Source organism: Cupriavidus sp. WGlv3 (assembly GCF_023952475.1).
GTDB classification, from domain to species: domain Bacteria; phylum Pseudomonadota; class Gammaproteobacteria; order Burkholderiales; family Burkholderiaceae; genus Cupriavidus; species Cupriavidus phytorum.
On the sequence record NZ_JALHRX010000028.1, the window covers coordinates 1 to 50,462 of the forward strand.

The 50,462-nt window shown below is 65.3% G+C and carries 50 protein-coding genes and 1 pseudogene; 30 read left to right on the forward strand and 21 right to left on the reverse strand.

Going from position 1 to position 50,462, the window contains the following annotated elements; all coding sequences use genetic code 11:
• The 11 genes from pgk to MKD38_RS27730 all read right to left on the reverse strand — a co-directional run.
• On the reverse strand, nt 1-642 hold a 642-nt coding region (gene pgk / locus MKD38_RS27680), incomplete at its 3' end, for a phosphoglycerate kinase (protein WP_252682128.1).
• Nucleotides 643-651: 9 nt separating this feature from the next.
• Nucleotides 652-1,662 (reverse strand): type I glyceraldehyde-3-phosphate dehydrogenase, encoded by a 1,011-nt coding sequence (gene gap / locus MKD38_RS27685; protein ID WP_252682130.1) that lies wholly within the window; start codon nt 1,660-1,662, stop codon nt 652-654.
• Nucleotides 1,663-1,720: 58 nt separating this feature from the next.
• A complete protein-coding gene (gene gph, locus MKD38_RS27690; RefSeq protein ID WP_252682132.1) occupies nt 1,721-2,434 on the reverse strand; it encodes a phosphoglycolate phosphatase in 714 nt (237 codons plus the stop codon).
• Nucleotides 2,434-4,446: a transketolase gene (tkt, locus tag MKD38_RS27695; RefSeq protein WP_252682134.1), complete on the reverse strand. Its 2,013-nt coding sequence runs from the start codon at nt 4,444-4,446 to the stop codon at nt 2,434-2,436. The genes gph and tkt overlap by 1 nt, the downstream gene beginning before the upstream one ends.
• Before the next feature lie 9 nt (nt 4,447-4,455).
• Nucleotides 4,456-5,334, reverse strand: a complete 879-nt coding sequence (locus MKD38_RS27700) for a phosphoribulokinase (protein WP_252682136.1) — start codon at nt 5,332-5,334, stop codon at nt 4,456-4,458.
• Between the two features lie 10 nt (nt 5,335-5,344).
• A complete protein-coding gene (locus tag MKD38_RS27705; RefSeq protein WP_252682138.1) occupies nt 5,345-6,439 on the reverse strand; it encodes a class 1 fructose-bisphosphatase in 1,095 nt (364 codons plus the stop codon).
• Between the two features lie 52 nt (nt 6,440-6,491).
• On the reverse strand, nt 6,492-7,193 hold the full coding sequence (rpe, locus tag MKD38_RS27710; RefSeq protein ID WP_252682140.1) for a ribulose-phosphate 3-epimerase: 702 nt from the start codon (nt 7,191-7,193) through the stop codon (nt 6,492-6,494).
• A 1-nt stretch (nt 7,194) separates the two neighbouring features.
• Nucleotides 7,195-7,959, reverse strand: coding sequence for an HAD family hydrolase (locus MKD38_RS27715; RefSeq protein ID WP_252682142.1), 765 nt, complete (start codon nt 7,957-7,959; stop codon nt 7,195-7,197).
• A gap of 3 nt (nt 7,960-7,962) precedes the next feature.
• Entirely contained in the window at nt 7,963-8,886 is a 924-nt protein-coding gene (cbbX, locus tag MKD38_RS27720; RefSeq protein WP_252682144.1) for a CbbX protein, read from the reverse strand.
• A gap of 160 nt (nt 8,887-9,046) precedes the next feature.
• A complete protein-coding gene (locus tag MKD38_RS27725; protein WP_252682146.1) occupies nt 9,047-9,466 on the reverse strand; it encodes a ribulose bisphosphate carboxylase small subunit in 420 nt (139 codons plus the stop codon).
• A 48-nt stretch (nt 9,467-9,514) separates the two neighbouring features.
• Nucleotides 9,515-10,975: a form I ribulose bisphosphate carboxylase large subunit gene (locus tag MKD38_RS27730; protein ID WP_116380493.1), complete on the reverse strand. Its 1,461-nt coding sequence runs from the start codon at nt 10,973-10,975 to the stop codon at nt 9,515-9,517.
• Nucleotides 10,976-11,143: 168 nt separating this feature from the next.
• Between MKD38_RS27730 and MKD38_RS27735 the strand changes: the two genes are divergently transcribed.
• The 4 genes from MKD38_RS27735 (at nt 11,144) to MKD38_RS27750 (ending at nt 13,471) form a co-directional block, all read left to right on the forward strand.
• Nucleotides 11,144-12,097, forward strand: coding sequence for a LysR family transcriptional regulator (locus tag MKD38_RS27735; RefSeq protein ID WP_252682148.1), 954 nt, complete (start codon nt 11,144-11,146; stop codon nt 12,095-12,097).
• A gap of 114 nt (nt 12,098-12,211) precedes the next feature.
• Nucleotides 12,212-12,553: a YciI family protein gene (locus tag MKD38_RS27740; protein ID WP_252682150.1), complete on the forward strand. Its 342-nt coding sequence runs from the start codon at nt 12,212-12,214 to the stop codon at nt 12,551-12,553.
• A gap of 206 nt (nt 12,554-12,759) precedes the next feature.
• Nucleotides 12,760-13,188: a hypothetical protein gene (locus tag MKD38_RS27745; RefSeq protein ID WP_252682152.1), complete on the forward strand. Its 429-nt coding sequence runs from the start codon at nt 12,760-12,762 to the stop codon at nt 13,186-13,188.
• Between the two features lie 58 nt (nt 13,189-13,246).
• The gene (locus MKD38_RS27750) at nt 13,247-13,471 is read left to right on the forward strand and encodes a hypothetical protein (protein ID WP_252682154.1); all 225 of its coding nucleotides are present in this window, start codon (nt 13,247-13,249) and stop codon (nt 13,469-13,471) included.
• Here the strand turns inward: MKD38_RS27750 and MKD38_RS31150 are convergent.
• From MKD38_RS31150 to MKD38_RS27765, 3 genes are read right to left on the reverse strand one after another with little or no spacing between them, the layout of a single operon-like run.
• A complete protein-coding gene (locus MKD38_RS31150) occupies nt 13,468-13,860 on the reverse strand; it encodes an ATP-dependent Clp protease proteolytic subunit (protein WP_252682156.1) in 393 nt (130 codons plus the stop codon). The two genes, MKD38_RS27750 and MKD38_RS31150, sit on opposite strands and share 4 nt — an antisense overlap.
• A gap of 37 nt (nt 13,861-13,897) precedes the next feature.
• Complete coding sequence (locus tag MKD38_RS27760; RefSeq protein ID WP_252682158.1) at nt 13,898-14,320, reverse strand: hypothetical protein; 423 nt, start codon at nt 14,318-14,320, stop codon at nt 13,898-13,900.
• Nucleotides 14,321-14,377: 57 nt separating this feature from the next.
• Entirely contained in the window at nt 14,378-15,541 is a 1,164-nt protein-coding gene (locus MKD38_RS27765) for a porin (RefSeq protein ID WP_252682160.1), read from the reverse strand.
• A 305-nt stretch (nt 15,542-15,846) separates the two neighbouring features.
• Between MKD38_RS27765 and MKD38_RS27770 the strand changes: the two genes are divergently transcribed.
• The 5 genes from MKD38_RS27770 (at nt 15,847) to MKD38_RS27790 (ending at nt 21,947) form a co-directional block, all read left to right on the forward strand.
• On the forward strand, nt 15,847-16,209 hold the full coding sequence (locus MKD38_RS27770; RefSeq protein ID WP_252682162.1) for a CREC-EF hand family protein: 363 nt from the start codon (nt 15,847-15,849) through the stop codon (nt 16,207-16,209).
• A 320-nt stretch (nt 16,210-16,529) separates the two neighbouring features.
• The gene (locus tag MKD38_RS27775) at nt 16,530-16,931 is read left to right on the forward strand and encodes a ribbon-helix-helix domain-containing protein (protein WP_252682164.1); all 402 of its coding nucleotides are present in this window, start codon (nt 16,530-16,532) and stop codon (nt 16,929-16,931) included.
• A 79-nt stretch (nt 16,932-17,010) separates the two neighbouring features.
• On the forward strand, nt 17,011-18,180 hold the full coding sequence (locus tag MKD38_RS27780; RefSeq protein ID WP_252682166.1) for an extracellular catalytic domain type 1 short-chain-length polyhydroxyalkanoate depolymerase: 1,170 nt from the start codon (nt 17,011-17,013) through the stop codon (nt 18,178-18,180).
• Between the two features lie 42 nt (nt 18,181-18,222).
• A complete protein-coding gene (locus MKD38_RS27785; RefSeq protein WP_256506676.1) occupies nt 18,223-19,926 on the forward strand; it encodes a GntP family permease in 1,704 nt (567 codons plus the stop codon).
• 5 nt (nt 19,927-19,931) lie between these two features.
• Nucleotides 19,932-21,947 (forward strand): acyl CoA:acetate/3-ketoacid CoA transferase, encoded by a 2,016-nt coding sequence (locus MKD38_RS27790; RefSeq protein ID WP_252682170.1) that lies wholly within the window; start codon nt 19,932-19,934, stop codon nt 21,945-21,947.
• A 58-nt stretch (nt 21,948-22,005) separates the two neighbouring features.
• On the opposite strand, the gene MKD38_RS27795 is transcribed toward MKD38_RS27790, so the two are convergent.
• Nucleotides 22,006-22,266: a GMC oxidoreductase gene (locus MKD38_RS27795; RefSeq protein ID WP_501985982.1), complete on the reverse strand. Its 261-nt coding sequence runs from the start codon at nt 22,264-22,266 to the stop codon at nt 22,006-22,008.
• A 391-nt stretch (nt 22,267-22,657) separates the two neighbouring features.
• On the opposite strand from MKD38_RS27795, the gene MKD38_RS31155 reads away from it, so the two are divergent.
• Nucleotides 22,658-23,254: a tetratricopeptide repeat protein gene (locus MKD38_RS31155; RefSeq protein WP_371925755.1), complete on the forward strand. Its 597-nt coding sequence runs from the start codon at nt 22,658-22,660 to the stop codon at nt 23,252-23,254.
• A 137-nt stretch (nt 23,255-23,391) separates the two neighbouring features.
• Here the strand turns inward: MKD38_RS31155 and MKD38_RS27800 are convergent, their stop codons facing one another.
• A complete protein-coding gene (locus tag MKD38_RS27800; protein WP_252682204.1) occupies nt 23,392-24,606 on the reverse strand; it encodes a M20 aminoacylase family protein in 1,215 nt (404 codons plus the stop codon).
• An 8-nt stretch (nt 24,607-24,614) separates the two neighbouring features.
• Nucleotides 24,615-25,619, reverse strand: coding sequence for a Bug family tripartite tricarboxylate transporter substrate binding protein (locus MKD38_RS27805; RefSeq protein ID WP_252682172.1), 1,005 nt, complete (start codon nt 25,617-25,619; stop codon nt 24,615-24,617).
• Nucleotides 25,620-25,748: 129 nt separating this feature from the next.
• Here MKD38_RS27805 and MKD38_RS27810 point away from each other — a divergent pair, with 129 nt between their 5' ends.
• From MKD38_RS27810 to MKD38_RS27840, 7 genes are all read left to right on the forward strand, one after another.
• Nucleotides 25,749-26,660 (forward strand): LysR family transcriptional regulator, encoded by a 912-nt coding sequence (locus MKD38_RS27810; protein ID WP_252682174.1) that lies wholly within the window; start codon nt 25,749-25,751, stop codon nt 26,658-26,660.
• A gap of 121 nt (nt 26,661-26,781) precedes the next feature.
• The gene (locus tag MKD38_RS27815; RefSeq protein WP_252682176.1) at nt 26,782-27,561 is read left to right on the forward strand and encodes an ABC transporter ATP-binding protein; all 780 of its coding nucleotides are present in this window, start codon (nt 26,782-26,784) and stop codon (nt 27,559-27,561) included.
• A 2-nt stretch (nt 27,562-27,563) separates the two neighbouring features.
• Entirely contained in the window at nt 27,564-28,268 is a 705-nt protein-coding gene (locus tag MKD38_RS27820) for an ABC transporter ATP-binding protein (protein ID WP_252682178.1), read from the forward strand.
• A gap of 21 nt (nt 28,269-28,289) precedes the next feature.
• Entirely contained in the window at nt 28,290-29,177 is an 888-nt protein-coding gene (locus MKD38_RS27825; protein WP_252682180.1) for a branched-chain amino acid ABC transporter permease, read from the forward strand.
• A gap of 14 nt (nt 29,178-29,191) precedes the next feature.
• Entirely contained in the window at nt 29,192-30,220 is a 1,029-nt protein-coding gene (locus tag MKD38_RS27830; protein ID WP_252682206.1) for a branched-chain amino acid ABC transporter permease, read from the forward strand.
• Nucleotides 30,221-30,276: 56 nt separating this feature from the next.
• On the forward strand, nt 30,277-31,497 hold the full coding sequence (locus MKD38_RS27835) for an ABC transporter substrate-binding protein (RefSeq protein ID WP_252682182.1): 1,221 nt from the start codon (nt 30,277-30,279) through the stop codon (nt 31,495-31,497).
• The gene (locus tag MKD38_RS27840; RefSeq protein ID WP_252682184.1) at nt 31,494-31,727 is read left to right on the forward strand and encodes a hypothetical protein; all 234 of its coding nucleotides are present in this window, start codon (nt 31,494-31,496) and stop codon (nt 31,725-31,727) included. The genes MKD38_RS27835 and MKD38_RS27840 overlap by 4 nt, the downstream gene beginning before the upstream one ends.
• 59 nt (nt 31,728-31,786) lie before the next feature.
• Here the strand turns inward: MKD38_RS27840 and MKD38_RS27845 are convergent, their stop codons facing one another.
• Nucleotides 31,787-32,665 (reverse strand): LysR family transcriptional regulator, encoded by an 879-nt coding sequence (locus MKD38_RS27845; protein WP_115700171.1) that lies wholly within the window; start codon nt 32,663-32,665, stop codon nt 31,787-31,789.
• A 160-nt stretch (nt 32,666-32,825) separates the two neighbouring features.
• Here MKD38_RS27845 and MKD38_RS27850 point away from each other — a divergent pair, with 160 nt between their 5' ends.
• The 12 genes and pseudogenes from MKD38_RS27850 to MKD38_RS27905 all read left to right on the forward strand — a co-directional run bounded on the left by MKD38_RS27850 (nt 32,826) and on the right by MKD38_RS27905 (nt 46,862).
• Complete coding sequence (locus MKD38_RS27850) at nt 32,826-33,947, forward strand: glycosyl hydrolase (protein ID WP_252682186.1); 1,122 nt, start codon at nt 32,826-32,828, stop codon at nt 33,945-33,947.
• Between the two features lie 27 nt (nt 33,948-33,974).
• Nucleotides 33,975-34,415, forward strand: a complete 441-nt coding sequence (locus MKD38_RS27855) for a MaoC family dehydratase (RefSeq protein ID WP_022538176.1) — start codon at nt 33,975-33,977, stop codon at nt 34,413-34,415.
• A gap of 37 nt (nt 34,416-34,452) precedes the next feature.
• Nucleotides 34,453-36,021 carry an acyl CoA:acetate/3-ketoacid CoA transferase gene (locus MKD38_RS27860; protein ID WP_252682188.1) on the forward strand — a complete coding sequence of 523 codons (1,569 nt, stop codon included), beginning with the start codon at nt 34,453-34,455 and terminating at the stop codon, nt 36,019-36,021.
• Nucleotides 36,022-36,047: 26 nt separating this feature from the next.
• Nucleotides 36,048-37,178 carry a 4-hydroxybutyrate dehydrogenase gene (gene gbd, locus MKD38_RS27865; RefSeq protein ID WP_252682190.1) on the forward strand — a complete coding sequence of 377 codons (1,131 nt, stop codon included), beginning with the start codon at nt 36,048-36,050 and terminating at the stop codon, nt 37,176-37,178.
• A gap of 11 nt (nt 37,179-37,189) precedes the next feature.
• On the forward strand, nt 37,190-38,332 hold the full coding sequence (locus MKD38_RS27870; RefSeq protein WP_252682192.1) for an acyl-CoA dehydrogenase family protein: 1,143 nt from the start codon (nt 37,190-37,192) through the stop codon (nt 38,330-38,332).
• Between the two features lie 28 nt (nt 38,333-38,360).
• Nucleotides 38,361-40,016: an acyl-CoA synthetase gene (locus tag MKD38_RS27875; protein ID WP_252682194.1), complete on the forward strand. Its 1,656-nt coding sequence runs from the start codon at nt 38,361-38,363 to the stop codon at nt 40,014-40,016.
• 148 nt (nt 40,017-40,164) lie between these two features.
• Nucleotides 40,165-40,693 (forward strand): annotated as a pseudogene (locus tag MKD38_RS27880) (tyrosine-type recombinase/integrase); the annotation flags it as partial.
• A 585-nt stretch (nt 40,694-41,278) separates the two neighbouring features.
• Nucleotides 41,279-42,115 (forward strand): phytanoyl-CoA dioxygenase family protein, encoded by an 837-nt coding sequence (locus MKD38_RS27885; protein WP_252682195.1) that lies wholly within the window; start codon nt 41,279-41,281, stop codon nt 42,113-42,115.
• A gap of 24 nt (nt 42,116-42,139) precedes the next feature.
• Complete coding sequence (locus MKD38_RS27890) at nt 42,140-42,547, forward strand: RidA family protein (protein ID WP_252682196.1); 408 nt, start codon at nt 42,140-42,142, stop codon at nt 42,545-42,547.
• Nucleotides 42,548-42,639: 92 nt separating this feature from the next.
• Complete coding sequence (locus tag MKD38_RS27895; protein ID WP_252682197.1) at nt 42,640-44,073, forward strand: MFS transporter; 1,434 nt, start codon at nt 42,640-42,642, stop codon at nt 44,071-44,073.
• A 38-nt stretch (nt 44,074-44,111) separates the two neighbouring features.
• The gene (locus MKD38_RS27900) at nt 44,112-45,473 is read left to right on the forward strand and encodes an NAD(P)/FAD-dependent oxidoreductase (protein ID WP_252682208.1); all 1,362 of its coding nucleotides are present in this window, start codon (nt 44,112-44,114) and stop codon (nt 45,471-45,473) included.
• 84 nt (nt 45,474-45,557) lie between these two features.
• On the forward strand, nt 45,558-46,862 hold the full coding sequence (locus MKD38_RS27905; protein WP_252682198.1) for a flavin monoamine oxidase family protein: 1,305 nt from the start codon (nt 45,558-45,560) through the stop codon (nt 46,860-46,862).
• A 7-nt stretch (nt 46,863-46,869) separates the two neighbouring features.
• Here MKD38_RS27905 and MKD38_RS27910 read toward each other — a convergent pair whose 3' ends face one another.
• A complete protein-coding gene (locus MKD38_RS27910; protein ID WP_252682199.1) occupies nt 46,870-47,553 on the reverse strand; it encodes a TetR/AcrR family transcriptional regulator in 684 nt (227 codons plus the stop codon).
• 346 nt (nt 47,554-47,899) lie between these two features.
• On the opposite strand from MKD38_RS27910, the gene MKD38_RS27915 reads away from it, so the two are divergent.
• Nucleotides 47,900-49,114, forward strand: coding sequence for a porin (locus tag MKD38_RS27915; RefSeq protein WP_252682201.1), 1,215 nt, complete (start codon nt 47,900-47,902; stop codon nt 49,112-49,114).
• Nucleotides 49,115-49,223: 109 nt separating this feature from the next.
• Here the strand turns inward: MKD38_RS27915 and MKD38_RS27920 are convergent, their stop codons facing one another.
• A complete protein-coding gene (locus MKD38_RS27920; protein ID WP_252682203.1) occupies nt 49,224-50,150 on the reverse strand; it encodes an MBL fold metallo-hydrolase in 927 nt (308 codons plus the stop codon).
• 200 nt (nt 50,151-50,350) lie between these two features.
• A partial coding sequence (locus tag MKD38_RS27925) for an NAD(P)(+) transhydrogenase (Re/Si-specific) subunit beta (protein WP_252682210.1) occupies nt 50,351-50,462 on the reverse strand: 112 nt, incomplete at its 5' end.

Genomic DNA, 50,462 nt, shown 5'->3' on the forward strand with positions numbered 1-50,462 from the left:
AACCTTGGAGCCTGCCACGATCGCCACCAGCGGGCGTGCCGGCTGGCCCAGGGCCTTGCCCAGCGCGTCGATCTCGGCGGCCAGCAGCGGGCCGGCGCAGGCGATCGGCGCGTACCTGGCGATGCCGTGGGTGGTGGCTTCGGCGCGGTGCGCGGTGCCGAAGGCGTCGTTGACGTAGACATCGCACAGACGGGCCATCTTCTGCGCCAGTTCGTCGCTGTTCTTCTTCTCGCCCTGGTTCATGCGGCAGTTCTCCAGCAGCACCACCTGGCCGGGCGGCACCTGGAAGCCGCCCTCGATCCAGCCGGACAGCAGCGGCACCTGGCGGCTCAGCAGTTCCGACAGGCGGCGCCCCACCGGCGCCAGGCTGTGGCGGGGGTCGGGATGCCCTTCCTCGGGCCGGCCCAGGTGCGAGGTGACCATCACCGCGGCGCCCGCCTGCAGGCAGGCCGCGATGGCGGGCACGGAAGCGCGGATGCGGGTGTCGTCGGTGATCTGTCCGGCGGCGTCCTGCGGGACGTTGAGGTCGGCGCGGATGAAGACGCGCTTGCCGGCCAGCCCGCCATGGGCGAGCAGCGCGGCCAGCGTGTGCGGCGCCGGGGATTGCGGTAGCGCGTGCGCAGCATGGGATTCGCTCATCATGGCCTCCTGCTAGCGGGCACTGGCCAGCGCCACCGCGGTATCCAGCATGCGGTTGGAGAAGCCCCATTCGTTGTCGTACCAGGCCGAGACCTTGACCAGCGTGCCGTTGACCTTGGTCAGGGTGGCGTCGAAGGTGGACGAAGCCGGGTTATGGTTGAAATCCACCGAGACCAGCGGCGCCGCGTTGTAGTCCAGGATGCCCTTGAGCTCGCCCTGCGCCGCGGCCTTCAGGATGCCGTTCACTTCCTCGACGGTGGTGGGCCGCGCGGCGACGAAGGACAGGTCGACCAGCGACACATTGATGGTCGGCACGCGCACCGCAAAGCCATCCAGCCGTCCGTCCAGTTCCGGCAACACCAGCCCCACCGCGGCGGCGGCGCCAGTCTTGGTGGGGATCATCGACATGGTGGCCGAGCGCGCGCGGCGCAGGTCTTCGTGGTAGACATCGGTCAGCACCTGGTCGTTGGTATAGGCATGCACCGTGGTCATCAGGCCGTTCACCACGCCCAGCTTTTCATGCAGCGGCTTGACCAGCGGCGCCAGGCAGTTGGTGGTGCACGAGGCGTTGGAGATCACCGTGTCGGCCGCCTTCAGCACGTGGTGGTTCACGCCATAGACGATGGTGGCGTCGACGTCCTTGCCGCCGGGGGCGGAGATGATCACCTTCTTCGCGCCGCCCTTCAGGTGGGCCGAGGCCTTGTCCTTGGTGGTAAAGAGGCCGGTGCATTCCATCACCACATCGACGCCCAGCTCGCCCCACGGCAGTTCGGCGGGATTGCGCTGGGCCAGCACGCGGATGCGGTCGCCGTTGACGCGGAACGCATCGCCGTCGACCGCGACTTCGCCGGGAAAGCGCCCGTGGACGGTGTCGTACTGGGTCAGGTGGGCATTGGTCGCCGCGTTGCCGAGGTCGTTGATGGCGACGATCTCGATGTCGTGCCGCTTGCCGCCTTCATAGTGGGCGCGCAGCACATTGCGGCCGATGCGGCCATAGCCATTGATGGCAACCTTGATAGTCATGCTGTCTCCATGTCGTTGTCTTGAATCCTTGCGTGCGTGGCCCCGTACGGGCAGAAGTTCAGGCGGCTGGCGCCAGCCGTACCGGCGTCAGCAGCGCCGGCAATGCCTCGAGCGAATCGATCAGCGCATCCGGACCCAGCGCGGCCGGCCCGTCGCGGCCGGCGTAGCCATAGCGCACCAGGCAGACCGGCATGCCAGCCGCGCGGGCCGCCTGCACGTCCACCGGTGAATCCCCCACCAGCACGCCGTGCGCGGGATCGACGTCGAGCAGGCGGCAGGCATGGCGCAGCGGCTCCGGATCCGGCTTCATCTGCGCAATCGAATCGCCGGCGACCAGCACCTCCAGGTAGTCGGCCAGGCCGGTCATGGCCAGCAGCGGCACCGCCAGCGCGCGCGGCTTGTTGGTCACGCAGGCCAGGCGATAGCCCTCGCGCCGGAGCGCGGCGAGGCCGCTTTCCACGCCCGGAAACACGGTGCCGAGACGGCCATTGGTGTCGGCATAGTGGCGATGGAACAGCGCCACCGCGTCGGCGGCGTCGACGCGCGTGGCGAGTTGCGCGGTCTCGAGCACGCGCCGCACCAGGTTCGGCACGCCGCGCCCGATAAAGCCGGCCACGGTGTCGAACGGCAACGGTGGGCTGCCGAGATCGGCCAGCATCAGGCTGGCGGCGCCGACGATATCCGGCGCGCTGTCGACCAGCGTGCCGTCGAGGTCGATCAGCACCGCGGTGCAGGGCATGGCATTGATGGAATGGATGGAGTGGGTAGTCATCACGCATCCTCCAGCACGGCCAGCGCGGCCGCCGTGACATGGTCCGGTGTCAGGCCGAAATGCTGGTACAGCGCCTCGGCGGGCGCCGACTCGCCAAAGGTATCGAGGCCCAGCGCCCTGCCCCGCTCGCCCACCACGCCGCGCCAGAACCAGGTGCCGCCGGCTTCGATGCTGACGCGCGGCACGCCCGGCGGCAGCACCGCGTCGCGGTACGCCTCGTCCTGCGCGTAGAACAGCTCGACGCAGGGCATCGACACCACGCGGGCGGCGATGCCGGCGTCGGCCAGCTGCGCGGCCGCGCGCATCGCGATTTCCACTTCGGAGCCGGTGGCGACCAGCACCACGCGTGGTGCCGGTGCATCGCGCAAAACGTAGCCGCCGCGCGCGATCGCGTCGCGCTGCGCCGCATCGCGCGCGAACGGCGTCAGCGCCTGGCGCGACAGCACCAGGCAGGTCGGGCCGTCCTCGCGCCGCAGCGCGGCCAGCCAGGCGCACGCGGTTTCGGCGCCGTCGCAGGGGCGCCAGACCCGGTTGTTGGGAATCAGCCGCAGGCTGGCGGCGTGCTCCACCGGCTGGTGCGTGGGGCCGTCCTCGCCCAGGCCGATGGAGTCATGGGTCAGCACGTGGACCACGCGCAGGCGCATCAGCGCGGCCATGCGGATGGCGTTGCGCGAGTAGTCCGAGAAGGTCATGAAGGTGCCGCCGTAGGGGATCAGCCCGCCGTGCAGCGCAATGCCGTTCATGACCGCGGCCATGCCGAACTCGCGCACACCGTAGCTGACGTAGTTGCCATGGCCGGCATGGTTGACCCAGACCGAGGCCTTGACATTGGTCAGGTTGGAGCCGGTCAGGTCGGCCGAGCCGCCGAGCAAGTCGGGCAAGGCGGGCGTCAGCGCCTCCAGGCACAGCTGCGAGGCCTTGCGCGTGGCGAGCTTGTCTTGCAGCGGCGATGGCGAATCCAGCAGCGCCAGCAGTTGCGCATCGAAGCCCTCGGGCAGACGCCCGTGCACGCGCCGCACGAATGCATCGGCCAGTTCCGGGTAGGCGGCGCAATAGCCGGTGAAGCGCGCCTCCCATTCAGCCTCGCGCGCGGCGCCTTGCGCGCGCGCATCCCAGGCATCGGCCACGTCGGCCGGCACCGTGAACGGTGGCGCTTCCCAGCCCAGCGCGGCGCGCATCGCGGCGATCTCGGCCGCGCCCAGCGGCGCGCCATGCACGTCGTGGCCGCCGGCCTTGGCCGGCGCGCCCTGGCCGATCACGGTGCGGCAGCAGATCAGCGTGGGCCGGTCGCGCTCGGCCTTGGCCGCATGCAGCGCGGCATCGATGGCATGCGCGTCGTGCCCGTCGACGCCGGCGATCACATGCCAGCCGTAGGCGGCAAAGCGCTGCGGCGTGTCGTCGGCAAACCAGGCGGCCACGTCGCCGTCGATGGAAATGCCGTTGTCGTCGTACAGGCAGATCAGCTTGCCCAGCCTGAGCGTACCGGCCAGCGAAGCGGCCTCGTGGCTGAGCCCTTCCATCAGGCAGCCATCGCCGAGGAACACATAGGTGTGATGATCGACGATGTCGAAGCCGGGCCGGTTGAAGGTGGCGGCCAGCAGCTTTTCCGCCAACGCCATGCCGACGGCATTGGCCAGCCCCTGCCCCAGCGGCCCGGTGGTGGTCTCGATGCCGGGCGTCACGCCCACTTCAGGATGGCCCGGCGTGATTGCGTGCAGCTGGCGGAACTGCCGCAGCTGCGCCATCGGCAAGTCATAGCCGCTCAGGTGCAGCAGCGCATACAGCAGCATGGAGGCATGGCCGTTGGACAGCACGAAGCGGTCGCGGTCGGGCCAGGCCGGGTTGGCCGGGTTGTGGCGCAGGTGGCGCCGCCACAGGACTTCGGCCATCTCGGCCATGCCCATCGGTGCGCCGGGGTGGCCGGAGCTGGCCTGCTCCACCGCGTCGGCGGCGAGAAAGCGCAGCGCGTTGGCGCAGCGCGCCGCGGAGTCGATGCGTTCGGGTGCGTTCATCTCGGCTCCTTACTGGGTCGCGCGCTTGCGGCGTTCCATCATGCGCAGCACGAAGGGCGTGAAGATCAGCTGCATGGCCAGTTCCATCTTGCCGCCCGGGACCACGATGGTGTTGGCGCGCGACATGAAGGAGTCGTGGATCATGCTCAGCAGGTACTGGAAGTCGATCCCCTTCGGGTTGGCAAAGCGGATCACCACCATGCTTTCATCGGGCGCGGGAATTTCGCGCGCGATAAAGGGGTTGGAGGTGTCCACGCACGGCACCCGCTGGAAGTTTACGTGCGTGCGCGAGAACTGCGGGCAGATGTAGTTCACGTAGTCCGGCATACGGCGCAGGATGGTGTCGGTCACGGCCTCGGTCGAGTAGCCGCGCTGCTTCTTGTCGCGCCACAGCTTCTGGATCCACTCCAGGTTGATCACCGGCACCACGCCGATCAGCAGGTTGGGATACCGCGCGACATTGACCTCGTCGGTCACCACGCCGCCGTGCAAACCCTCGTAAAACAGCAGATCGGTGTCTTCCGGCAAGGGCTCCCACTGCGTGAAGGTGCCGGGCTCCTGCCCGAACGGTGCCGCTTCCTCCGGGCTGTGCAGGTAGTGCCGGTGCATGCCGGTGCCGGTTTCCGAATAGGAGCGGAACAGCCCCTCCAGCTCACGGAACAGGTTGTTCTCTTCGCCGAAGTGGCTGAAGTTCATGTTGCCGGTGCGCTCGGCCTCGGCCATCTTGATCTTCATCTCGGCGCGGTCGTAGCGGTGGAAGCTGTCGCCTTCGATCACCACCGACTTCACGCCCTCGCGCCGGAAGATGTTTTCGAAGGTACGGGTCACCGAGGTGGTGCCTGCGCCCGAAGAGCCAGTGATGGCGATGATGGGATAACGTTCTGACATGGCAGGTGCCTCAGGCGGACGCGCGGAACAGGCTGCGCTCGTTGAACAGGGGATTGGGAAGCTCGGGGTCGGTCTGCTCGTTGTGGTAACGCTCGATCCGCTCCACTTCATGGCGCGAGCCGAAGATCACGCCGATGCGCTGGTGCAGCGCGCCGGGCGCCACCGACATCAGCGCCTGGCGCCCGGTGCTGGCGCGCCCGCCGGCCTGCTCCATCAGGAACGCGACCGGGTTGGCTTCATAGAGCAGGCGCAATCGCCCCGGCCTGGCGGGATCCCTGGTATCGCGCGGGTACATGAAGACGCCGCCGCGCATCAGGATGCGGTGGGCCTCGGCCACCATCGACGCGATCCAGCGCATGTTGAAATCCTTGCCGCGCGGCCCGGTCTGGCCGGCCAGGCACTCCGACACGTATTGCTTGATGGGCGCCTCCCAGAAGCGGCTGTTGGAGGCGTTGATGGCGAATTCCCGGGTATCGGCGGGCACGCGCAAGTCCGGGTGGGTGAGGAAGAACTCGCCCAGGTTGGGATCCAGCGTGAAGCCATTGACGCCGTTGCCCACCGTCAGCACCAGCATGGTGGTGGGACCATAGAGCGCGTAGCCCGCCGCCACCTGCGCCGTGCCGGGCTGCAGGAAGGACTGCTCGGTGACGTCGGCGGTGCCCTCCGGCGCACGCAGCACCGAGAAGATGCTGCCCACCGAGACATTGACGTCGATGTTGGAGGAGCCATCGAGCGGATCGAACACCAGCAGGTACTTGCCGCGCGGGTAGTGCGACGGGATCTGGTACGGCGCCTCCATTTCTTCCGAGGCCATGCCGGCGAGGTACCCGCCCCACTCGTTGACGCGCAGGAAGGTGTCATTGCTGAGCACGTCCAGCTTCTGCTGCACCTCGCCCTGCACGTTGATGGCGGCGCCGGCTGCGTCGGGGCCGCCGGCCCTTCCGTGCAGGCCGCCCAGCGCGCCGAAGGCCACGGCGCGCGCAATCTCCTTGCAGGCCATGGCGACATTGAGGATCAGGCCGTTGAAGCCGCCGCTGGCGTCCGGGTAGCGGCGGCGCTGCTCGATCAGGAACTGCGTCAGGGTCATCCTTTGCACTTCAGGCATGACAGGTCTCCTCTGGATTGGCTATGTGTTCTTGTGGGGTGCCGCATGCCCGCTACGTGGCGGCGGCCTCGCGCAGGCGCCGCAGGATGCCCGCGTAGCCGCCGTCGACATCCGGCGCGCCGAACACGGCGCTGCCGGCGACGAAGGTGTCGGCCCCCGCGCGCGCGATTTCGGCAATGTTGTCGGCCTTGACGCCGCCATCGATCTCCAGCCAGACCGGCCGCCCGCCGGCGGCCTGCTGCCGGTCGATGCGCGCGCGCACCTGGCGCACCTTGTCGAGCACGCCGGGGATGAAGGCCTGGCCGCCGAAGCCAGGGTTCACGCTCATCAGCAGCACCAGGTCGAGCTGCTCCAGCGTGTGGTCCAGCCAGCCCAGCGGCGTGGCCGGGTTGAGCACCAGGCCAGCCCTGCAGCCGTGGTCGTGGATCAGCCCGATGGTGCGGTCCACGTGGCGGCTCGCTTCCGGGTGGAAACTGATGATCCCTGCGCCGGCGCGGGCGAAAAGCGGGATCAGTGCGTCCACCGGCTCCACCATCAGGTGCACGTCGATGGGAATGGAAACCAATGGCCGGATCGCCTCGCATACCATCGGCCCGATGGTCAGGTTGGGCACGTAGTGGTTGTCCATCACGTCGAAGTGGATCAGGTCCGCGCCGCCGGCCTCGACCGCGCACACCTCTTCGCCCAGCCGCGCAAAATCCGCCGACAGGATGGACGGCGCGAGGCGGACGGCCCGTTGGTCGTTGCTATGCATGTCAGGCTGCCTCGAACAGGGTGCCGCGATGCCAGTTGCGCAGTGCGCCCAGGTCAACCCAGCGCTGCGCCGCGCCCGGCAGCTGCTGCGGCAGCGGCTGCCCCGGATCGCCCAGGTGCGGCAGCACCAGCAGCGCGCCGTCGAAGCGCTCGTGCGCGGTGTAAGCGCTGGGTGTGACCAGGGTGGCAATGCCGGCCGCCTGCGCGGCACGCAGTCCGTTCTCCGAATCCTCGATCGCCACGCAGTCCCCGGCTTCCAGGCCGAGGCGTTCCAGCACGGCCAGGTAGACATCCGGCGCCGGCTTCTTGATGGCGGTGGTGCCGGCGTTGCCGATCGCGGCAAAACGATCGCGCCAGTGCCGGCCCAGCGGCACCCGCAGCAGCGCTTCGAGATTGGCCGGCGTGGTGGTGGTGGCAATGGCGATGGGCACGCCCGCGCGGCCGGCCTCGTCGATCAGCCGGGCAATGCCCGGGCGCAGCGGCAGCTGGCCGCTGCCGACCAGTTCGGCGTAATGGCGGGTCTTGACGGCATGCACCGCGTCGATCGTTTCCGCGACCTTGCAACCGCGCGCCTCTTCCGGGTCGACCATGCGCCAGTAATGCAGCAGCCGCTCCTTGCCGCCGGCCACCCTGAGCAGGCGCGTGTAGAGGGCTTCGTCCCAGCACCAGTCCAGGCCGACTTCGGCAAAGGCGGCATTGAAGGCCCGCAGGTGCGCGCGCTCGGTATCGGCAAGCGTGCCGTCGACATCGAAGATCAGGGCTTTCATGGCTTACTCCGCGGCCTGAGGCTGCGAGAACACGCGGCTGGCGAGCAGGTCGCCGGCGGTGATGGTGGTCAGGGCACGGTCGTCCACCGCCGTGCCGGGCTGGTCCAGCAGGCGCGAGGCATGGCGCAGACGCGCGCGGTCGAGCGCATTGCGCACGCTGCGCGCATTGGCGAAATGCGGTTGCGCCATGCGCCGGGCCAGGTAGTCGGCAAACACGGCCCGGCTGTCGTCGTCGAACTGGTACTGCATCTCGTCGAGCATCAGCCCGGCGATGCGGCGCAGCTCGTCGAGCTGGTAGTCGGGGAAATCGATATGGTGGGCAACGCGCGACGACATGCCCGGGTTGGACTCGAAGAAGCGGTCCATGCGGTCCTTGTAGCCGGCCAGGATCACCACCAGGTCTTCGCGGTGGTTCTCCATCACCTGCAGCAGGATCTCGATCGCCTCCTGGCCATAGTCGCGCTCGTTCTCCGGGCGGTAGAGGTAGTAGGCCTCGTCGATGAACAGCACCCCGCCCATGGCCTTCTTCAGGATCTCCTTGGTCTTGGGCGCGGTATGGCCGATGTACTGGCCGACCAGGTCGTCGCGGGTCACCGCCACCAGGTGGCCGCGCCGCACGTAGCCCAGCTGGTGCAGGATCTGCGCCATGCGCATGGCCACGGTGGTCTTGCCGGTGCCGGGATTGCCGGTGAAGCACATGTGCAGGCTGGGCGCGCCCGCGCTGAAGCCGCGCGCGGCGCGCAGCTTGTCCACCAGCAGCAAGGCGGCGATATCGCGGATGCGCGCCTTCACCGGCTTCAGCCCGATCAGCTCGCGGTCGAGCTGGGCCAGCAGTTCGGTGATGCCCGAGCTGGCCAGCGATTCGGCAAGAGAGCCGGGCGCGGCTGCGGGAGGCTGCAGCGGCGCAATGGTTTCGGGTGCGGACATGACGGCTCCCTGAGAGTCAATCGATCAATCGGTTCGCAAAATTCGAGGCGCAGCGTCCCCCCGGCGCGCGGCGATCAGGCCGCGCGGCCGCGGGAGTGCAGCGTCAGGAAATCACTGGCGGCAGCGCCGTGGCGGCGCTGCGCGGCTCAGCCGGTGCCGCTCAGTAGCGGCTGCCCTCGGGCCGGGCCTGCACCGCGTAGCTCTCGATCGAGTAGCGCAGCGTGCGGCCCGGCTCTTCCTGCCGCACCAGGCGGAAGCCCGGCTCGTCGGCGGGACGATTGACGATGAACGACATCACCACCGATTCCACCGTATGCGTCGAGTCGAAGGCCGTGACGCGGATGTAGTGGTTGGGGAAGGTGCTGCGCGCGTTGTTGATCTCCAGCAGGATGCCGGCGGCATCGCGCAGGTCGAACATCGGCAGCCCGAACATCTCCCAGTAGGTGTTGCGCGGATGCGGGTCGTCGGTGTACTCGATGCCGACCGCCCAGCCTTTGTTCAGGCAGTATTCGAGTTGCTTCGTGATCTGCTCGTCAGTCAGTTCGGGCAGGAAGGAAAAGGTGCCTTGAGTGATACGCATGATGTCCTCTCGTTCTGTGGTGTTCGCGGTGGTGGCATCCAGCCAGGGTCAGGCCACCGTGGCGGTGGGCACGAAGTCCGAGGTATCGGTCGGCGTGTAGTTGAAGGTGATATCGCCCCAGGTATCGAGCGCGGCGCGCAGCGGCCCGCACCAGCGCGCGGCATCGCGCAGGATCTCCGGCCCTTCGTTGAGGATGTCGCGCCCCTCGTTGCGCGCCAGCACCATCGCTTCCAGCGCGACGCGGTTGGCGGTGGCGCCGGCCTGGATCCCTTGCGGGTGGCCGATGGTGCCACCGCCGAACTGCAGCACCACGTCATCGCCGAAGAGACTGATCAGCTGGTGCATCTGGCCGGCATGGATGCCGCCCGAGGCCACCGGCATCACCTTGCGCAGCGAGGCCCAGTCCTGGTCGAAGAACAGCCCGCGGGTCAGGTCGGTATGGGTGTAGGCGTCGCGGCAGACGTTGTAGTAGCCCTGCACGGTCAGCGGATCGCCTTCCAGCTTGCCCACCGCGGTGCCGGTGTGCATGTGGTCCACGCCCGCCAGGCGCAGCCACTTGGCGATCACGCGGAACGACACACCGTGGTTCTTCTGGCGCGTGTAGGTGCCGTGGCCCGCGCGGTGCAGGTGCAGGATCATGTCGTTCTGGCGGCACCAGTTGCTCATCGACTGGATGCAGGTCCAGCCCACGATCAGGTCGACCATGATGATGACCGAGCCCAGCGACTTGGCGAACTCCGCGCGCCGGTACATCTCTTCCATGGTGCCGGCGGTCACGTTGAGGTAGCTGCCCTTGACCTCGCCGGTGGCTGCCGAGGCCTTGTTGACCGCGTCCATCACGAACAGGAAGCGGTCGCGCCAGTGCATGAAGGGCTGCGAGTTGATGTTCTCGTCATCCTTCATGAAGTCCAGCCCGCCCTTCAGGCCCTCATACACCACGCGCCCGTAGTTGCGGCCCGACAGGCCGAGCTTGGGCTTGGTGGTGGCGCCCAGCAGCGGGCGGCCGAACTTGTCCAGGCGCTCGCGCTCGACGATGATGCCGGTCGACGGGCCGGCGAAGGTCTTCACATAGGCCACCGGGAAGCGCATGTCCTCCAGCCGCGCCGCCTTGATCGGCTTGAAGCTGAACACGTTGCCGATGATCGAGGCGGTCAGGTTGGCGATCGAGCCTTCCTCGAACAGCGACAGGTCATAGGCCACGTAGCAGAAGAACTGCTCCGGGTTGTTCGGCACCGGATCGACCCGGTAGGCCTTGGCGCGGTACATGTCGCACGCGGTCAGCCGGTCGGTCCATACCACCGTCCAGGTGGCGGTGGACGATTCGCCGGCCACCGCGGCGGCCGCCTCGACCGGGTCCACGCCATCCTGCGGCGTGATGCGGAACAGCGCCAGCAGGTCGGTGTCCTTGGGCTCGTAGTCCGCGTCCCAGTACCCCATTTCCTTGTACTTCATGACGCCGGCGTCATAGCGCTTGCGCGGCTTGGCTTGGACCGGTTCGGGTGCGTTCATGCTTGTCTCCTTGCGTGGTTGAGCGTTCGTGGCTGCTGCGTTGATGCAAAGATATAAGCGCCCCTCTATAAGGTAAATTCAGATATTCTTAGTCACCGCATAAGCAATCCCTTAAGTGCGCGCCAGAGCGCACATACCGGGACAGACGAAAAGCCGCCCCCACTGCCCATGTCCTTCCTGCGCGCCCTCACCCTTCGCCAGTTGCAGATCTTCGTCACCGTGGCCAGGCACGCCAGCTTCGTGCGCGCAGCCGAAGAGCTGCACCTGACCCAGCCGGCGGTATCGATGCAGGTCAAGCAACTGGAATCCGTGGTGGGGCTGTCGCTGTTCGAGCGCGTCGGCCGGCAACTGACGCTGACCGAACCCGGCGACCGCCTGCTGCACCATGCGCTGCGCATCCTTGGCGAGGTCAAGGACGCAGAGGAAGGACTGCAGGCCGTCAAGGACGTCGACCGTGGCTCGATCACGATCGGCCTGATCAGCACCGCGAAGTACTTCGCGCCCAAGCTGCTGGCAGGCTTCACCGCGCTGCACCCGGGCGTGGAACTGCGCATCGCCGAAGGCAATCGCGAAACCCTGTTGCAGCTGCTGCAGGACAACGCCATCGACCTCGCCCTGATGGGCCGCCCGCCGCGCGAGCTGGACGCCGTCTCCGAACCCATCGCCGCGCATCCGCATGTGCTGGTGGCCTCGCCGCGGCACCCGCTGCACGACGCCGCGCAATTCGATTTGCAGGAACTGCGCCACGAAACCTTCCTGCTGCGCGAACCCGGCTCAGGCACCCGCACCGTCGCCGAATACATGTTCCGCGACCACCTGTTCACGCCGGCCAAGGTCATCACGCTGGGCAGCAACGAGACCATCAAGCAGGCAGTGATGGCCGGCATGGGCATCGGCCTGCTGTCGCTGCACACCATGGCGCTGGAGCTGCGCACTAGCGAGATCGCGGTGCTGGATGTCACGGGCACGCCGATCGAGCGCATCTGGCATGTCGCGCATATGGCCAGCAAGCGCTTATCGCCGGCGGGGGAGAGTTGCCGGGCTTATTTGCTGGAGCATGCGGCGGAGTTCTTGGGCAAGGAGTTTAGTGGGCTGTTGCCGATGAGGCGTGGGGGGCGGTGAAGGTCATGCCATGCACAGGAGCGTGCGATCATCGCTACCCGGGCGCGTTACAGACCGCTCCATTTCACCGTTAGTCCTGACAAACATCACCGACCTCAACCGGAGGACAGTACGATGACGAAATACCTGATCTCGTTTCCTGCAACGGCGATGAAAGTTCCGGCCGACGAGCTTGCCGCCGTGGGCGAAGCTGCGCGCGAGGTCATACGCGAGGCGAAGGCTGCAGGCGTGTATGTGTTCGGGGGTGGTATCAACGCGGATGCCGCACCGCTCATGGTCGCCTCGGACGGCACGTTCACAAACGAAACCTATCCCCAGACGAAGGAGTTCGACGGGGGCTTTTGTGTCCTGCAGCTCCCATCGCGCGAAGCCGCTATCCTGTGGGCTGGGAAGATCGCCAAAGCTTGTCGCTGCTCGCAGGAACTACGGGAGTTTGGGGATGACCCTGAGAGTTGAGAGGCAAGGCTCGTCCCGCTGCGATCAATGACACGCGTGTGCCTTGCGCTCAGTGCATCGATATTGCGCTGCCTCCAGATATGCCTTGCCGGCTAACCGGCAAGCACTGTATATTTATACAGTTGTCGTCGCACCCCGAAAAAGCTGGCTCCTGACGCGAGCCCGTGCGGCGCCTGCGCTTTCTCTCCCCACCTCGAAAGGCAATCATGTTCGTGGACCGCACCGAAATCATCAACGCCGCCAAGGCGTTGCGCGCCAGCCAGGAAGAATCCAGGTACAGCAAGCTCGTCGCACTCGCGAACAAGCAACTCAAGGCAATGCAAACGGCAATCCAGCGGGGCAAGGAAGAATTCGAGACCAGACTGGTACTCGACATCAACGAAGACAATCCTCAAGCAGCGCTGGAACCGCGCGCCCAACGGCTAGCCGACGACCTCCGAGCGCAGGGCTACACCGCGACGGTGACCACGTTTGCCGAAGCCAGCACCGACCGCAAGAACTGGACGCCGAATATCACGGTCGTCATCGGTCTGCGCGACATGGTTTCTGAAGACGGCAACGCGACAGCGGAAAGCACGGCAACCGACGAGACGGAAGTCACGCTGACTGGCGCAGCTGCCAGTGAAATGGCCTGACATCAGGCTGGCAATCCGAGATAAGGACCGGCATCACGGGGGCTTCGCGCACAGTCGCATGATTGATGGATTCTCCACCAAGGGAAATCTGCACGCGATTTACCAGTGGCACCCGATGAAGGAAACCGTGGCGTGCCAGGACGTAAAAGCCTGCGTCTTGTTCGAACGAGGATTGTCACCACGCACGGCGGGTGCGCTCAACATCCGCCGGTGGGTCAACGAGCCTTTAACAGCAGAGAAGGGTCGGCTACAGCAGTGGCCGCCGGATTTTTCGGACGCCTAGGCGATCGGGCCCTTCCCGCCCAGGAACAGAGCGGACGCGCACCTGGCGTTGTCCGGAACGGCCGTATAGACGCGAACCTTGTCCATGGCGTCGACAACCCGGAAAGCGGCCTCGACATTTCCGCCTGGACTGTTCAGGACAAGGATGACGAGCCCCTCCTTATCGCGGTCGGCCAGCCGGGCGATCGCCTGGAACTTCCTTGCATCTCCCTCCTGAATGGCGCCCTCCCCGATCACCATTCTCAGACTGATTTGCGGCTGGTGGTAGATCTTGAAGTCCATCCCGAGCAACGCGCCGGGATAAAGGAGCACGGTGAAACCAAGCCACAACAGCACCCGTTGTCTCGGGCTTCGCGCCGCATCGAGGCGCTGAAGCCAAAACGGCGCCACGGGTGCGAGTCCGCCCGGCGAGGCAAAGACCGTGCCGTCAGAATGCGGTCGGGGACAGATCCAGGCCGCCACTCGAATCGATGGAAATGCGATAACGGACCGTCGAAGCCGGAGGAAGCCTTACCTCCCGCTCCTTCAAGCCACCGAGGCACATTGCCGAAGTCTGGGCGCCAAGAATGATCGCTCCCGGTTTGGCGTAGAACCGGGCGACCTCCCCGGATTTGAGCCGGCCCACTTCCTTGCCGTCAACCGACAGCACGGTATCGCAGGCGCTGCCGTAAAAGCCCTCATCGCGGGTCACGACCAGCGTGGCAAACTCGCCAGGTGGCGGCGTTTGCAATCCGCTAAGTCTCTCCGAAGGTGTTGGCGCTGCCTTGCTCGCCGGTACGGGCGTGCTTGAACATGCGCAAACCAGCATCGTCATCACGCAGGCAGAAAGGATTTTTCTCTGGATTAACACGTGGCCCTCCGGAAGGCTTCAACGCAATGAATACACAGGGCGATATTGCGAGGCGGCTCAGAACTTGTGCCGGACTCCCAAGGCAACGCCGAACATGTTGCTCTGCCCGTTGCCCAGGACATAGCTGTTACCCAGCGACAGGCTGTTGGCAAAGACGGTCGCTAGCGAATCGAGCATCAGCCCGGCGTTCTTGGCATAGGCAGTGGTCACGTAGAGGTCGGTACGCTTAGACAGCGCGTAATCGGCCACGAAGGAGACCTGCCACGGATTGGCCACGCTCGTGTTGCCGTAAAGGTTCTTGAGGTTGTCGTAGTTGTACTCGAGCGTGAGTGCCAGCGCCGGCGTGACCTGGTAATTGGCGCCAATCCAGTAGAAGTCATCGCGCTGGATCAGCGCATCGGCCGCATTCCTGTTCTGGCCCCAACGGTAGCCGCCCATGATCTTCGCCGGGCCGAAGGCGTAGCTGGCGCCTACCACGGCCTTCTTGACGGTGCCGGTGCCGGTGCCGATGGTGGGATTCCACTGGTCATAGCCGGCTGTTGCGGCGAACGGGCCGAACGTGTAAGCCAGCGCCCCGCCATAGGCGGTGTCGCGCCGGAACTGCCCCGGGACTTCGCCATTGCCGCCGATCGGAATGGGGAAGCCTACCGAGGCGGGCAAGGCCACCCCGACGCCGAAGGACCAGTGCGCAAGCGCCGTCAGTCCGCCGAACTTGCCTGAGTACTTGACGGTGTTGTCCGCGCGGTAGTTGGGGCCGGATTGCATGACGACCGGCTCATACTGCGTGGCATAGGCGGTCGGAGAGAAATTGGCCAGCGCCTCGAACATCGAGGTGTATTGCCGGCCAAGGCTGACCTGGCCAAAGCGGTCGCTCTGGATGCCCACGTATGCCTGCCGGCCGAACAGACGGCCGCTTTGCTGCGACAAGCCATTGTCGATGCCGAAGCCGCTTTCCAGCACGAACAGAGCCTTGAGACCGCCCCCCAGGTCCTCGTTGCCGCGCAAACCCCAGCGGGAGCCGGAAAGCCCTCCCGAAGTCAGCCGGAAAACATCATTTCCCGGTCCCGGATTAAAGCCGTTGGCGGCCGTCGGCACGACGCCCGCATGGTTGACGTATTCCACGTTGGCGTCGATCACGCCGTACAACGTGACGCTTGACTGCGCAACCGCTGCCAGCGGCCATCCCAGCAGTGATGCCAAGGCAATTCTTTTCAGTGCCATGCCCGCTCTCCTCTTTTCTTTTTTCTTGGTGGCTCAACCAGGGCTTCGTTCGTTGCATGGCTGGCCTTACAGCATCTGCCAGGCAACCTGTTCGAGCATAGGAGCGTAGTGCGTTCTCCGCCAACATCCGGTGACGGGAAGCGCTCGAAACGCAAAACAGTGTCGGCAGGTCGCAACAATCGCCAGCGAAGCTCTCTCCGTATGTCGCGCCTGGAATGCTGCTGAGCCAAGGCTCACCGGAGTTTGATCAGAAGTCGTTTTCGTGTCTGAAATCCAAACACACATAACGTATCGAGGAGAGCGACATGTCCGCATGCAAATTGCCCGCATTTGGTTTCGCAGTCCTGATGGCACTGACTTCCATAGGCACGGCCGCCCAGACGCCCAAGGGATCCCAACCGGCGGCGGCGCCATTCGACGTTCCGGCAGCGCCCCCGACTACGGCGCAGGCCGAGGCTTTTATCGCGGAGCGCTTCAAGGCCGCCGATGCCAACCATAATGGCAAGCTGACTCGTGACGAAGCGCAGGCGGGCATGCCAAAGGTCTACGAAAACTTCGACAAGATCGACGTAAAGAAACAGGGTTACGTCACCGAGCGCCAGATCGGTGCCTACTGGACGAAGAAAACCAAGGACCAGATGCAGAAGGAAGATCCGAGCTGGAACTGAAGGCGCTGCGAATTCTCCCTTCCAGCAATTCCCTCCTTCGCGCCCCGCCGCGAATCATCGCTGCCCGAAGCCTGCGGACGCGAAATGACCGCAGCCACTCCCGGCTGACCTCCACCGCGCAAGAAGGATGCTGTGACCACTCACGCGTCCGTGTGCGGTGGCCAGCGCTTCCAAGTCCCCCTGTTGCGAAGCTTCCCCTTGACCTGCTTTCCCTCAGCGTCTATAAACTCACCATCCAGATGGATGGTACATGGATGTCATGCGGAAGGTTTGAGCCCAAAAGATCACATAGACGCAGCCCCTTGGCAATAACAAACCCGATGAGCAAACCAAAGCCCGGTGACACGGAAAAAATCACGATCAACCTCGGCCCGGTGGACCTGGGGCAGATCGACCTGCTGGTGGAAGAAGGCTTTTATTCGAATCGGACCGACCTGATCCGGACCGCCATTCGCAACCAGTTGGCCACGCACGCCCAGGCCATACAGGAAACGGTGACGCGCCGGGCCCTTGTCCTCGGGCTCCAGCATTTCACCCGCCGCGACCTGGAGGCCGCGCGCGCGGCCAACGAGAAGCTCGACATCCATGTCCTCGGACTGGCGAGCATCGCCTCGGATGTCAGCCCGGAACTGGCCCTGGCAACGATCGAATCGATTGTGGTGCTCGGCGCCTTTCATGCCCCCGCGGCAGTCAAGGCTGCGCTCGCCGGGCGAATACGGTAGTAACGCGCACTAGTAACGCGCGGTAGTAACGCGGCAATGCCGCCGCGCCCTGGCTCGCCAGGTTTGCCTGGAAACAAGTATGAGAATGAATGATGCCTTCCTCGCTTCGATGCGAGAAGCCATGCACTTGCTGCAGACCGCGGGCCCGCTCGAGGCCACCGAGGCTATCCAGCGTGCACTGCGCGAGCAAGCGTCGATGGGCGCGGCGGTCGCCCCGGCGTCCCCTTCCGCTCCCATGCCCGCACAGGTGGTCGAACGCCTGCTCACCGATGCCCGCGTGCAGGCCCGCCCGGCCGATGCCGCCGGCAGCGCCGACAACGCAGCCTCCCCGGCATCCGCGCGCGGCACTCACTCGCTACGCCCGGACGGCAGGCAAGCGTCCCGGCAGGAGGTCGGACATTTCAGCCAGCACACGTTCGTGAACCGGGCGGGATCCCGCGCGTACAAGCTTTACGTGCCCGCTGGCCGTCGGGCCGAGCCAATGCCGCTGGTCGTGATGCTGCACGGTTGCACGCAGGATGCCGACGATTTCGCGGCCGGCACCCAGATGAACACCCTTGCCGACATGCTTGGCTTCGTGGTGCTGTATCCGGTCCAGGCCACCCCGGACAATCCGTCGAAATGCTGGAACTGGTTCCGGCCCGGCGACCAGCAGGCCGGCAAGGGAGAACCGTCGATCATTGCCGGCATGGTGCGCGAGGTGATCGCCAGCCACGGCATCGACGCAAGGCGCGTCTATGTTGCCGGCCTGTCCGCAGGCGGCGCGATGGCTGCGGTGCTGATCCAGCGCTATCCGGAGATGTTTGCGGCGGCCGGCGTGCATTCCGGCCTGCCCGCCGGGTCCGCGCATGACCTGCCCTCGGCGCTGGGCGCGATGAAGGGCGGCAAGGGGCTAGGCCGGTCCAGGTCAGGCGCGGTGCCGCCTGCCTCCACCGCGCGGCCTCTCATCGTGTTCCACGGCGATGCGGACCATACGGTGCATCCGTCGAACGGCGACCGTCTTGTTGCGCCGTTCAGGAGCGATCACGCGCGCCAGCTGAGCGAACGCAGGAACGTCGCCGGTGGCCATGACTACACGCGGCAACGGATCACCACGCCCGCTGGCGTCAATGTTGAATACTGGGTCATCCATGGCGCCGGGCACGCCTGGGCGGGCGGTAGCCCCCAGGGCAGCTATACCGATCCGAAGGGGCCGGATGCCAGTGCGGAAATGCTGCGGTTCTTTCTCGCCAATCCGCTGCCAGGCTGAGCCGGCGCAAGCCCGCGCGCCGGTTGCCCGGCCGGCCTGTACCTGAGCCGGCGTCCGGCGGCCGGCATCCGCGGCCTGGGCCGAGGGTTGCTGCGGCTGGCGCCCTGGCTGATGAAAGCGTTGTCGGTCGCCGGAACGGCGGCGATGTTTCTGCTGGGCGGCGGCATCCTGATGCACGGCATCCCGGCGATGCACCACGTGCTGGACGCGGCGACACAGGCGGCGGCAGGCGTGCCCGCAGTGTGCTGTCGGTCTGGCGAGCTATTAGCGCCTGTACCCGGCCCCGCCCACAGCGGCGCGGGGCAGGATTGTCGTCAAGGCCGTCATCCGTCACCCCGGAAGGAGCGCATCGTGGTGAGCTTCCTGATCGTCGTCGCCGCCCTCTTCTTCCTGATGTTCGTCGCCTACCGCGGCTTCAGCGTGATCCTGTTCGCGCCGGTTGCCGCGCTCGGTGCCGTGCTGCTGACCGACCCGCCGCTGGTGCCGCCCATGTTCATCAGCGTGTTCATGGACAAGATGGTCGGCTTCGTCAAGCTTTACTTTCCGGTCTTCCTGCTGGGCGCGGTCTTCGGCAAGACGATCGAGCTCTCCGGTTTTTCCAAGTCCATCGTCTCTGCGGTGATCGCGTTGGTCGGGCGAGAGCGGGCCATGCTGTCGATCGTGGTGGTGTGCGCGGTGCTGACCTATGGTGGCGTCTCGCTGTTCGTCGTGGTGTTCGCCGTCTATCCGTTCGCCGCCGAGATGTTCCGCCAGGGCGGCATCCCCAAGCGGCTGATCCCCGGCACCATCGCGCTGGGCGCGTTTACGTTCACCATGGACTCGTTGCCGGGCACGCCGCAGATCCAGAACATCATCCCAACCACGTTCTTCAATACCAATACCTGGGCGGCGCCCTGGCTGGGCGTGGTCGGGACGATATTTATCCTGGTCGTGGGCCTTGCCTACCTCGACTGGCGCCGGCGCCAGGCCGCGGCGCGCGGCGAGGGCTATGGCGAGGGCCATACCAACGAGCCCGAGGCCTTCGAGCATGGCAAGCTGGCCAACCCCTGGATCGCCATCCTGCCGCTGGTGCTGGTCGGCGTGCTGAACAAGGTGTTTACCGAACTGATCCCGCGCTACTATGGCAAGAGCCATGAGTTCATGCTTGCCGGGGCGACCAAACCCGTCGTCACCGAGGTGTCCAAGGTGGCTGCGATCTGGGCCGTCGAGGGCGCGCTGCTGGTGGGGATTCTCTCGGTGCTGGTGTTTGCCTTCAAGCCGGTCAGCCAGAAGTTCGCCGAAGGGTCCAAGGCGGCGGTCGGCGGCTCGTTGCTGGCGTCCATGAACACCGCCTCCGAGTATGGCTTCGGCGCGGTGATTGCCGGCCTGCCCGGCTTTCTCGTGGTCGCGGACGCGCTCAAGTCGATCCCCAATCCGCTGGTCAACGAAGCCATCACGGTCACCGCGCTCGCCGGCATCACCGGCTCGGCCTCGGGCGGCATGAGCATCGCGCTCGCCGCGATGTCGGAGCAGTTCATCGCCGCCGCGCATGCCGCCGGCACCCCGCTGGACGTCTTCCACCGCATCGCCTCGATGGCCAGCGGCGGCATGGATACGCTGCCGCACAACGGTGCCGTGATCACGCTGCTCGCGGTGACGGGCCTGACGCACCGCCAGTCCTATGGCGACATCTTCGTGGTCACCTGCATCAAGACACTGGCGGTGTTCGTCGTCATCGCCTTCTACTACCTGACCGGCATCTATTGATCCAAATGAACACGCAAGACACTACGCAGCGCCCGTTGCCGGCGATCCACACCCGCGAGAACGGCAAGCTGGTCTCGGCGCGCGAAGCGGTGCGCCTGATCCGGGATGGCGATACCGTGGCGACCGGAGGCTTCGTTGGCATCGGTTTCGCGGAAGAGATTGCCATGGCCGTCGAGGCGCTCTGCCTGGCTTGCGACAACGATGCGCCGGTCAGCCTGTCGAAGCCCGGCAACCTGACCCTGGTCTATGCCGCCGGCCAGGGAGACGGCGAGGACCGGGGCCTGAACCATTTTGCGCTGCCGGGCCTGGTAAAACGCGTGATCGGCGGGCACTGGGGGCTGGTGCCGAAACTGCAGCAACTCGCGGTCACCAACCAGATCGAGGCCTACAACCTGCCGCAGGGCGTGATCACCCACTTGTTCCGCGATATTGCGGCCGGCAAGCCGGGGCATCTGTCCCGGGTCGGCCTGGGTACGTTCGTCGATCCGCGCTTTGAGGGAGGCAAGCTGAACGAACGCACCACCGAGGACCTGGTCGAGTTGATGCAGATCGGCGGCCAGGACTATCTGTTCTACAAGGCCTTTCCGATCAACGTTGCCATCGTGCGCGGCACGACCGCGGATCCGGACGGCAATATCACCATGGAGCGCGAGGCGCTGACGCTGGAAGCCCTTGCCATCGCCATGGCCGCGCATAACTGCGGCGGAATGGTAATCGTGCAGGTGGAGCGCATCGCCGAACGCGGCTCGCTCAATCCCCGCCAGGTCAAGATTCCCGGCGTACTGGTGGACTGCGTGGTGCAGGCCAGGCCGGAAAACCACCTGCAGACCTTTGCCACGCCATACAACCCGGCGTTCTCCGGCGAGGTCCGCGTGCCGGCGAGCAGCGTGGCGCCGATGGCGATGAGCGAACGCAAGGTGATCGCCCGGCGCGCCGCCATGGAACTCCAGCCGAACAGCGTGGTGAATCTCGGCATCGGCATGCCCGAGGGCATCGCCAGCGTAGCCAACGAGGAGCGGGTCCTCGACCTCGTCACGCTCTCGACCGAGCCGGGCGTGATCGGCGGCATTCCTGCCGGCGGGCTGAACTTCGGCGCGGCGACCAACCCTGATGCGATCATCGACCAGCCCTACCAGTTCGATTTCTACGACGGCGGCGGGCTTGACATCGCCTTCCTCGGCCTGGCGCAGGCCGATCGCATGGGCAACCTGAATGTGTCGCGGTTCGGGCCGCGGCTGGCGGGTGCCGGCGGCTTTATCAATATCAGCCAGAACGCGAAGAAGGTCGTGTTCGTTGGCACTTTCATGGCGGGCGGCGGGGAGTTCTCGGTGGCCGACGGCAAGCTCCATATCCACCGCGACGGCATCGCCAGGAAGTTCGTCCAGGAAGTCGAGCATCGCACATTTTCCGGCCCGTACGCGGCAGCGTCGTTCAAGCCCGTGCTCTATATCACCGAGCGCTGCGTGTTCGAGCTGGGCGCGCAGGGCCTGGAACTGATCGAGATTGCGCCCGGGGTCGACCTGGAGCACGACATTATCGCCAGGATGGACTTCGTCCCGATCGTGCGCTGCCCCGTGCTGATGGACGAGAGGATCTTCCGGCCGGAGCCGATGGGGCTGCGCGCCGACGTGTTGCGGCTGCCGCTGGAGGCACGCCTTAACTACGACGAAGAGAAGAACATCCTGTTCCTGAACTTCGAGCAGCTCGAAGTGAAGCGCCGGGAAGACGTTGAGGCGATCCGCAAGGCGGTGATCGGCATCTGCGAACCGTTGGGCCACAAGGTCTACACCGTGGTCAACTATGAGGGCTTCGTGCTCGACCGGGACGTCGAGGATGCCTATGTCGAGATGATCTCGGAAGTGGTGGCACGTTACTACATCGGCGTAACGCGCTTTACCACCAGCGCCTTCATGCGTACCAAGCTGGGCGACACGCTGGCCCGGCGCGGCCTCGCTCCCTATGTCTATGAAACCGAGGCGGAAGCGAAGGCGAGCCTGCGGGAGCAGCCCGGCAGCAACTAGGCCGGCTATCGGGCTACGAGATTGCTGGTAGCCATGCCACATGGGCCCAGCCCAGGCGTCAGTCTGCTTCGCGCAAAGGCATCGCCACGTTGCGCTCCGCGAGCGCAGCAATGGTGCGCGAAGGGTTCAGCCCGAGCGGGCGCGGGACGATCGCCCCGTCCATGACATCGAGCCCCTTGTAGCCGAATACCCGGCCCGCCGCATCGACGACACCGTCCGCGGCGGAGGCACCCATATTGCAGCCTCGCAGCGGGTGCGGTGTGATCAGGTTATGCCACCGCCGCCAGAGCATTTCGCTGATGATGAAGCGATAAGGCAACGTTATCGTGCCTTATCGCCGCGTCGCGGCAATTCCGCCCTCACGTTCATCCTGGCCCCGCGCTGCGGCCAACTGTTGCTGGCCAAGGATGATTGAAACCCACCGGCTGTTCCCGGCCAGGAAGCGTCGTTCGGGCGCTCCTTGATTACGACGTTCGTACGGCCGGTGTACTCACAAACGCGCCTTTGAAGGCCACTGCGCACTTCGCCGTATGTCTCGGGCCATCGCGACATGCTACGAACCGCAACCGTCGAGGGGTTTCTGTGTTCTCCAACGCACGCACAAGCCCGCTAGCCCCTAGTAGGGTGTCGGAGAATGTTCAAAACAATCTCTACCACCACCTCCGATCGCAACCTCAATCTGCCCCTCACCAAGTATGAGGATTATGCGTATGGCTCGTGAACGGGAACAAGAAAATGAACTGGGCAGGGCCGAGCTTCTTCGCGAGGCTGCAAGACTTTGCGCGAAGGACCAGTATGCGCAAGCGTTCCGAATTTACCGGAAACTGGCCGATTCGGGGCACTCAGAGAGTCAGGTGTTCCTTGGCTGGATGTTTGCAGAAGGCAAGGGAGTGCAGGCCAGCCAGGAAGACGCAGCCAATTGGTTCAGGTGTGCAGCAGAGCTCGGCTCAGCGCGGGGTGCGTTCTATCTGGGACGATTGCTGACTAGGGAAGCCAAGCATGCTGAGGCAGTTACTTGGTATCAACGGTCTGCGACGGCAGGATATCCCCCTTCTCAGTATCGACTTGGCGTTTCATATCTTAGAGGGCACGGTGTTAGAAAGGATCTCTCATTGGCCTGTCGCTACCTTGAGGCAGCAAAGGCTAACGGACATATCTTTGCTAGGCGCGAGCTTGCTGTAATGGATATCCAAGGCTATAGAGGTGTCGCGCGGAGATTCCTAGGCATCATTGAATTCTTGCCAGTACTCCTGTTCGGAGTTGGGGTTGCTTTTACGAACCCATACTCTGACGATCTAAGGGGGTGAGCGCCGGCCGGCACATCTCGCGACATTACCTTGAGTGGCGGCTATCGAAGGGATAACTGACCCAATCACAGCCAAGGCGAAGGTCCACAGTGGGTCGATTCTCGCCTTCGACCTTGAGCGTCCCACACTCGGCTAGCCTAGGCACTTGTCCGGGCGTCCGCCGCGTGGCCCGGCCATGGCTGGTCCACCAGGAAGCGCTCGCATAGCAGCGCCCAGTACGCCGCGCCCACCGGAATATTGCCGTCGTTGAAGTCATAGCCGGGGTTGTGCACCATGCAGCCGCCCTCGGTCCCTTCGCCATTGCCGATCCACAGGTAGCAGCCGGGCACCGCGTCCAGCATGAAGGCGAAGTCCTCGCTCGCCGCGATCGGCGGCGCCTGGCAGTCGACCTGGCCGGGCCCCAGCAACTCCAGCGCAACCTGGCCGGCAAGCGCCGTTTCCGCCGGCGTGTTCACCAGCACCGGATAGCCGCGCGCGTAGTCGATCCGGGCCGCCACGCCGTAGCTTTGCGCCTGCGCGGCGACCAGTTCGCGGATGCGCTGTTCGAGCTGGTCGCGCACGCGGCGGTCCAGCGCGCGCACACTCAGCCGCAGCACGGCCTGCGCGGGAATGATGTTGGAGACGGTGCCCGCCTGGAATGCGCCCACGGTGACCACCGCGGTTTGCAGCGGGTCGACATTGCGCGCCACGATGGTCTGTAACGCCATCACGATCGAAGCACCAGCCACGACCGGATCGGCCGCGGTGTGCGGGAACGCCGCGTGGCCGCCGATGCCGGCGAGCGTGATGGTCACGCTGTCGGCCGAGGCCTGCGCCGCGCCCTCGCGCATCAGCAGCCGGCCCGGCGCCGTGCCAGGGACGTTGTGCATGGCGAAGACGGCATCGCACGGGTACTTGTCGAACAACCCCGCTTCCATCATCCGCCTGGCACCGCCCAGCCCCTCCTCCGCCGGCTGGAAGATCAGGTTCAGCGTGCCGCTGAAACTGCCGTGCCGAGCCAGATGCCTGGCGGCGCAAAGCAGCATGGCGGTATGCCCGTCGTGCCCGCATGCATGCATCACGCCGGGATGGCAGCTGGCATAGGGCAGCCCGGTGGCTTCGGCCATCGGCAGCGCGTCCATGTCGGCGCGGATGCCGAGGCTGCGGCCGCCGCTGCCCCGCCGCAGCCGGCCAACGACGCCGGTGGTGCCGAGCCCGCGTTCCACCTCGTAGCCCCATCCGGCGAGCAGGCGGGCCACGATGTCGCTGGTGCGGTGTTCCTCGAAGCCGAGTTCCGGATGGCGATGGATGTCGCGGCGGATGGCAACGAACGGTTCGGCGCTGTCCCGCAGCGCGGCCAGCAGGGGATGCATGGCGTCCTTCATTGCGGCTGCAGGCCGATGGCACGCGCGATGCCGCGGTACTGGTCGATGCTGTGCTGGTACGCCTTCTGGCTTTCCGCCAGCGATGCCGGACGGGATGCGGGCAGGTTCGCGGCATCCAGGCTGGCACGCACCGCCGGGTCGGCCAGCGTCTGCGCCAGCGCCTTGTGCAGCGCCTGCACGACCGGCTCGGCGGTGTCCTTCTTCACGAAGACGCCGGCCCAGGTCGAGTAGTTGAAGCCGCGCAGCGCCTTGCTTTCATTGACGCTCGGCACGGACCTGACCGCGTCGAGCCGCGTCGGCGACAGCACCGCCAGCATCCTGACCTGCCCGGTGCGCATGCGCTCGATGTCGGGCTTGCCGAACGGCGAGATGAAGATATCGACGATGCCGCCCACCAGGTCCTGGATCACGGGTGCGCCGCCCTTGTAGGGCACGTGCGTCATCGGCGCGCCGATGGTCTGCGACAGGTGCGCCCCGAGCAGGTGGTAGAGCGAGCCGATGCCGACGCTGGCATACGTTAGCGGCTTGCCCGCCCGGGCCGCCTGCGCGGCATGGGCCGCGAGTTCATCGACATCCCTCACCGGCAGGTCCTTGCGCACCAGGATGGCCAGGTCGACCGCGCCGACCATGTGAACCAGCCGGAAGTCTTCGCTCTTGTACTTGATGGCGGCATTGGCCAGCGGCGTCGTGATCAGTTCCCCGGGGCCAGCCTGCAACAGCAGGTGCCCGTCCGCCGACGCATGCAGGACCTTCTGCGCGGCGATCGCGCCCCCGGCCCCGCCCAGGTTTTCGACGATGACTGGCTGGCCGAACTGCCGGCCCAGCGGCGCATTGAGGTTGCGGGCGACCACGTCCGACAGCCCGCCCGCCGGGAACGGCACCAGCAGCGTGACGGGCCGGTCGGGGTAGGCGTAGGCCGGCGCCAGGCCCGCGCACAGCAGGGCGGCCACCGCGCCGCGCAGCAGCCGGCGGGCAATGTTCTGGATTCGGATTCGGGTCATGGCAGTCTCCTCGGCGCCTTGCGTCGCTTCGTGTGGGTGTTGTGCGACGGATCGTATCGGGCAGCCTGCTATGTGTCCAATGCATTGATCGTCTAAAATTTATTCATAAGACTCATCCACAAGGCATCGATGCACCTCAAACACCTGCGGCACCTGCTCATGGTCGCGGACGTTGAATCGTTCAGCCGCGCCGCCCAACGGCTGCATCTGACCCAGTCGGCGCTGAGCCGCAGCATCCAGGCGCTGGAGGACGAACTCGGCGGCAAGCTCATCGACCGCCATGGCCGGCGCAATGTGCTGACCCCGCTGGGCGAGCTGATCGCCGAGCGGGCCCGGCGCATGCTGTTCGAGGAGGCCGAGCTGCATCGCAGCGTCGAGCTGTTCCACCGCCATCACCTCGGCGCCATCCGCGTCGGGCTGGGCGCGGGCCCCGGCGCGGTGCTGATGACGCCCTTCCTGCGCCACATGGCCATGCACCACCCCGGCATCCAGGCGGCGGTGTCGCTCGGCACTTCCGACGCGCTGATGATCCAGCTGCGCCAGCGCACACTGGACGCGGTCATCGTCGAGGTCACCAGCGTGGCGCCGGCCACCGACCTGCGCCACGAATTGCTGGCGCAACTGCAGGGCCGCTTCATCTGCCGCGCGGGCCATCCGCTGGTGCTCCAGGCCGCCGCCGGCGAAGCGGTGACCTTCGACGATGTCATGCGTTATCCGCTGGCGTCGGCACCGCTGAGCCCCGAAGTCGCGCGCGGGTTGGTCAAGCGCTTCGGCCCGCGCGCCGATCCCGAGCATTGCCTGAGCCTGCGCTGCGAGAACGTGCGCAGCCTGGTCGAGGCCGTGATGGTTTCGGACGCGATCCTGTTCAGCATCGTTGCGGCGGTGCGCACGGAAATCGCCGAAGGAAAGCTGCGCGAACTGGCAACCACGCCTGCGGTCGACGATGGTCCCCGGTATGCGTTCTTTACCCTTGCGGGCCGGACCGAGGCGCCGAGCATGGCGCTGTTCCGGCGCTTCGTGGACGAGCACCTGCACGACTGATGACTGCGCGTCTCCGCCATATATACACAAAAAGTGTCAATGACTAACCAATAATATATTGGACGTGATCTAGCTGCGGCCATATTCTCCAGCAGAGCCAACAACGGGCGCGGAAATGACCATGGCAAGCGATCTCATTCTTGAAACCGTCGGACTGAGCAAGGAGTTCAAGGGATTCGTCGCCGTAAACGACGTCAGTCTCAAGGTCAGGCGTGGGCACATCCACGCGCTGATCGGTCCGAACGGTGCAGGCAAGACCACCTGCTTCAACCTCCTTACCAAGTTCCTGGATCCCACGCGCGGCACCATACGGTTCAACGGTGCCGAGATCACCGGCGAGAAGCCGGCGCAGGTCGCACGCAGGGGCGTGGTGCGCTCCTTCCAGATCTCGGCGGTGTTTCCGCACCTGACCGTGCTCGAAAACGTACGTATCCCGCTGCAGCGCAGGCTCGGGATTTCCTTCCAGTTCTGGCGCTCGCCGAAAGTCCTCGCATCGCTCGATGACAAGGCCATGGCTTTGCTTGCCGACGTCGGACTGGAGGACTTCGCCGACATGACGACCGCCGAGATGCCGTACGGCCGCAAGCGCGCGCTGGAAATCGCCACCACGCTGGCCCTCGACCCCGAACTGATGCTGCTCGACGAGCCCACGCAGGGCATGGGCCACGAAGACGTTGACCGCGTCATGCAACTCATCAAGAAGGTCTCGGCCAATCGCAGCATCCTGATGGTGGAGCACAACATGAAAGTGGTGTCCGGCATCTGCGACGCCATCACGGTGCTGGCGCGCGGCAGCGTGCTGGCCGAGGGCACATACGCGGAAGTCTCCGCCAACCCGCAGGTCATCGAGGCCTATATGGGCAACGCTGATGGCGCGCTCGCGGCGCCCGGAGGGCATTGATCATGGCGACGGAATACCTGCGGGTCACCGACCTCCATGCCTTCTACGGCGAATCGCACATCCTGCACGGCATCGACTTGCTGGTGAACGAGGGAGAGTGCGTGACCCTGCTCGGCCGCAACGGGGCTGGCCGTACCACCACCCTGCGCGCCATCATGGGCCTGACGGGGCGTCGCGCCGGCTCGGTCATGATCGACGGCCACGAGGCAATCGGCATGCCGGCCCATCGCATCGCGCGTCTCGGCGTCGGCTTCTGCCCGGAGGAGCGCGCGATTTATTCCAGCCTCTCGTGCGAGGAGAACCTCCTGCTCCCGCCGCAGGTGGGTGGCGGCGGGATGAGCCTCGACGAGATCTACGCGATGTTCCCCAACCTCCACGAGCGGCGGCATAGCCAGGGCACGCGGCTCTCGGGCGGCGAGCAACAGATGCTGGCGATGGCGCGCATCCTGCGCACCGGGGCGCGGCTGCTGTTGCTGGACGAAATCTCCGAGGGACTGGCGCCGGTGATCGTGCAGAAGCTCGCCCAGGTCATCCGCGACCTCAAGGCAAAGGGCTACACGATCGTGCTGGTGGAGCAGAACTTCCGGTTCGCCGCGCCGCTGGCCGACCGCATGTACGTGGTGGAGCACGGCCAAATCGCCGCGGAGATCCACCAGCACGAGATTCACGAGAAGCAGCACCTGCTCCAGGAACTCCTGGGTGTCTGAGACCGCTGCGGAGGAGACAACATGACAGCGATTCTGGGAGTCCCGCTACAGGGGCTGTTGGGGCAACTCGTGCTCGGGCTGGTAAACGGCTTGTTCTACGCGATTCTCAGCCTCGGGCTTGCCGTGATCTTCGGCATGCTCAACATCATAAATTTTGCCCACGGCGCGCTGTTCATGGTGGGCGCATTTGTCGCCTGGGCGGGCCTGGAGTATCTCGGCATCAGCTACTGGTGGTCGCTGCTGGCGGCGCCGGTGCTGGTCGGGCTGGCGGGTATCGCCATCGAGCGCGGCCTGCTGCGGTGGCTGTACAAGCTCGACCACCTGTACGGGCTGCTGCTCACCTTCGGGCTGGCGCTCATTATCGAAGGCCTGTTCCGCTTCCAGTTCGGCGTCTCGGGGCAGCCCTATTCGATTCCGGACGAGGTGGCCGGCGCCTTCAACCTCGGCTTCATGATTCTGCCGAAATACCGCGCGTGGGTCATCGGCGCCTCGCTCACTGTGTGCCTGCTGACCTGGTTCACGATCGAGAAGACCCGCCTCGGCGCCTACCTGCGCGCCGCCACCGAGAACCCAAGCATTACCCAAGCCTTCGGCATCAACGTGCCGGTGATGGTGATGATGACCTATGCCTTCGGCGTGGGCCTGGCCGGGCTGGCGGGCGTGCTGGCAGCACCAACGGGGCAACTAAGTCCGCTGATGGGGTCGAACCTGATCATCGTCGTGTTCGCGGTGGTGGTGATCGGCGGCATGGGTTCCATCCTTGGCGCGATCGTCGCCGGACTGGGGCTGGGCGTGGTCGAAGGACTGACCAAGGTGTTTTATCCGGAGGCGTCGGCCACGGTGGTTTTCGTGATCATGGTCATCGTGCTGATGGTTCGGCCGGCAGGCCTGTTTGGCAAGGAAAAGTGAGGTCGAGTATGAAAATGAGAAATCTTGGCTACGGTGCCCTGCTGCTGGGCGCGCTGGCGGCCCCGGCCGTGCTCTATCCGGTGATGCTGATGAAGGTGCTGTGCTTCGCCTTGTTCGCCTGCGCCTTCAACCTGCTGCTCGGCTATACCGGCCTGCTCTCGTTCGGCCATGCGGCGTTCCTCGGCACGGCGGCCTATATATCGGGCTATGGCATGAAGACCTGGGGGCTCACCCCGGAACTCGGCCTTTTGCTCGGCACGGCCGTCTCGGCTGCCGCGGGCTTTGTCGTCGGGGCGCTCGCTATTCGCCGGCAGGGCATCTACTTCGCGATGATCACGCTTGCTTTGGCACAGATGTTGTACTTCTTGTTCCTGCAGGCGCCGTTCACCGGCGGCGAGGATGGCATGCAGGCCATTCCGCGAGGCAGGCTGTTCGGCGTGATCGACCTGGCGTCGGACCTGCGCATGTACTACTTCGTTCTGGCGATCTTCCTGTTCACCTTCTGGCTGATCCACCGCATCATCCATTCGCCTTTCGGCCAGATCCTGAAGGCGATCCGCGAGAACGAGGCGCGCACCACTTCGCTGGGCTACGACGTCGCGCGCTACAAGCTGCTGGCCTTCGTCCTCTCGGCGGGTCTGGCCGGCCTTGCCGGGGCCACCAAGACCCTGGTCTTTCAGTTTGCCACGCTGACCGACGCGCACTGGCACACCTCCGGCGAAGTCGTGCTGATGACGCTGTTGGGCGGCCTTGGCACTGCCTTCGGCCCGGTGGTGGGCGCGGGCATCGTGGTTGCCATCCAGAACGCCTTGGCGGACAAGGTCGGTTCCATGATCACCGTGATCATGGGGAGCATCTTCGTCGTGTGCGTGCTGACGTTCCGCCGCGGCATCATCGGCGAATTGAACGCGTTGTGCCAGAGCATCGTGGGCAACCGCCGCGGCCGGCCCGCGCCGCGCCACGCTGCCGTGCCGGCACCAAGTCATGACGAAACGCCCGCCAGAGCAGGCGTGCATGCCCGGCGCGTGGAAGGAAAGGCATGAAATCAAGCGCTGAACGGAACACCCCATATATATCCCCACAGTAGAGGAGACACAGGATGAACAATCGCATCAAGCTGTTTTCGCTCGCCGCGCTGCTGGCGGCCTCGACGGCGCAGGCCGAGATCACGGGCGGCGTGGTCCGGATCGGCGTGCTCAACGATCAGACCGGAGTTTATGCCGGGCTGGCCGGTCCCGGTTCGGTCTGGGCCGCGAAGAAGGCGGTCCAGGACTTTGCGCCCGAGAAGCATGGTCTGAAGGTGGAGATCGTGGCCGCCGACCACCAGAATAAGCCGGACGTCGGGGCAAGCATCGCCCGCCGCTGGTTCGACGTGGACAAGGTGGACGCTATCGTCGACGTGCCGACCTCGTCGGTCGTCCTGGCGGTCAACCAGGTGGCCAAGGAGAAGAACAAGGTGATGATTGTCACCGGCGGCGGCACCTCCGACCTCACCGGCAAGGCCTGCACGCCCAATGCCATCCACTGGGCCTACGACACGTGGGCACTGGCGAATGGGACGGGCAAGGCGGTTGTCAAGTCGGGAGGCAAGAGTTGGTTCTTCGTGACTGCCGACTACGCCTTCGGCCACTCGCTCGAACGCGATACCGAAGCTGTTGTCGTCAAGAACGGCGGCAAGGTCCTCGGCAAGGTCCGGCATCCTTTCCCGGGCAACGATTTCTCCTCCTACCTGCTTCAGGCTCAGGCCTCGAAGGCGCAGGTGGTGGGCCTGGCCAACGCCGGGGGCGACACCATCGGCGCGGTCAAGCAGGCCGCCGAGTTCGGCGTGAGCGCCGGCGGTCAGAAGCTGGCAGGCCTGCTCGTCTTCAGCAGCGACGTCCAGGCGCTCGGCCTCGAGGCTGCACAGGGCCTGTTGCTGAGCGAGACCTGGTATTGGGATATGACCGACGAGAACCGCAAGTTTGGCAAGGAATTCGCCGCTGCCAACAACGGCAAGTTCCCGACCATGGCGCAGGCGGGCACGTACTCGGCTGTGATCCACTACCTGAAGGCAGTGACGGCGATGAAGGCGGATGGCGACGGCGCCGCCGTGGTAGCGAAGATGAAGGCGATGCCCACCGACGACAAGCTGTTCGGCAAGGGCAGCATTCGCGAAGACGGCCGGAAGATCCACCCGCTCTATCTGTTCGAGGTGAAGAAGCCGTCGGAATCGAAGTATGCGGGCGACTTCTACAAGCTCATCGCCACCATTCCCGCCAACGAGGCGTTCCGGCCGATGGAAGAAGGTGTCTGCCCGCTGGCTGGGAAGAAGACGTCATGAAGATCACCTGTCGCGAGACGACGCCCGAGGCGAGCGCCAGCTTCCTGGAGGCGATCGACCTCGGCATCGAAGGGCCGGGCGACACCATCACCGAGCGCCATGGCCGAGACCGCCCTGTGATCAGAACTTCCTCTCACGCCTGTTGCGGGCCGCCCTGGCCGACGGCAACTCGCTGGCGTTCGACCGCCACGTACGGCTGCCGCCTATTGCCGGCAGCCCGGCGCGACTGAACGTCCGCGCCATTCTCCGGCCCTCGCCAACGATACAGCGGGCGAGGCCCGGGGAACCTTCACAGTATGCTTTTCGCCGTCTCGATGAAAGCCGTCATCAGCGGCGTTGGGGTGCGCTGGCTATAGCCGAGCATGATCTCGACTGTTGGTTGCCGGCCTTTGATCGGCTTGTAGGCTACGTGGGCGAACTTCATCTGCCGGACCGATGCCGGCACGAAGCCAATGCCCGCACCGGAGCTGACCAACCCGACCAGCGTGTAGACCTGCCCCACTTCAGACACGACCTTCGGCACGAAACCCGCCGACGCGCACATGCGCATGTTCATGGCGTGGAAGTCCGGCGCCGCCTCGGGCATGTACATGATGAAGGGCTCCTGCGCGCAATCCTTCAGCGAGATTGACTCCGCGTTCGCGAATGGGTGCCTTGCCGGCACAGCCAGCACGAACGGCTCTTCGAGGATGGTTTCCCACGTCACGTCCTCGAGGTCGGGCACGGGTCGCATGAAGGAGATATCCGCGTCACCCCGCCGCAGCGCCTCTGCCTGTTCGACGACCGGAAACCAGCGCAGCAGGATTTCCACGGAGGGAAAACGCTCCCGGTAGGCGCGCAGGATGGGCGGCAGCAGCGTATAGGACGCGTGCTCGAAGAAGCCGACCGTCAGCCGGCCAGTCTCACCGCGATGCGCGCGCTGCGTCTGGATGACCGCACTCTCGGTAGCGCGCAGGATCTGCCGCGCCTGCTCCAGGAAAATGCGACCCGCCTCGGTCAGCTCCACGTGCCGACGCGAGCGGTTCAGCAGTGTCACATCCATCTCCTCCTCGAGTTGGCGGATCTGCAGGCTCAGCGGCGGCTGGGCGATGTGCAGGCGCTCGGCCGCCCGCGTGAAGTTGAGTTCCTCGGCGACGGCGATGAAGTACCGGAGGTGGCGAAGGTCCATCGCTATATCCTGTAAGTATAAAAGAGCGATTAATTATATATTGGACGCTAGTTTGCGCATTCCCTACGATTCCATGCATACCCGCTCCGCGCTCCAACCCGAGATCCGCAAGGCTGGCAGCGAAGACCGGACAAGCCAATGTATGCATGGAGACAAAACTATGGATTCCAGACTGATCGATGATGCGCTCGATCGCATCCTGCAACGCATCGATGCGACGATCGCGCAGGACGAGGCGGGCTTTCCGCATTATGGCAATCCGGCCGACGGCACCTGGACACGCTCCCCGGCCGGCGACTGGACCGGCGGCTTCTGGGTCGGGATGCTGTGGCTGGCTGCCTTGCGCACCGGCGAGCAGAAGTACCGCGACAGCGCCCGCATGTGGTCCGCACGGCTGGCGCCGCGGGTGGCGTCGAAGTCGGTGTTCAAGGGATTCCTCTTCTGGTACGGCGCGCAACTCGGCGGCTCGCTGCTGGCCGATCCGCAGGCTGCGGAACTCGCGCTCGACGGCACGCGGGGCCTGGCGGAAATGTACAGCGAGGCAGCCCGCCTGATCCCGCTCGGCACCGAGGCCGAGGAGGCCTCCAGCGTGGGGACGAGCGAGGCCAACATCGATGCGATTCCGGGCACCGTGGCGCTGCTGCTGCGGCACGACGCCGCTCTCGGCACGGGCGAGATCGGCCGCCAGCACCTGCGCCAGCATGTTGCCCTGTGCGTGCGGGAGGATGGCTCGGTTTGCCAGTCCGCCACATTCAACGCCGCCGATGGCTCGCTCGTGAAGCGCTACACGCACAAGGGCATCCATGACAGCAGCACGTGGGCCCGCGCCCAGGCGTGGGGCATGCTCGGACTCGCGCAGGCGCTGTCGTGCGGCGAGCAGGCGTTCAAATCCGACGCGGTCCGCGTGGCAGATTGGTGGGTCGCGCACCTGCCCGTCGACCGCGTGGCCTTCTGGGATTTCGACGATCCCGCCATCCCGCACACTAATCGCGACACCTCGGCCACCGCCATCGCCGCCGCCAGCCTGCTCAAACTGGCCGCGCTTGTCCCGGAGCGCGCGGCGGTCTACCGCCAGGCTGCCGTCGACAGCGTCGAGCAAGTCGTGACCCGCTTCCTGACCCCAATCGGTCCAGGCGATGAACGGCAGCCTGGCATCCTCACCGGCGGCTGCTTCAACAAGCGCAATAACGTCGCCGTAGACAACGAACTGGTTTGGGGCGACTACTTTCTCCTCGAATCCCTGCTCATCCTCGCGGGCAGGATCGACGCCACCCAGGTCTGAGCCCCAACCCACTTCCGGAGAACCCACATGTCCGACATCAAGATCCCGCACGAAGGCAACGTATCCACCCTTATTGGCACGCACACCAGCTACACCCGCACCCTCGGCGAGTACGACATCTATGCCTTCGCCGGCATCAGCGGTGACAACCACCCCAACCACATGGACGACGAATACTGCAAGCGCATGGGCTTCGGCGGCCGCATCGCGCAGGGCGCCATGATGGTCGGTTTCATCGCCGGCGCCGTGACCAAGTATCTCGACATGATCCAGCGCCCGGCGGTCTCCTACGGCTACGACAACGTGCGCTTCACCAAGCCCGTGCGCATCGGCGACACCCTCACCGTGAACTACCGCATTGCCCGCGCCGACGACGAGAAGAAGCGCCTGTGGGCCGAGGCGACGCTGCTCAACCAGCGGGGCGAGACGGTCTGCGTCGGTACCCACATCATCCATTTCCAGGCCTGAGCCCGGGCTGCGAGCGGCGAGAAAGGTGAGAGATCGCATGAGCAAGATCTGTACTGCGGCGCAAGCCGTTTCGGATATCCGGGCCGGCCAGAGCGTGGGCAGCGTGGGCGTGATCGGCTGGCTGACGCCGGACGCGTTGTTCCAGGCGCTGGCGCAACGCTTCCACGAGACTGGGTCGCCTCGTGACCTGACCTTCTTCTTCCCGGTCAGTGTCGGCGACGGCATGGGCATCCGCGGCATGGATCACGTGGCCGTCGAAGGGCTGATGAAGCGGATCGTGTCGGGCAACTTTACCAATGCGGTGAATCCGGCCACCGGCAAGCGCCCCGAGTTCATGCGCCTGATCCGCGAGAATCGGGTGGAAGCCTACTGCTGGCCGATCGGTGCCACCATGCACTGGCTGCGCGAAGTCGCCCGGCGCAGCCCAGGCTACCTGACCCGCATCGGCCTCGGCTCCTACATCGACCCGCGCCAGCAGGGCGGCAAGTACACGGCTCGCGCCACCGACGACCTGGTGCGGGTGCAGGAGCTGGATGGCGAGGAATACCTGTTCTATCCGAGCTGGCCGCTCGACGTGGGGTTCCTGCGCGCCACCAGTGCCGACGAGGACGGCAACCTGAGCTTCGAGGACGAGCCGATCACGTCGTGCGCGCTGGCCATGGCGCTGGCGGTGAAGGCGTCAGGCGGCACCGTGATCGCACAGGTGCGCAAGCTGGTGCCGCGTCACGCCCGGCCGGCGCACGCGGTGCGCATTCCCGGCGTGCTGGTGGATCGCGTCGTGGTGGAACCCGACGCCATGATGACCACCGACATCCGGTACGACGATGCCTATCTGGGCGGCCAGCTGTTCGACGGCCGCGCCTCGGAGCGCCTGCCGCCCGGCGCCGACAAGGTGATCGCCCGGCGGGCAGCCCGGGAGGTCAGCCCCGGCGAGGTCAGCATCTTCGGCTTCGGTGCTTCGTCCGACGTGCCCACGGTGATGATGGAAGACGGCCTGTTCGCCGACGGCGGCCTGCGTCGCTACAGCTTTACCACCGAGCACGGCCCCTTCGGCGGCGTCGTGATGAGCGGCTGGCAATTCTCCGCCAACAAGTATCCCGAGGCCTTGATCGACGGCCCGTCGCAGTTCGACTTCATCGACGGCGGCAACTGCCCGATGGCGGCGCTGGCCTTTGCCCAGTTCGACCGGGACGGAAACATCAACGTCAGCCGCTTCGGCGCGGCCAATCCGGGGCCGGGCGGCTTCATCGACATCGCTTACAACGCGCGCAAGCTGCTGTTCACCGGCACCTTCACCACCGGTGGCCTCGTCGCCGACACCACCGACGGCTTCCTGTCGGTCGGGCGTGAGGGGAGCGTGCGCAAGTTCGTCGAGCGCGTGGACGAGATCACCTATCCACTGGGGCGCAAAGTGGCCGAGCGCGGCCAGGAGGCCAAGGTCATCACCGAGCGCGCAGTGTTCTCGGTGGCGCCAGATGGACTGGTGCTGGAGGAGGTTGCGCCCGGCATCGACGTCAGGTCCCAGGTACTGGACCTGATGGCCTTCCCGCCGGTGCGCGTGGCAGAGCCGCTTCCGCGCATGGATCCGACGCTATTCCGCGCCTGACGCATCGACCTATCTACGAGGAAAACATGGCTGTCATCAACTACCTGACTACCGTCCACATCGACTTCGGCGCCATCCGGATGCTGGGGGCCGAGCTGCAGCGCCTGGGCATCCAGCGACCGCTGATCGTCACCGATCGCGGCATCCGCGCCGCGGGTATCGCCGACAAGGTGCTCGACGCCCTGGGCCCGGATTGCACCCCTACCGTCTTCGAGGACACCCCATCCAACCCGACGGAAGCCGCCGTGTCCGCCGCGACCGGCCTTTACCTGGGCAACGGCTGCGACGGCATCGTGGCCGTGGGCGGCGGATCGCCCATCGACCTGGGCAAGGCCACCGCGCTGCTGGCGACCCACCCGGCACCGCTGCAGACCTACGCGGCGGTGGAGGGCGGCGCGAGCCGGATCACTAGCCGGGTCGCCCCGCTGGTGGCCATCCCGACAACTGCGGGTACCGGCAGCGAAGTGGGCCGGGGCGCGGTCATCGTCATGGAGTCCGGCCGCAAGCTCGGCCTGCTTAGTCCGTTCCTGCTGCCGAAGCTCGCCATCTGCGACCCCGAACTGACGCTGGGCCTGCCGCCGGCCCTGACCGCCGCGACCGGCATGGACGCCATCGCCCACTGCATCGAGACCTTCCTGGCGCCGGCCATCAACCCCCCCGCCGAAGCGATCGCCCTGGACGGCCTGCGCCGCGGCATAGCCAATATCGGCAAGGCGACCGCCGACGGCTGCGACCGCGACGCGCGCTGGAACATGATGATGGCCGCCATGGAAGGCGCGCTGGCCTTCCAGAAGGGGCTGGGCGCGGTGCATGCCCTGTCGCACCCGCTGGGCGCGGTGCCCGGCGTCTCGTTGCACCACGGCACGCTGAATGCCGTGCTGCTGCCGGCCGTGCTGCGCTTCAACAAGCCGGCGACCCAAGCCAAGCAGGCCGCACTTGCCCAGGCCATGGGCCTGCCCACCGGCGGGGACCCGGCTCAGGCCATCGGCGAACTCAACGCCCGTCTCGGCTTGCCGGCTGGTCTCGGCGCCATGGGCGTGCCGCGTGAGGCGTTGGAGGACATCGCGGTCGCCGCCACGAAGGACCACTGCCACGCCACCAATCCCCGCACTGCCACGATCGACGACTACCTGGCGATGCTGCAGGAATCGTATTGAGGAGGAAGACGATGTCATACATCGCAGAACACCACGAGATGATCCGCGAGGCGGTGCGCCGCTTCGCCGAGGAAGAGATCGCACCGGTCGCCCACCGGTTGTGGGAAGAGGAGAGTTTTCCCTACGAGATCTGGCGCCGGGCCGGCGAACTGGGCTATATCGGGCTGCCGTACCCCGAAGCCTGGGGAGGCAGCGGCGGCGACTGGCTTGGCTTCGCCATAGCGCTGGAAGAGATCGCCCGCGTCGATTGCGCCGTGGCGGTGGCCATCATGGCCAACTCCACGGCGGCCAGCCTGCTCAACAACTACGGCACCGATGGCCAGAAGGCGCGCTTCCTGCGGCCGATCCTGGCGGGCACGCAGGTCGGCTGCATCGGCCTGACAGAGCCGAACGCCGGCTCCGACGCCGCCAATATCCAGACCCGCGCCGTACTGAAGGATGGCCGCTGGGTCATCAATGGCGCCAAGACCTTCATCAGCAACTCGGGTTCCGAGATCACCGGCCCGATCGTCATTGCGGCGGTGACGGGAATCCGGCCCGACGGCCGCAAGGACATTTCGAACTTCATCGTACCGAACGGTACGCCCGGCTTCAGCCATGGCAAGAAGCTGCACAAGATCGGCTGGCGCGGATCGACCACATTCGAGCTGTTCTTCGAGGACTGCGCCATTTCTGCCGAGCACCTGCTCGGCGAGGTCGGGGCCGGCCTCCGGCAGACCCTGTCACAGGTGAGCACCGGCCGCATCCTGATCGGAACGCTGGGACTGGGCATCCTGCAGGGCTCGCTGGAACGCTCCGTCCGCTACATGAGCGAGCGCGCAGCGTTTGGCAAGACGCTCAACCAGTTCCAGTCGCTGCAGTTCAAGCTGGCCGACATGGCGACCCACGCACACGCTGCCCGCCTGATGCTCTACGACGCTGCGGTGGCCAAGGACGAGGGCCGGCCCTACGATCGGCAGGCCTCGATGGCAAAGCTCTTCGCAACCGAGAAGGCCATGGAGGCGGCCCACCAGGCCGTGCAGATTCACGGCGGCAACGGGATCATGACGGAGTACGCGGTATCCCGCGCGTTCGGGGATGCCAAGGTGCTCGAGATCGTTGAGGGGACCTCCGAGATCCAGCGGATGATCATCTCCCGCGACGTAATGCGCTGACGCACGGCTGCAGCCAGTGAGGCAATCCATGGAACATGTCGAACACAGCACGGATGGGCTGGAGCGCTGCCCGGTCAACTTCGTGCCCCTGACGCCAATCTCCTTCCTGCGTAGAACGGCCGAGGTCTACCCTGAGCGTACAGCCATCGTCTACGGCGAGCGCCGCACGAGCTGGCGGGCAATGCTGGACCGCAGCCGCCGCCTCGCGTCGGCGCTGGTGGCCGCCGGCGTCAGGACTGGCGACACGGTGGCCGTGATGGCCGCAAACACGCCGGAGATGCTGGAGATGCATTTCGGCGTGCCCATGAGCGGCGCCATGCTGAACACGTTGAACGTGCGCCTGGACGCGGCCGCCATCGCCTTTATGCTCAGTCACGCGGATGCAAAGGTGCTGGTCACCGACACGGAGTACGCTGACGTAGTCGAAGCCGCACTGGCGCTGCTCGACGACAAGCCGCTGGTGATTGACATCATCGATCCCGCCGTCGAAGGGGGCCGCAGGCTGGCGGAGATCGAATACGAGGGCTTCCTGGCCGGGGGCGATCCGTACTGGGAGGGCGGCGAGCCCGCCGACGAATGGCAGGCCATCGCCCTCAACTATACCTCCGGCACCACGGGCAACCCAAAGGGCGTGGTCTACCACCATCGCGGCGCCTATCTGGCTGCGCTGTCGAACATGCTCGACTGGGGCATGCCCCGGCACGCCGTCTTCCTGTGGACGCTGCCGCTGTTCCACTGCAATGGCTGGTGCTTCGCCTGGACGCTGGCGGCCAACGCCGGTACCAGCGTCTGCCTGCGGCGGGTGGATGCTGCCGCCGTGCTCGATGCGATTCGCGAGCACCGGGTCAGTCACTACTGCGGGGCGCCGATCGTGCATGCGATGCTTGCCCACGCACCTGAAGCGTGGAAGGCGGGCATCGACCATCCGGTCCACGGACTCATCGGCGGCGCGCCGCCGCCGATGCCGGTGATCGAGGGCCTGCTGCGCATGGGGATCAGGATCACCCAGATCTACGGGCTGACCGAGGTCTACGGCCCCGCGGCGGTTTGCGTGGAGCTGCCCGAATGGGAGGAACTCGGCATCGGTGCGCTGGCGGAACGGAAAGGACGGCAGGGCGTCCGCTACACTGCGCAGGAAGGCATGGCCGTGCTGCATCCCGAAACCCTTGTGCCGGTGCCGTGGGACGGGAAGACCATCGGCGAAGTCATGTTCCGCGGCAACATGACGATGAAGGGCTACCTGAAGAACCCCGAGGCCACGGCGGAAGCTTTTGCCGGCGGCTGGTTCCACTCGGGTGACCTCGCAGTCGTCTGCCCGGATGGCTATGTACAGATCCGGGACCGCTCCAAGGACGTCATCATTTCCGGCGGAGAGAATATCAACTCGCTGGAGGTGGAGGAGGTGCTCTACCGGCACCCCGCGGTGCGCGTGGCAGCCGTCGTCGCCCAGCCGGACGATCGTTGGGGGGAGACGCCATGCGCCTTTGTCGAAGTCGTCGATGGCGCCAGGGTCGGCGAGCGCGAACTGATCGAACATTGCCGCGCCCATTTGGCGCACTTCAAGGCGCCGAAGAAAGTAGTCATCGGCCACCTTCCCAGGACGTCGACCGGCAAGATCCAGAAGTTCCTCCTCAGGCAACGAGCAAGCTCCGCCGCTCCCTGGCCCGGCCACGTACAGGCGTGAGTTCCCCGTGAATGTGTTTCGGTGGCCGGCCGAGCTTGCTCTCCACATTCGGGATATCCGAGAGCGCCCGGTCGTGGCGGAGCAGAAAACTCGTGTCCGGCATCGCATTGGGAGCGAAGACCGGTTGATCGACCGCCTTGGCGACATCTTGCGCGAGACGTCCAATTCACCTGCCACGCCGCGGGCGCCGTGGAATAAGGGTAAGCTCACCGGACAAAAGCCGCCGCTGAAGCTCTGCGAGATCTGGGCCATCCGTACGAGACGTTTGTCAGGGCAGTCGCGTTAGTGCCCGAGCGATGGTGATCCAGCAGAAGACGCATAGACCGGTTCAGTTCGAGATTACGGAGCAGACCCGCTCAAGCCTTGAGGCATGGATTGTCCATCGTGGTTTGCGCTCGTCGGATGCTCTGTTTCCAAGCCGGATTCACGCCTCAGCCCATCTGTCCACCCGCCAGTATGCCCGGCTTGTACATCGCTGGATCGCGTCCATTGGCCTAGACGACACAGCGTACGGCACCCACACTATGCGGCGGACCAAGGCATCGCTTATCTATCGCAGAACCAAGAACCTTCGCTCAGCGCAATTGCTGCTCGGCCACACAAAGTTGGAGAGCACGGTTCGCTACCTCGGCATCGAAGTTGACGACGCGCTCGAGTTGGCGGAGCAGACCGAAGTGTGGCAAACCTCTGGCCGGCGAGCGGTCGCTTGCCGGCCAAGAACGGCCTTTGACCTCGACGAAGCGAAGGACCGTTCTAAATCCACTTGCAGCCATTTGCCGAGGTAGCGTTTCGGGACACCCCTACGTTGCCGATGGCCTTAACTGAGCCTTAGTCAACGGGCGTTGCGCCAGTCCCCACACTTTGCACTCCTCACGCTTTTCATGACGGCGGCCATGGGCCGGCGTCGCACAGCACCTTCCACGACCCAGGTGCCCACGGCCCGGTGGGACGTTCAACTACCCGCTCTGCGACCAGCCCGCCACGCATCGAGGCGGCATGTTGCCACGGCATACGCCGCGGTATCCGCACGTCCGTCTTGCCCGAGTTGAAGCCATATACCTGGACAACGCCTTCTTGTCCGCTGAGAACCAAGCACGGCCGAACTCTCGTCACGATTACACGGACGGCAAACTCGACGATTCTCCAAGAATCCCGAGGCTCGCCCTTTAACACAACGCCTGTTGTCTTAAATCGGATTGCGAGTTATTGTTCATGCATCGCGCCGGCCAGCGTCCATCACCGAGGAATGAAGGAGACTTATCATGCTCACCACCCAATCCCAACGAGAGGCGTTTCGCGAGGACGGCGCCGTACTTATAAAGAACTGCCTCGACCCTGTGCAGCTGGCCCGGTGCTACGAGGCTTTCAGGTGGAACGTCGCCAACCCGGGCCCATATCACTTCCGCTCGCTGGACGGCACCAGCCTGCAGACCCATATCGACAACGCCAATCCGGTGGTTAAGCAAAAGCTTGACGACCTGGTCACGACGCTGCCGTTCGGAAAGGTGTTCCAGGAGTTATGGGGCTCGGAGCATGTCTGGTATTTCGCCGAGGAGGTGTTCGCCAAGGAAGGCGGCAACAGCGGCCGCGGGCCGTGGCATCAGGACACCGCGAACCTCCCGTGGGCAGGCAAGCATTGGGGCAACGCGTGGATTACCTTCCAGGCCATTCCAAAGAAGAATTCGCTGGAGATCATTCGCGGCTCGCACCTCGGCATCCAGTACGACGGGGCCAGTTTCGCGAATGCCGATGACCCGACCGATCCGCTGTACGGCGACGGCACCCTGCCCCGCCTGCCGCATATCGACAAGGAGCTCGCCGAAAACCCCAATGCCTGGGACGTGCTCTCCTGGGAGGTGACCCCTGGCGATGTCGTGTTCCTGCATCCACGTTCGCTTCACGGAGGAGCTGCCGTCGATGCCGCCTGCCCGACCCGGCACACGCTGGTGCTGCGCTTCTTCGGTGACGACGCCACGTTCCGCGCCCTGCCAATGTCGAACCCGCGCTATGCCCGCAACGGGCCGCTCTTCCGGGAAGAAATGGCCAGGCTCAATGAAGGCGAACCGTTCCGCTCGCCCGTCTTCCGCCAACTCGCCTGATATCGCTTGCACGGAGCAGCCGCCATGAAACGACAAATGATCAATCCCGGCCTCATGCAGGCCAGGCACTACGACCAGCTTCACTTCTCTTCGGCAACCCGTGTCGGCGACATGATCTGGGTGTCCGGCCAGGTGGGCTTCGATCTGACGACGGCCTCGGTGGGCCAGGGAATGGAAGCGCAGGCCCGGGTGGCGTTCGAAAACCTGAAGGCGGTGCTCGAAGCCGCAGGAGCCAGCCTTGCCGACGTCGTGGAAATCATGACGTTCCACACCGACCTGCGCGGCGAGATACAGGCGTTCGTGAAAGTCAAGGATGAGTACTTCCCCGACCGCTATCCGTCGTGGACAGGCGTGGGCGTAAACCAGCTGGCGCGTCCCGAGTTCCTGGTCGAGATACGCGCGATTGCAGTCGTCGGTTGCGGCGCCGGCTGACAGCCAGAAGCCGCGGCCCGTGTGCACACCAGGGTCGCGGCACGACATCCCTTAGAAAAAAGAACAGCGACAAAGCTGATGGAGACACAAACATGAACCGTCCGAATGCGGTCGTCAGAACGGACAAGCCAGCCAGCATTCTTGCGCGGCTTGACCGCCTGCCGGTAATGGCTTCCCACTACGTCTGGGCCGCGCTGCTCGCGGCCAACCTGATGCTGGAGTACTACGACAACGCCATCTTTGCCTATGCCAGTCCCACGATCAAGGCCCACACCAATCTGAGCACCGAGCAGATCGGCGCCATCAGCAGCGCGTTCTTCATCGGGATGATCATCGGGGCGCTGGTGGGAGGAAGACTGTCTGACCAATGGGGACGACGTTCGGTGCTCGTATGGACCACCGTGCTGTACTCGCTGGGAGCGTTGGCGACGGCATTCGCACCTACCTACGAGACCATACTGGCCTCCCGCGTCATCACCGGTATCGGCGTGCAGGCCGCCACCTCGGTGCTGCTGGTCTATATCGCCGAGATGTTTCCCGGCAGGGCACGTGGCCGCTTCGTCTCCATCGTGACGATCGGGTTCGTGGTCTCCGGCATCGGCGCTGCCGCGCTGGCAATGTTCTATCTCCCCCACAGCAGTAGTCAGGCATGGCGCAACCTGTTCCTGGGCGGCAGCGTCGGCCTGTTGATTGCGCCCCTGGCACGCTTCATCCTGCCGGAATCGGTGCGCTGGTGTGTCGCGCGCGGTCGATTCGATCGCGCCGAAGGCATCGTCAGCGAGCTGGAAGCGCGCGCGCTGCGCCGCGGTCCGCTCGACGAACCCGCAATTGCCACCGTTCAGCCGGCCGCCGCAGCGCCTACGCTACGCGACCTCTTCAACGACAAGGCCTTGCTGCGAACCATCGCCGTGCTCACGCTCGGCTACTTTGGCGCCAGCCTGGCCTATTACCTGTTCGGCCAATGGGGCGTCTACTCGCTCGTATACAGCCTCAAATACTCCGAGGAACATGCGTATTACATCCAGTTCCTGTGGAACGTAATCTATGGCGCCACGCCGCTAGTCGCCATGCTGTTTCTCGACCGGTATGAACGCAAGTCCGCCATCCTTGTCGTGTCCGTGCTAAGCGCATTGCCGTTGGCGGTGCTCGGCATCTCGGCCACCAGTTGGGCAGTGATCGGGGCAGGCGGACTCGCCGCCATCATCACGGGACTCGTTGTCAACGCCTACTACACCTACATCCCGGAGACGATACCGACGCAGCTGCGTGCCCTCGGCAGCGGGATCGTGATGTCTGGCGGCCGGTTCGGCGGAGCGGCCGCCGGCGTCCTGGGCGCCGCGCTGTTCTCCGCAAGCGGCATGGCTGGCGTCATGCTCGCGGCGGCAGCTTGCTACATCGTCTTCTCCATCCCCGTCGCGCTGTTCGGCCCGCGCACGACCAACCGCTCGCTGGAAGCCGTTGCCGGCGACGAGACGGGCGCTGCCAACGGAGCGCGCCCATGCCCGGACACGTCCATGGCCGCCTGACACGGCATTTGCGTCAAGCGCGGATTGTTCCCGCCCGCATGGCTCACCAGACAAAGGAAAGCGGCAACGTGACCGAAGACTTCAAGACATATCGAACGCTGGGCGGCTGGATCGAAAGGCCGGCTGACCTGCAGCCATCGCTCGAGGGCCACACCAACGCCGATGTGGTCATCGTCGGCGCCGGCTTCGCCGGGCTATGCGCGGCGCTGGAGCTCGCCCGGCAGCGCGTGAAGGTGGTCGTGCTCGAACGCGAGTTCTGTGGCCATGGAGCGAGCAGCCGCAACGCGGGCTATCTCGCCGGCGGGCAGGGACTCAAGTACGACCGCTTCCTCAAGCGCGCGGGCCACGAAAAAGCGAAGCGGATCGTACGCTTCTACGAAGACGGGGTCCGCTTCGCCGAAGGCAAGTTCGCGGAGCATGGGATCGACTGCGACTACCACCGGTCGGGATTGATCCGTGCCGGCATCGACCCGTCGCAGGAAGCCAGGGTGCGCGAGGATATGCGGATCGGCGCCGAACTCGGATGCCCATCGGAATACCTGGACCAGGCCGAGATGCGCGCACGCGGCATCCCGCCAGCGTTCCTGTTTGGCAGTTACGTGCCGACCGGCGGCACGCTCGATCCCGGCAAGTACGTCCTGGGACTGCGGCGCGCGGCCCTGCGGGCAGGCGTGACGATCCACGAAAACACGCCGTTGCTGTCCTTCACCGAAGGACCAACCGTCAGGGTGCAGACACCTCGCGGCAGCGTCAGCGCGCCGGTGATGATCCTGGCCACCAATGCCTATACGCCCCGGCTCGGCCCGCTTGCGGACAAGGTGGTGCCGTTGCGGCTTTCGGCCATGGAGACCGAACCGCTTTCCCCTGTACAGCTGGCGGCGCTTGGATGGCACCGCCGCGAAGGCATCACAACCATGCACTGGGTCATGGAGAGCCATCGCCTGACCGCGCGCAACACGCTGGTCTTGACCACCAAGCGCCTGCGCTACCCGTTCGGCTCGCGGACGCCCGAAGTGCCCGAGCACGACCAGTATCGTGCGCTGCGGATGGCACTGCATGACCGCTTTCCACCCTTGAGGGGCATCGCCATCCGGCGCTGCTGGAGCGGCTACATCAGCTATGCCGACGATGGCCTGCCGGTGATCGGCCGCACAGGAGCAGACAGGAACATTTACTACGCGGCGGGATGTTCCGGCCACGGCGTCGGCACACAGGGCATGGTCGGACACATGCTGGCGCAAGACATCCAGGGCATCGGCAACCCGCTGCTTGCCATGCTGATGCAACACGCGCCGCCCGCGACGCTGCCGGAACCCCTGCGCTGGCTCGCCCTCAACGGCGCCCTGAAGGTCGCAAGCGGTCTCGATGAACGTTCGAACCGCAAGGCGCGCCGCGCATGAGTCAGCGTGAGAGGCAGCCTCGCAATTGCCGGGAGTCATCCTTTCCCGCCCATGCATCACCTGAAACTCAATACGGAAATTCCCATGACAGATCTGTACGATGTGGCCGTGATCGGCGCTGGCTTCGCAGGCGTGACCGCTGCGCGGGACCTCAGCATGGCAGGCCATTCGGTGCTGCTGCTCGAAGCGCGTGACCGGATTGGCGGGCGCACCTGGTGGGGCAAGGCGCTTGGCCTGGACCTCGATCTGGGCGGCACCTACGTGCACTGGACGCAGGCGCATGTGTGGCGCGAACTCAAGCGCTATGGCATCGGCCTGGCGACCCCAATGCCGGTGACCAGGGCCTATTGGTACGCCGACGGCGTGGTACACGCCGGGACATGGGAACAGCTCAACCAACTGGCCACGCCGCTGGCCGCCCGCTTCTTTGCCGATGCGCGGATGCACTTTCCCCAGGTGGATGACCTGGCAGCCGCCGACGTCGGCACGATCGACAGGCAAACCATCGGCGACCGGCTTGACGCGCTTGAACTCTCGGCGCACGACCGCGACGTGCTGGTCAACGCGATGTCCATCCTGGTTTGCTCCGAACGCGAGCAAGGGCTTGCGCAGCTGCTGTTCTGGTGCGCGATCTGCTTCGGCAACTGGAGCGCGTTCAAGGAGATCGCCGGGCACTGGCCGATCGAGGGCGGCACCGGTCGCCTGATTGGCGCCATGAGCGCCGAATCGAAAGCCGAACTGCGCCTCTCGACGCCAGTGGCCGCTGTCGACGACAACGGGCACGAGGTCATTGTGACCACTCGCGATGGACAGCGTATCCGTTCCCGGCGCGCCGTGGTGGCATTGCCGCTGAACATGCTGAGCGAGTTTTCCGTCACGCCTGCGCTGCCGCGCCCCGTGCGCGCCATGATCGAGCAAAGAAACCCGATCATGGCCACCAAGATCTGGGTACGGGTCAGGGGCGAGATCGAGCCCTTCGTGATCTATGCACCGGCGGGCAAGCATCCCATCAACACCGCCCATGCCGAGCGGCGCGACCATGGCGATACGCTGGTGGTGTGCTTCTGTTCCGACCCCTCGGCGCTGGACGGCAATGACCGCGAGGCAGTACAGCAGGCGCTGCGGGACTTCATTCCGGACATCGAAGTGTTGGACACGGTCTGCCAGGACTGGGCGAACGACCCGTTCTCCAAAGGCGGATGGATGCATCACCGCCCCGGCAATCTGACGCAGGCCGCGCCCCTGATGCGGCAGAGCCACGGCCGCATCCATTTCGCGGGCGCGGACATAGCGCCCATCGGGGTCGGCGGCATCGATGGCGCCATCGAGACCGGCGCCAAAGCCGCTATTGACATCGCTCGCGCCCTGCGTGGCGAGCACCGGTTGTGATCCCGTGCTACGCGTGCGCCGCCCGTCCGCCAGGCTTGTGCTCGCCCGGCACGGGCGCCACCAGCACCGCCAGGGCATCGATGAGCGCCCGCATTCGCTTGGGCGTGAAGCGCTTGGGTTCGATCGGGTACATCATCATCCATCCATCCCCCATGGCAACGAGTTGGTCGGTGAGGATGTCCGCCGGAATATCGTTGCGGACCGTCCCCCGTTCCTGCGCGTCCTTGACAATGGCGGCGAGCAGGCGACGATAGCGAGCGTAGCGCCTGGTGATGACTTCCGCAAACGCAGGCTCGTGTCGTCCCTGCGCCAGCAATTCCGATGTCGCCGGCCAGAACCTGGTGCTGCGGTCGGTCAGCCTGATCCAGCTTTCGAACGGGGCGAGGATGTCACCGCTTCCCCGGGCCGACTCCAGCATCGCGTCGAAACGGTCGAATGCGCTTTCCATCAGCGCCACGACCAGCTCTTCCTTGTTGGCGAAGTAATAGGTCACCGCGCCGGTGGTGTAGCCCGCATGCTTCGCAACCTTGCGCAGCGATGCGTTGGCATAGCCCTCCTGTGCAATCACCGTCGATGCCGCGCGCAGCAACTCCTTGCGCTTCGCTTCGCGATCGCCGACCGGACGACCCCGGGTTGAGACCTGCTCGATATCGTCGTCGCTTTCCATTGTCTTGTTCTGTCTCTTGAGCATTTCGATCACCGGCTGCCGGCCTGGTTAGCCGCCTGATGCGTGATTTTACAGAATCATCGTTATGTTCTGGTTCCATGTGGTCCTCTTCCGCTAGCTCCGCTCGGGCAAGGCCTATGCGCAGTCTTTTCCACCCAGGTAGTGCGCCGGCGTTCGCACGCCCCCACGTAGCCACAGCTGTGCCAGCTCAGGGCGCCGCCCAAGCAGGGAATACCCGGCCTTTTTATTTAACATTACGATCGTTATGCTAATTCACGATTTGCGCGAATCGCCGACAGGTTTCAGGACGAGTGCGCGGCCGATGCGCTGCATGCGGCCGCCAGGCAACTGACAAACAAGGAGATCGTTGATGGATGCATTCAGGCGCTATGCCTCTGACAAGGATGGGGCTGTGGTCACGGCAGTGCCGTGCAAGCTGGCACGCGACTGGGGCAAGACGCCTGTTGTCGCACTGGCAGCTTTTGGTGTCTTCGCAGGCGCGGCGCACGCCCAGTCGTCCGTCACGTTGTACGGTACGCTCGATACCAATCTGGAATTCGACACCAACTTCAAGAGCGCCGGCAGCGGCTCGGCCCATCGATACGCGCTGAACGGGGAAGGTCTGTCGGGTTCTCGTTGGGGCCTGCGCGGCGTGGAAGACCTCGGCAACGGACTGAGCAGCGTCTTCGTGCTGGAAAGCGGCATCGGCGCAGACGATGGCACCCTGCAGCAAGGCGGTCGACTGTTTGGCCGGCAGGCGTTTGTCGGCCTGCAGAGCGCCACCTACGGCAAGATCACCTTCGGTCGCCAATACACCTCGATGCTGGAGGCACTGGCCAACTTCTCGCCAGCGGCGATGTCGAGCCTGTATGAGCCCGTGATCGCCCAGATCGGACCGGTGTACCGCGAGGACAACACCGTCAAATATGCGGGCACCTTTGGTCCGGTCAGCGTCGGGGCACACTGGAGCTTTGGCACCGGCGGCAGCAGCGGCACCGTGGACCTGAGTCGCCTGGGTGGCCCGGGCGAGGTTCCCGGCCAGTTTCGCCGCGATACCGGCTTTGGTGCCCGGGCCTCCTATGCGGCGGGGCCGTTCAGTGCCACCGTCACCTACGACCAGGTGAACCCGAGCATCGTCGGCAGTGGCGGCTTCGCCGGTACCGGCACATTCAAGAAGGCCGCCGCGGCAGCCAGTTACGCCGTCGGTCCGGCGATCTTCATGACTGGATACCGCTGGGGCATGTCGACTGCGCCGGGGCAGACACTGACGCGCGACAACTTGTACTGGGCCGGCGTCTACTACGAGATGACGTCTGCGCTGAGCCTGACGCTGGACTACTACTACCAGACGTTCCGGTCCTCGACCTTGCCGGCGCTAAGGCCTGCCGGCAATCCGAGACAGTGGATGCTCATCGCCGACTACCGCCTTTCCAGGCGTACGGACCTGTACCTGACCACCGCTTACGCAAAGAATGCCGGCCTGTGCCTGGACACTGCGTCCATTGCATTCAACAACGGCTATCAGCCCGCTGCCGGCAAGGACAGCATGTTCGGCGTCGCGCTGGGCATCCGCCACAACTTCTGAGCGCGACGGCAATCGTCAAACCGATGCAATGCCGATGCGGGAGTCTCCGGCGATCCGCATCGGGACATGATGCAAGGGCGGCCACTACCGAAGTGGTCCCCCGGGCATCTCATCCCACCCGGTAGACGCCTTCTTCGTTCACCTCGACCCGCCCGTCCGCCAGCAGTTCTGCCAGATGCCGGGAAATCGTACGGGTCTCGGCATCGAGTACCCATGAGCCTTGAAAGCCCGGCGGATACAGCAGCCGCAGGTCGACCAGCTGTGCCAGTGTCTTTGGCGATTCGCGCAGCAAGGCCAGCAGGCGCTGTTCGCGTTGGTCCAGCTTGGCCGCATAGGCAGCGAGATCGCGCAGGAAGTGCTCACGATCGGTATAGACACCCCGATGATGGGACGTAACCCACACCTTGGCCGGAACCTCGGGCAACCGTGCCAGGCTACGACGGAAGTCCCCCAGGCTGGACCCGGCATCGCCATAGTAGGGTCCGAATCCGGTCAGGTCGATATCGCCCGTGAAAGCCACCCCCTCCGGTTCCACCAGGAGAACGGTATGGCCCGCGGTGTGCCCTGGCAGGTGGAAAGCCCGAATGCCGGTCTGCCCCAGATCCCAGCACGCACCGTCCACGTAGCCTTGCGCGTCGGGCCGCGGCGCATAGAAGAATTCACGCTGAAACCTGAGCAGGGTCTCCGATGCATACGCCGCATTACCGAAAGCGGCAACCATGCCATCCCAGCTCCTTGCCGCCGGCAAATCGCCTTCGTGCACATGGACCGATGCCTCCGGTAGGCGATGCAACCCGGCCATATGGTCCTCATGCACATGGCCCATCACCACCAGCTCGGTGGCGTCAAACTCGGGACCGATGTAGTTCGCGACAAGCGGCGTGTCGAAAGCCGCGCGGGTCTCGGACCCCCTTATCAATACCTGGTTGCCGTCGGGATACTTGCCGCTCTTCTCGCCAAAGAAGACCGACACGCGTCCGAAATCCACGCGCTGGATATGTCGCTTCGTGCCTGAATTGCAGAACGCTGTGCTCATGTCGATCATCCTTGCCTAGGCAGTCTTGGCGATCTGCCGCAGCCGGAGCGTCCCGGTAGCGATCAGGTCAGGCTGCGCAGTTCTGTTCTCTGTCTATTTATAATAACATCAGTCATCAAAATAAAAGATGCCTGCAAACGCGGCACAGGCAGAACGGGATGTCGTTATGGACGCAGACGCCTTCACGCCAGGCATCAGGGTTATGCTTCGACCGCCTTGAACATGTCCTCGACCACCTTCTTGGCGTCGCCGAACACCATCATGGTCTTGTCCATGTAGAACAGCTCGTTGTCCAGGCCGGCGTAGCCGGCT

Excerpts from the sequence above, each read along its gene's own strand:
- gap (WP_252682130.1), bottom strand. The coding sequence starts at position 1,662 with ATGACTATCAAGGTTGCCATCAATGGCTATGGCCGCATCGGCCGCAAT.
- gph (WP_252682132.1), bottom strand. The coding sequence starts at position 2,434 with ATGACTACCCACTCCATCCATTCCATCAATGCCATGCCCTGCACCGCG.
- tkt (WP_252682134.1), bottom strand. The coding sequence starts at position 4,446 with ATGAACGCACCCGAACGCATCGACTCCGCGGCGCGCTGCGCCAACGCG.
- MKD38_RS27700 (WP_252682136.1), bottom strand. The coding sequence starts at position 5,334 with ATGTCAGAACGTTATCCCATCATCGCCATCACTGGCTCTTCGGGCGCA.
- MKD38_RS27705 (WP_252682138.1), bottom strand. The coding sequence starts at position 6,439 with ATGCCTGAAGTGCAAAGGATGACCCTGACGCAGTTCCTGATCGAGCAG.
- rpe (WP_252682140.1), bottom strand. The coding sequence starts at position 7,193 with ATGCATAGCAACGACCAACGGGCCGTCCGCCTCGCGCCGTCCATCCTG.
- MKD38_RS27715 (WP_252682142.1), bottom strand. The coding sequence starts at position 7,959 with ATGAAAGCCCTGATCTTCGATGTCGACGGCACGCTTGCCGATACCGAG.
- cbbX (WP_252682144.1), bottom strand. The coding sequence starts at position 8,886 with ATGTCCGCACCCGAAACCATTGCGCCGCTGCAGCCTCCCGCAGCCGCG.
- MKD38_RS27725 (WP_252682146.1), bottom strand. The coding sequence starts at position 9,466 with ATGCGTATCACTCAAGGCACCTTTTCCTTCCTGCCCGAACTGACTGAC.
- MKD38_RS27730 (WP_116380493.1), bottom strand. The coding sequence starts at position 10,975 with ATGAACGCACCCGAACCGGTCCAAGCCAAGCCGCGCAAGCGCTATGAC.
- MKD38_RS27735 (WP_252682148.1), top strand. The coding sequence starts at position 11,144 with ATGTCCTTCCTGCGCGCCCTCACCCTTCGCCAGTTGCAGATCTTCGTC.
- MKD38_RS27740 (WP_252682150.1), top strand. The coding sequence starts at position 12,212 with ATGACGAAATACCTGATCTCGTTTCCTGCAACGGCGATGAAAGTTCCG.
- MKD38_RS27745 (WP_252682152.1), top strand. The coding sequence starts at position 12,760 with ATGTTCGTGGACCGCACCGAAATCATCAACGCCGCCAAGGCGTTGCGC.
- MKD38_RS27750 (WP_252682154.1), top strand. The coding sequence starts at position 13,247 with ATGATTGATGGATTCTCCACCAAGGGAAATCTGCACGCGATTTACCAG.
- MKD38_RS27765 (WP_252682160.1), bottom strand. The coding sequence starts at position 15,541 with ATGGCACTGAAAAGAATTGCCTTGGCATCACTGCTGGGATGGCCGCTG.
- MKD38_RS27770 (WP_252682162.1), top strand. The coding sequence starts at position 15,847 with ATGTCCGCATGCAAATTGCCCGCATTTGGTTTCGCAGTCCTGATGGCA.
- MKD38_RS27775 (WP_252682164.1), top strand. The coding sequence starts at position 16,530 with ATGAGCAAACCAAAGCCCGGTGACACGGAAAAAATCACGATCAACCTC.
- MKD38_RS27780 (WP_252682166.1), top strand. The coding sequence starts at position 17,011 with ATGAGAATGAATGATGCCTTCCTCGCTTCGATGCGAGAAGCCATGCAC.
- MKD38_RS27790 (WP_252682170.1), top strand. The coding sequence starts at position 19,932 with ATGAACACGCAAGACACTACGCAGCGCCCGTTGCCGGCGATCCACACC.
- MKD38_RS31155 (WP_371925755.1), top strand. The coding sequence starts at position 22,658 with ATGGCTCGTGAACGGGAACAAGAAAATGAACTGGGCAGGGCCGAGCTT.
- MKD38_RS27800 (WP_252682204.1), bottom strand. The coding sequence starts at position 24,606 with ATGCATCCCCTGCTGGCCGCGCTGCGGGACAGCGCCGAACCGTTCGTT.
- MKD38_RS27805 (WP_252682172.1), bottom strand. The coding sequence starts at position 25,619 with ATGACCCGAATCCGAATCCAGAACATTGCCCGCCGGCTGCTGCGCGGC.
- MKD38_RS27810 (WP_252682174.1), top strand. The coding sequence starts at position 25,749 with ATGCACCTCAAACACCTGCGGCACCTGCTCATGGTCGCGGACGTTGAA.
- MKD38_RS27815 (WP_252682176.1), top strand. The coding sequence starts at position 26,782 with ATGGCAAGCGATCTCATTCTTGAAACCGTCGGACTGAGCAAGGAGTTC.
- MKD38_RS27820 (WP_252682178.1), top strand. The coding sequence starts at position 27,564 with ATGGCGACGGAATACCTGCGGGTCACCGACCTCCATGCCTTCTACGGC.
- MKD38_RS27825 (WP_252682180.1), top strand. The coding sequence starts at position 28,290 with ATGACAGCGATTCTGGGAGTCCCGCTACAGGGGCTGTTGGGGCAACTC.
- MKD38_RS27830 (WP_252682206.1), top strand. The coding sequence starts at position 29,192 with ATGAGAAATCTTGGCTACGGTGCCCTGCTGCTGGGCGCGCTGGCGGCC.
- MKD38_RS27835 (WP_252682182.1), top strand. The coding sequence starts at position 30,277 with ATGAACAATCGCATCAAGCTGTTTTCGCTCGCCGCGCTGCTGGCGGCC.
- MKD38_RS27840 (WP_252682184.1), top strand. The coding sequence starts at position 31,494 with ATGAAGATCACCTGTCGCGAGACGACGCCCGAGGCGAGCGCCAGCTTC.
- MKD38_RS27845 (WP_115700171.1), bottom strand. The coding sequence starts at position 32,665 with ATGGACCTTCGCCACCTCCGGTACTTCATCGCCGTCGCCGAGGAACTC.
- MKD38_RS27850 (WP_252682186.1), top strand. The coding sequence starts at position 32,826 with ATGGATTCCAGACTGATCGATGATGCGCTCGATCGCATCCTGCAACGC.
- MKD38_RS27855 (WP_022538176.1), top strand. The coding sequence starts at position 33,975 with ATGTCCGACATCAAGATCCCGCACGAAGGCAACGTATCCACCCTTATT.
- MKD38_RS27860 (WP_252682188.1), top strand. The coding sequence starts at position 34,453 with ATGAGCAAGATCTGTACTGCGGCGCAAGCCGTTTCGGATATCCGGGCC.
- gbd (WP_252682190.1), top strand. The coding sequence starts at position 36,048 with ATGGCTGTCATCAACTACCTGACTACCGTCCACATCGACTTCGGCGCC.
- MKD38_RS27870 (WP_252682192.1), top strand. The coding sequence starts at position 37,190 with ATGTCATACATCGCAGAACACCACGAGATGATCCGCGAGGCGGTGCGC.
- MKD38_RS27875 (WP_252682194.1), top strand. The coding sequence starts at position 38,361 with ATGGAACATGTCGAACACAGCACGGATGGGCTGGAGCGCTGCCCGGTC.
- MKD38_RS27885 (WP_252682195.1), top strand. The coding sequence starts at position 41,279 with ATGCTCACCACCCAATCCCAACGAGAGGCGTTTCGCGAGGACGGCGCC.
- MKD38_RS27890 (WP_252682196.1), top strand. The coding sequence starts at position 42,140 with ATGAAACGACAAATGATCAATCCCGGCCTCATGCAGGCCAGGCACTAC.
- MKD38_RS27895 (WP_252682197.1), top strand. The coding sequence starts at position 42,640 with ATGAACCGTCCGAATGCGGTCGTCAGAACGGACAAGCCAGCCAGCATT.
- MKD38_RS27900 (WP_252682208.1), top strand. The coding sequence starts at position 44,112 with ATGGCTCACCAGACAAAGGAAAGCGGCAACGTGACCGAAGACTTCAAG.
- MKD38_RS27905 (WP_252682198.1), top strand. The coding sequence starts at position 45,558 with ATGACAGATCTGTACGATGTGGCCGTGATCGGCGCTGGCTTCGCAGGC.
- MKD38_RS27910 (WP_252682199.1), bottom strand. The coding sequence starts at position 47,553 with ATGCTCAAGAGACAGAACAAGACAATGGAAAGCGACGACGATATCGAG.
- MKD38_RS27915 (WP_252682201.1), top strand. The coding sequence starts at position 47,900 with ATGGATGCATTCAGGCGCTATGCCTCTGACAAGGATGGGGCTGTGGTC.
- MKD38_RS27920 (WP_252682203.1), bottom strand. The coding sequence starts at position 50,150 with ATGAGCACAGCGTTCTGCAATTCAGGCACGAAGCGACATATCCAGCGC.